A 56847-nucleotide genomic window follows, 5' to 3' on the forward strand; every position below is an offset into this window, starting at 1 on the left:
CGTCTGATGGAGGGGCTCGACGACATCGGTCTGACCCTCCGCAACGAGTCGGCAGTCACCGATTTCGAAGCTCGCCGTGCCGGGTGGCTTCCCAAGACCCTTCCCGCGAGAGCCCAGTAGGGCCAACAAACAACCAGGGAGCCACGTGAATACTCTCGTCGAAGACGCACAGGCCGCAGGCGCCAGCGTCGGCCTCACCGCCGAACGGATCACCGTCCGCGGTGGCCGTCCGCTCAAGGGCCGCATTGAGCTCAAGGGTGCCAAGAACCTCGTCACCAAGGCGATGGTGGCCTCGCTTCTCGGTGAGACTCCGAGCGAGCTGCGCAGCGTCCCCGAAATCAGCGACGTCCGCGTCGTGAAGGGACTACTCGAGGTCCACGGCGTCAAGGTGACGAGCGTCGGGGCGGACACGATCCTCCTCGACCCGTCGAACGTCGAGAGCGCGCACTTCGAGGTGATCGACGCGTACGCCGGCTCGAGCCGGATTCCGATCCTGTTCTGCGGCCCGCTGCTCCACCGTCTCGGCGAGGCGTTCATCCCCGATCTCGGCGGCTGCCGCATCGGCGACCGTCCGATCGATTTCCACCTCGAGGGCCTGCGCCGCTTCGGCGCGGTCGTCGACAAGCAGCCGCAGGGCATCCGCCTCACTGCCCCGAACGGCCTCAAGGGCGCGAAGATTGAGCTGCCGTACCCGAGCGTCGGGGCGACTGAGCAGGTGCTCCTCACGGCGGTGCGTGCCGAGGGCACGACCGAGCTGCGCGGGGCTGCCGTCGAGCCCGAGATCATGGACCTGATCAACATCCTCCAGAAGATGGGGGCGATCATCTCGGTCGACACTGACCGGGTCATCCGCATCGAGGGTGTCGAGCGTCTCGAGGGCTTCAGCCACACCGCCCTGTTCGACCGCAACGAGGCCGCCAGCTGGGCCGCTGCCGCGCTCGCGACCGAGGGCGACATCTTCGTCGGCGGCGCACGCCAGTCGGAGATGCTGACGTTCCTCAACGTCTTCCGCAAGGTCGGTGGCGCGTTCGAGATCAACGACAACGGCATCCGCTTCTACCACCCGGGCGGCAAGCTCAAGCCGGTCATCATCGAGACCGACGTGCACCCCGGCTTCATGACCGACTGGCAGCAGCCGCTCGTGGTTGCGCTCACGAAGGCCGAAGGCGTGTCGATCGTGCACGAGACTGTGTATGAACAGCGATTCGGCTTCACCGATGCCCTCGTCGACATGGGCGCGCACATCCAGTTGCACCGCGAGTGCCTTGGCGGGGCGGAGTGCCGCTTCGGCCAGCGCAACTTCAACCACTCCGCGGTCATCGTCGGGCCGACGGACCTTCACGCGGCCGACGTGGTCGTACCCGACCTGCGCGGCGGCTTCAGCCACCTGATCGCGGCGCTCTCGGCTGAGGGCAGCTCGACCGTGAGCAACGTCGGCATCATCGCGCGCGGCTACGAGAACTTCATCGCCAAGCTGCGCGCGCTCGGTGCGGACTTCGTGCTCGAGGCCTAGGGGTGGCTCTGAAAGAGACCCGTCGGCCTTCGATCTTCTGGCTGATGGCGTGGGTCTGCTTCGGTCTGCTCGGCGGCAGCGTGAAATTCCGCGTCGCTCACCCCGAGCGGATTCCTGAGCGCGGCGCATTCGTCATCGCGCCGAATCACTACAGCGAGATCGACCCGGTGATCGTCGGCATGATGCTCTATCGCCTCGGCCGGATCCCGCGGTTCCTCACCAAGGCGAGCCTGTTCAAGATTCCGGTGGTCGGCTGGTTCCTGCGTCGCAGCGGTCAGGTCCCGGTCGAGCGCGCCGGCTCGGCCGCGGCGAAGGGCCCGTCGCCGCTCGCGGCGGCGCGCGAGATCGCGCGCGCCGAGCGCATCGTGGTCGTCTACCCGGAGGGCACGCTCACGCGCGACCCCGACATGTGGCCGATGCGCGGCAAGAACGGTGCCGCGCGCATCGCGCTGGAGCAGGGCATTCCGGTGATCCCTGTGGCGCACTGGGGGACCCAGGCGCTGATGGGGCGCTACGCCAAGAAGATCAATCTGCTGCGCAGGCATCCGATCGATTTCGCCATCGGCAAGCCGGTCGACCTCTCCGAGTTCGAGGGCAAGCCGATCGACCAGCACCTGCTCGCCGACGCGACGGAGAAGATCATGGGCGCGATCACGGCCGAGCTGGAGAAGCTGCGCGGCGACAAGGCCCCGGCGCATCGCTGGGACCCGTCCCTGCACGGGCAGAGCGAGACCGGCCGCATTGAGCCCTAAGAAGCAGCCCCATAAGCGCGTCACGGTGCTGGGGGCGGGCAGCTGGGGCACGGTGTTCTCGAAGGTGCTCGCCGACGGCGGTGCCGAGGTCACCATCTGGGCGCGGCGGCCCGAGGTCGCGAGGGAGCTTCGCGAGACGCACCGCAACACGCAGTACCTGCGCGGCGTCAACCTGCCGCCCACGATCACCGCAACCAGCAGCCTGCGGGACTCCCTGCGCGGCGCTGAGCAGCTGTACGTGGCGGTGCCGAGCCAGGCGCTGCGCGACAATCTGCGCGCGCTGAAGCCGCTTTTGCCCGCGGGCGTGCCTGTCGTGAGTCTGATGAAGGGCATCGAGAAGAGCACGAACGAGCGCATGACCGAGGTCATCGCCGACGTGCTCGAGATCGACCTCGATCGCATTGCAGTGGCTTCCGGCCCGAATCTCGCGCTCGAGATCGCGAAGGAGCAGCCCACGGCCGCGGTCGTCGCCTCATCGAGCCTCGAGACGGCTCACGAGGTCGCGCTGGCTGCGACGAACGGCTACTTCCGCTCCTTCGTCAACAACGATGTGATCGGCACCGAGTTCGGCGGGGTGCTCAAGAACCTGATCGCGGTCGCGATCGGCATCGTCGACGGTGTGGGCTATGGCGAGAACACGAAGGCGTCGATCATCACGCGCGGGCTCGTCGAGATGACCGATTTCGCGGTGGCATACGGCGCTCAGCGTGACACGCTGTCGGGGCTCGCCGGCCTGGGCGATCTGATCGCGACGTGCCAGTCGCCGCTGTCGCGGAACAACACCGCCGGCCGGCTGCTCGGGCAGGGCTACGCGCTGCACGAGGTCGTGCGGCAGATGGATCAGACGGCCGAGGGCCTCGCATCCGTCGACCCGGTTCTCGCTCTTGCTCACGCGCGGGACGTGCAGATGCCGATCGTCGAGCAGGTTTCTCGCGTCCTGGCCGGTACGCTCAAGCCGCGGGACATGGCTCCCCACCTCACCACCGACGACGAGCCCACGGGCGAAAGGAACTCGCATGACGCGCAAGCTCGCACTGGCACTGCTTTTCGGTGGGCGTTCGAGCGAGCATTCGGTGTCGGTCGCGACCGCGGGCGGGGTGATCGGGGCCCTCGACCCTGAGAAGTACGACATTCTGCCGATCGGCATCACCCGCGCCGGCGGCTACGTTCTCGGCTCGACGGACCCCGCCGACTACTTCATGGGCGACGGGCGCATGCCCGAGGTTCACGATGACGGCAGCCGCGTGCTCTGGCCCGCGGAGGCGAGCTCACGCGAGCTGACCGTCATCGCTCCTGACGGGTCGTCGCGGGCGGTGAAGGTCGACGTCGTCTTCCCGATCCTGCACGGCAGGTGGGGCGAGGACGGCACCGTGCAGGGCATGCTCGAGCTGGTCGACCTGCCGTTCGTCGGGTCGGGCGTGCTCGCGAGCTCGCTCGGGATGGACAAGCACTACATGAAGACGGCGTTCGTCGCGGCGGGACTGCCGGTGGCGCCCTGGTCGATCGTGTCGCGGCGCCAGTGGGCTGAAGACCGTGAGGCTGTTGAAGACGCGGCCGAGTCGCTCGGCTATCCGGTCTTCGTGAAGCCCGCGCGGGCGGGATCGAGCGTCGGTGTCGGCAAGGCGACGGATGCTTCGGAGCTCGCCGCGGTCGTCGAGGCGGCCCTCATCGAGGACTCGCGCGCGCTGATCGAGCCGACGCTGGTCGGCCGCGAGATCGAGATCGCCGTGCTCGGCAGCCCGGGCGGCCGTCGCCCCCGGGCGTCCGTCGCCGGCGAGGTCGTGCTCACCGGGCGCGAGTTCTACGACTTCGAGGGCAAGTACCTGGGCGGCGACGGCGTCGACCTGCAGTGCCCTGCGCGACTCGACGACGCGCAGCTCGCCGAGATGCAGGATCTCGCCGTGCGCGCCTTCGAGGCGATCGGGGCGGAGGGCCTGTCGCGCGTCGACTTCTTCTTGACCGATGCAGGCTGGGTCATCAATGAGATCAACACCATGCCGGGGTTCACGCCGATCTCGATGTACCCCAAGTGCTGGGAGGCGTCAGGGCTCGCCTACCCGGCGCTCATCGACGAGCTCATCTCGCTGGCACTCGACGAGGGCTGAGCTGGCACGCCTATTGCGCGTCGCCCGCCGCGTCGCATTTGTGCACCTTTGACTGCGGAATCGTCGCGACGGCCTGCGCGAGGTCGGGCAGCACGTTGGCGTCGCTGACGCCGCCCTTGCCGTGCTGAATGGTCACCTCGACAGCGGGCGTACGGCCGTAGGTGACGTAGGTGAGCACCGTCGAGTCGGGGTTGTTCGTGAGGACCCAGTCGACCGAGTCCTGGCCGCTGCTCACCGTGACGCACGGCTGGGTCGTGGGCCCCAGCGGGGCCACACCGCAGCGCAGCTGCACGACGACGGGGTTCCCCCATGCGCCGGTCGCCTGAGCATTGGTGTGGTCCTCTTTCTTGCCGGCCACCGAGTCGGGCAGTTCGACCGTCACCGATGCGCACTGGGGGTCGTTGGCATGCGGGGCGGAGTCCATGGCGACGGTGGGCGTGCACCCGGCGAGCACGGCGACGAGGGCGGCGGCCACGAGGGCGGCGAGGGTGACACGAAGGCGGGACATCTCGATCAGCAACGCTAGCGTTGTCGTTATGGCGCAAGCTGAGCGGCCCCTATCGGACCACCCGACGGCGGCGGAGAGCGCTGATGCGCGCACGACGCTCGCAGGGCTCGGCGAGGCGGCAGTGCTCGCGCGGATCTTCCCGCGGCTGCCCGCGGCGGATGCTGCGCTCCTCGGTCCCGGCGACGATGCCGCCGTGCTCGCAGCGCCGGACGGCCGCTACGTCGTGACGACCGACATGCTCGTGCACGGGCCGGACTTCCGGTGGGAGTTCAGCACGCCGACGGATCTCGGCTGGAAGGCCGCCGCGACCAATCTCTCCGATGTCGCGGCGATGGGCGCTCGCCCGACCGCACTCGTCGTCGCGATCGCGGCGCCGCAGGACACGCAGGTCGACGTGCTCGAGGGCGTGGCGGACGGTCTGCGGCTGGCGTGCGCTGAGCTCGCCCCGGGCTGCGGCGTCGTCGGCGGCGATCTGTCGACCTCGGATGTCTTCACGATCGCCGTGACCGCGTTCGGTGACCTCGACGGCCGGCGACCGGTGCGGCGGTCCGGCGCGCGGCCCGGCGACGTCGTCGCCGTCGCAGGAGAGCTCGGCGTCGCCGCGCGCGGGATCGCGCTGCTGTTCGAGTCGGGTCTCGAGGCGGCCAGAGGGACGGATGCCCACGCCGTGGCGCGTCAGCTGCGCCCCATGCCGCCGATCGCGCTCGGTGTGGTGGCGGCGGATGCCGGGGCCACGGCCATGATGGACGTGAGCGACGGCTTGGCTCTCGACGCTCGCCGCCTGGCGCGAGCATCCGTCGTCGACATCGAGTTCGACGCCCTCGGCGACGACCAGCTGCGGGGCGGTGAGGACCACTCCTTGCTCGCCACCTTCCCGGCCGATGTGCCGCTGCCCGACGGTTTCCTCCGGATCGGCGCTGTCGCCCCCGGTGTCGGTCGCCTGCTGGTGTCCGGCAGCGTATTCGACGAGCTGGGGGGCTGGGATCCCTACGCCCAGTGGGACGGCCGCCTCAGTTAGCCGCGCTCGGCGAACCAGATCGTGGTCTCGCCGTACTTCTTCGGCGCCTGCGCACCGAGCCCCTCGGGCCAGCGCGGCTCGGGGGAGCGCGACGATCGTTCGACGACGACGAGAGCTCCCGGTGCGAGCAGCGGTACGAGCGCCGTGAGGTCGGCGGCGGTCTCGTCTTCCGACAGTTCATAGGGCGGGTCGCTGAACACGAGATCGAACGGCCCACGAGCGGTCGCGAGATAGGACGAGACGGGGCTCGTCACGACGCTGGCGGGTGACGCTTCCGTGGTGTTCAGGCGACCGCCGAGTGCGCGCAGGACGAGACCCGCGTTCGCCCGCGCGACGCGGGATGCGCCGCCGTTGCGCTCGACCAGCACGATGGAGGCCGCACCGCGGCTCAGTGCCTCGAGACCGAGCGCACCCGACCCCGCGTAGAGGTCGAGCACGCGGGCGTCGGTAAGGACGTCGCGGGCGGAGAGCGCCGAGAACAGTGCCTCTCGCACGCGGTCGCTCGTCGGGCGCGTTCCGGCCTTCGGCACCGCGAGGGTGACGCGGCCCGCCGCGCCGGCGATGATGCGGGTCATAGCTCACACGCTAGCGTCTGCCCCATGATGTCGTAGCTGTGTTCTACTCTGGACGCATGGTCGGCCTCGACAGCAAGCTCAGCGCGGTGGTGGGCGGCCGCGCGGCGACGGCCTTCCAGAAGGCCTGGGGCATCGTGACGGTCGCCGACCTGCTCGCGCAGTACCCGCGGCGCTATGCACATCGCGGCGAGCCGACCCCGCTCGACGAGCTGCCCGACGGCGAGGTCGCGACCGTGGTGGCGACCGTGCTGCGAGTCACGAGCAAGTCGTTCAAGACGCGCCGCGGCACGATCCAGACCGTCGTGATCGGCGACGGGCGCAGCGAGATGACGGCCACGTTCTTCAATCAGCCCTGGCGCGAGAATCAGCTGCGGCGCGGTGCGCGCGGCATGTTCTCGGGCAAGGTCTCGCGGTTCAAGGGCGAGGCGCAGCTCACCCACCCCGAGATCCGGCTCTTCGACGACGACGACCCGATGCCCGATCCGGCGGTCGACGAAGACCGTGCGAAGCAGTGGGCGATGGAGCCGGTGCCGGTGTACCCGGCGACGGCGTCCATTCCCAGCTGGACGGTCGAGAAGACCGTGACGCAGACACTCGAGGTGCTCGACGAAGCCGATGTGCTCGACCCGTTGCCCGACGAGGTGCGGCGCCAGCACGGGCTGCTCGGCTTCTTCGACGCCCTGCGGCTGATCCACGCGCCGGTCACCGACACCGACTGGCGTCGGGCCCGCGACACCCTGCGGTTCCATGAGGCGTTCGTTCTGCAGGCAGCACTGCTGCAGCAGCGTGCGGTGAGCCGCACGGCGCACACCGTGCCCCGCCGTGCCCTTCCCGGGGGTTTCGCCGAGCGTCTCGACGAGGCGCTGCCTTTCGAGCTCACGGCCGATCAGGGCCTCGTCGGGGCCGAGATCGCATTCGACCTGGCGCGCGACATCCCGATGAATCGGCTCATCCAGGGCGAAGTGGGCAGCGGTAAGACTCTGGTCGCCGTGCGGGCGATGGCGACGGTCGCCGATTCCGGCGGGCAGTCGGCGCTCCTCGCACCGACCGAGGTTCTCGCGGCCCAGCACCTGCGCTCGATCGTGCGCGCTCTCGGCCCCGACCTGTCGGCCGAGCTGATGCCGACGCTGCTCACCGGGCAGCTCAGCGCGGCGCAGCGTAAGAAGGCGCTCCTGCGCATCGTGTCCGGGCAGGCGCGCATCGTCGTCGGCACCCACGCCCTGCTCGCCGATGCGGTCGAGTTCTTCGACCTCGGGCTCGTCGTCGTCGATGAGCAGCATCGCTTCGGCGTCGAGCAGCGCGAGACCCTGCGTGCGAAGGGCAAGACGACGCCGCACCTGCTCGTGCTCACGGCGACCCCGATTCCGCGCACGGTCGCGATGACGGTGTTCGGCGACCTCGACATCTCGACGATCCGGCAGTTGCCGAGCGGCCGTCAGGGCATCGAGAGCTTCGTCGTGCCTCTCGCCGAGAAGCCGAACTGGATCAACAACGTGTGGCGCCGCGCCAGGGAGGAGATCGACAGGGGGCGCCAGGTGTACGTCGTCTGCCCTGCGATCAGTCCACGCGAGGTGGAAGACAGCGGCGGCGCCGAGGTCGACGAGCAGACGGTGCAGGGCGCCGCGGGCGAGGAATCCGCTGCGGCACCGCCTCGCGCCAACGTGGCCGACGTGTTCGCATCGCTGCAGCACAACCCGGCGCTCGAGGGGGTGCCGATGGGGGTGCTCCATGGGCGCATGTCCGCCGATGAGAAAGACGCCGTGATGGTGGCGTTCGGGCGCCGCGAGCTCGCGCTGCTCGTCGCCACCACGGTGATCGAGGTCGGTGTCGACGTGCCCAACGCGTCGACCATGATCGTGCTCGACGCCGACCGCTTCGGTGTCAGCCAGCTGCACCAGCTGCGCGGCCGTGTCGGCCGCGGCGACGTACCCGGCGTCTGCCTGTTCGTGAGCTACGCTCCGCAGGACTCGTTGGCTCGTGACCGCGTCGAAGCCGTGGCGAACACGCTCGACGGTTTCGAACTTGCGCAGGTCGACCTCGAACTGCGCCGCGAGGGCGACGTGCTCGGTGCGCGCCAGTCCGGCGGCCGCTCCTCGCTCCGCCTTCTGCGCGTGGCGATCGACGGCGACCTGATCGCCGACGCCCGGGCGGCTGCGGCACCCGTCATCGACGCCGATCCGACTCTGCGCCTGCACACACCGCTGAAAGAGGCGGTCGCCCGGCGGCTCGACGAAAGCGAGCGGCAATTCCTTTCGAAGGGCTGAGTTCGGCTCACAACGCACCCCCACGGTCACGTCGGCGCGATTAGGCTGAAAGCCTATGAACGCAGTCGCCGTCGTCCCAGGCTCGTTCGACCCGATCACTCTCGGGCATCTCGACGTCATCGAACGGGCGGCCAGGTTGTTCGACGAGGTGCGCGTCGTGGTGGTTCACAACCCCGAAAAGCCGGGCGGTCTGTTCACGGCCGAGGAACGTGTGGCGGTGATCGAGAAGGCCGTGGCGGATGCCGCGTTCGCCGGCACCGTGACCGTCGACTCGTTCGGCTCCGGGCTGCTCGCCGACTACTGCATTCGATTAGGGGCGATCGCCTTGGTCAAGGGGCTCCGGTCGCAGACCGATCTGGTGTACGAGACTCCTATGGCCATCGTCAACGAGCACCTCGCGGGCGTCGAGACGGTGTTCATGCTGCCCAAGCCGGAGAACGCCCAGGTGTCGAGCACATTGGTGCGACAGGTGATCACCCTCGGCGGCGATGTCACGCCGTACGTGCCACGCGCGGTGATCGAGGCGGTGGCGTCGCGATGACCACGATGCCGTCGCCCGCTCCCGGTCCGGTCGAGTCGATCGAGCCGCCCGCCCTGTTCGACACGGCGACGCGCATCGTCGAGAGCATCGAGAACGTCATCGACGGCAAGCACGATCAGGTCGTGACCGCGCTCACAGTGCTGCTCGCGGAAGGGCACCTGCTCATCGAAGACGTTCCGGGGGTCGGCAAGACCATGCTCGCCCGGTCGCTCGCCAAGGCGATCGACGGCTCGGTCACGCGCATCCAGTTCACCCCCGATCTGCTGCCGAGCGACGTGACCGGTGTGAGCGTCTTCAACCAGGCGACGCGCGAGTTCGAGTTCAAGCCGGGCGCCGTGTTCGCGAACATCGTGATCGGCGACGAGATCAACCGCGCGAGCCCGAAGACGCAGTCGGCTCTGCTCGAGGCGATGGAGGAGCGTCAGGTCTCCGTCGATGGCCACACCTATCGCCTCGCGAGCCCTTTCATCGTGGTCGCGACCCAGAACCCGGTCGAGATGGAGGGCACGTACGCGCTGCCCGAGGCCCAGCGCGACCGCTTCATGGCACGGATCGCGATGGGGTACCCCGACGCGGCGAGCGAGATCGAGATGCTCGGGGCGCGCGAGACGGCGAATCCGATCGATGCCCTTGAGCCCGTCGTCGACCTGACGACGCTCGGTCAGCTGATGGCGGGCGTGCGCGCGGTGTTCACCTCGTCCGCGGTGAAGCAGTACGCGGTCGCCATCGCCCGGGCGACTCGCGACGACCAGGACATCCGGCTCGGGGCGAGCCCGCGCGCCACGCTGCAGCTCGTGCGCGCCGCCAAGGCGCGCGCAGCGATCGAGGGCCGCGAGTTCGTGCTGCCCGACGACATCGACGCGCTCGCCGTGCCGGTGCTCGGGCACCGCCTGCTGCCGACGAGTCGCGCGCTCGGCAAGCAGCACGATGCGGCGTCGCTCGTCGCCGAGATCGTGCAGCGCATCGTCGACGCGACGCCGATCCCGTCGGGGCGCTGATCGCGTCATGTCTCGACCCGTCCCCACGCTGCGCGGATGGGTCGTCGGCGCGTGCGGGGTCCTCGCGCTGGCAGGAGCGGGCTGGTTCGGGCGCGTCGATCTGCTGTTCGCCGGATTGCTGCTGACGCTGACGCCGCTTGCGGCGATGCTCGCGGTCGCCTTCGACCGGCCCTGGCTCACGGTGCGGCGCAGCTACGCGCCCGACTCGGTTCCGGCGGGCGACGGCGCGCAGGTGCGCCTCGAGGTGCGCAACGAGTCGAGCAGGCCCGCGCCCGCGTTCTCCTGGTTCGACGCAGCACCGGCCGAAGTGGGCGCGATCGCGCCGCGCGCATTCCCGTCTCTCGCCCCCGGCGATGCGGCCACGCTGCGGTACACCGCTCGTGCCGGCCGCCGTGGCGCGTACCTGCTCGGGCCGCTCAGGGTGCAGCGCAGCGACCCGTTCGGGCTTGCGCGCTGCGGCTACGCGGTGGGGGAGTCGAAGGTGCTGCTCGTCACCCCTCGGGCTGTTCCGCTCGGCCGCGGCGGCCCAGAGCAGGCGCGCGGGGAAGGTCACGACCCCGAGCTCGTGCGGCATTCGATCCCGAGCGCCGACGAGGTGATCCCGCGTGACTATCGGCCGGGCGATGCGCTCCGGCGGGTGCAGTGGCGGGCGAGTGCGCGCACGGGCAAGCTCATGGTCCGGCAGGAGGAGCAGCGCAGCAACCCCGAGGCGTGGGTGCTGCTCGACACCGTGCACACGCACGACGCCGCCTCCGACGACTTCGAGCGCGCCGTCGAGCTCACGGCATCCATCTGCACCCATCTGCTCGAACTCGGTTACCTCGTCGGCGTGCATGAGACGGGACCGCGACGGTTGAGCGGCGTGTACGAGCTCCCGGGCGGCGACCACGTGCTGCTCGCGCAGCTCGCCGCTCTCGAACAGGGCCGTGAGAATGACGGCGACTATGCCGGGCGGCTCTCGCTCTCGCTGCGCGCCGGCGGCGGGGGCTCGCCGGTGTTCCTCGTGCTCGTGGATGCCCCGGCCGAGTCGTGGCGCGACGTCGTGCCGCTGCGCCGGTTCGCGGACCCGGCTGTCGCGTTCCTGATGTCGGCGACGGCTCGCACGGCTCGAGCATCGCTCGAGGCGGGCGGCTGGGTGTGCGTCGACGCGGACGCCGGGGTCGACGCCCCGGCCGCATGGGCGCGCGCGGCGGAGGCCCAGCGCGGGCGCGCGCGGGCCGGCTTCGTCGGGGGTCGTCATGTTTGACCGGCGGCGCGATGCCGCACGCGGTGTCGGGGCTCTTCGTCGTGGCGCGTGGCCGCTGGCCGGCGGGCTGCTGCTCGAGGTCGTCACGGCGAGCATCGCGCTCGTCGGGCTCATGCAGGGCATCGGCTGGTGGTGGGCGCTGATCGGCACGGCCGCGCTGTTCCTGGCTGTTCCGGCGGCCCTGCGCACGGTCGGTCTGGCCGCGTGGCAGGCGACGGTCGCGAATGTCGTCGTGTTCGTCGTGGTCATCCAGCTCGCGTTCTCGCGCCAGCAGAGCGTGCTCGGGTTCATTCCCACGAGCCGCTCGGTCGCCGAGTTCCAGGTGCGGTTCGGTGCGGCGTTCGATGCGATCCAGTCGCAGGGCGTTCCGGCGCGCGAACTGCCCGAGCTGGTCTTCCTGTTCGTGGTGTTCGGAGCGGCTCTCGCAATCGTGCTCGACGCGCTCGCGGTGGCGATACGGATGCCTGCCACCACGGCGCTCGCCATGGCGGTGGTGTTCGTGGTCGGCGCGGTGCTTCAGCCGTCGGGCCTGTCGCTGCTCGCGCTCGGTGCGGGTGCGGGTGCGTGGCTCCTCGTGCTCGCCGGCGACGCTCGTCGGCGCCTCGGCAGTCGCGGTGGTCGAGCCGTCGCGGCCGGCGTCGGGGCATCCGTCGTGGTCCTCTCGCTCATCGTCGCGGCGACGGCCCCCGGATTCAGCGCGGTGTGGCGCTCGGACTCGAGCAATGCGATCTCGCTCGGCAGTTCGGTGAACCCGCTGATCGATCTGTCGAAGAGCCTGCGTGAGCCGGTTCCGGTTCCGGTTCTCCGGTATTCGACGACGAACCCTGAGCCCGAGTATCTGCAGCTCACGACCCTTGACACCTTCGACGGCACGGTCTGGCGGCACCGCGGGAGCACGCAGTCCGATGTTCCCGATAGCGGGCAGCTCGGCTGGCCGCAGGGGCTCCCCAGATCCGGGGTGCCGACCAAGACGTACACGACCACGCTGTGGGCCGAGAACCTGAGCAGCCCGTGGCTGCCGATCCCGTACCCTACGGTGCAGCTCGCACGCACCAACGCCGTCGCATCCCGGTATGAGCCCGTCGACCACACGGTCGATGTCTCCCGCGCGGATCTGTCGGGTGAGAAGTACACCACGACCAGTCTCGATCTGACACCGACGCTCGAGCAGGTCGACGCGATCCTCGCGGCACAGCCAAGCCAGAAGCTGCCCGCGAACGCGCAGCGCGATCTCTATCTGCCGCCTGATGTGCCGTCGATCATCACGAAGACGGCGCAGCACGTCGTCGCCTCTGCCGGTGCGTCGAATCCGTTCGACGAGGCGGTTGCGTTGCAGAACTACTTCCAGGATTCGCTGAACGGATTCACGTATTCGACGAACACCCCGGACTCCGTCGACGGGACGAGCCTTGCGGTCGTCGCGCGGTTCCTGCAGCAGAAGCAGGGGTACTGTGTGCACTTCGCGACGGCCATGGCGGTCATGGCCCGGGTACTCGGCATTCCGAGCCGGGTCGCGATCGGATACCTGCCCGGAACACTCGAGCAGGTGAGCGGGAACAGCTTCAGCTACCAGGTCGAGTCGAGCGATCTGCACGCGTGGCCGCAACTGTATTTCCCGGGGCTCGGCTGGCTCGACTTCGAGCCGACGGTGAGCCAGGGAGCTGCGCCGTCGTACACGGTGCCCACTGTCACGACAACGGACCCGGCGACGAGTCCCGGCACGACGGCGCCCCAGCCCGTCGCACCGGTCGCCACGCCGAGCGCCGCACCGCTGGCGCAGGCTCCGAGTCCGGTCAGCGTCGGTGCTGTCGAGGACGACAGCAGGGGCCCCGGGGGTCTTGGGGCACTCGTGATCCTTGCGGTCCTGGTCGTGCCTCTGGTCGTGCGGCAGCTGCGGCGGCGCGGCCGCATCGGCAGGCTCCGTCAGGACGGTCGCCCGACCCATCTCGCGTGGGACGAGGTGCGCGACACTGCCCGCGATCTCGGCCTCGCCGCGTCGGTCGCGGAGACGCCGCGCGCATTCGCCCAGCGAATACGCGAGAGCTGGGGTGCGGATGCTGCGCTCCAGCGCGACCTGAACGACATCCTCGAACAGCTCGAGCGCACAGAGTACGGGCCGCCGCGACCGCACGACCGCAGCTACGAGCTGGCCGATGCGACGCAGCGCGTCACGCGTGCCCTCGCTCGCTCGAAGGGCATCGGCACGAGGCTCCGCGCACTGTTCGTCCCGGTCTCGCTGTTCCAGGCGCGGGACCGCACGACACGCTCTGCGCGCAGCCTGTCGTAATATCGAGGGTTGTGACCGCCGTCAAGAACCCGTACTCGATTCCCGTGTACGACCTCATGCACCAGCCGGGGCAGAGCAGGGAGCTGACGCTCGACGTTGATGCGCCCGAGCGCATGGGGGCGGGCATGATCGCCGTCCCGCAGGGCGCGCCCCTTCACCTTGACCTGCGGCTCGAGGTGCTGCACGACGGCATCCTCGCGTCGGGCACCATCGACACGACAGCTGACGGCGAGTGCGTGCGGTGCCTCACGGAACTCACCGAGCGCGTCCAAGTCGATTTCCAGGAAGTGTTCGCGTACACTAAGGACGAAGCTTTCGACTTTGAGGTTCACGATGACCACGTGGATCTTGAACCTCTGGTCAGGGATTCGGTGGTGCTGGCACTGCCGTTCCAGCCGGTGTGTCGCCCCGACTGCCCTGGTCTCGACCCCGAGACCGGCGAGCGGTTGGCGGATCACCCGGAGCGCGAGCCCCGAGAAATCACAGACCCGAGATGGGCTGCGCTTGCGGAGTTCCGAGCTTTCGAAGACACCGACGCCGGCGCCCCCGGCACCGACACAGAAGAGAGATAGTCATGGCTGTTCCCAAGCGCAAGCAGTCGCGCTCCAACACGCGTGCCCGTCGCTCGCAGTGGAAGGCGGAGGTCCCGACCCTCGTCAAGACCGTCGAGGGCGGTCGCGTGACCTACAGCCTTCCGCACCGCGCGAAGGTCGTCACCGACTCGCAGGGCACCGAGCTGTACCTCGAGTACAAGGGCCGCAAGGTCGCCGACGCGTAATAGCACCACCAATGCCTCACGGCGAGAGCACTGAAGGGCGTCCTGTGGAGGACGCCCTTCAGTCACGTTCAGTGCTTGTCGAACGTCTCGGGGTCACGATCGACCCCGAGCTACTCACGCTCGCGCTGACCCACCGGTCGTTCGCGTACGAGAACGGCGGTCTACCGCACAACGAGCGCCTCGAGTTCCTCGGCGACTCCATCCTCGGCCAGGCCGTCACGGTCCGGCTGTACCTCGACAACCCCGACCTCGATGAGGGCGCACTCGCCAAGCGACGTGCGTCGCTCGTGTCGGGCGTGGCCCTCGCCGAGATCGCACGCCGGCTCGGTCTCGGTGAGTTCCTGCGGCTCGGCCGCGGCGAAGAGCTCACTGGCGGCCGCCAGAAGGTGTCGATCCTTGCCGACACGGTCGAGGCGATCATCGGTGCGGCGTACCTCTCTATCGGCGGGGAGCAGGCGACCGCGCTGGTGCTGAGGCTCGTCGGCCCGCTGATGAGTGATCCGGCACGCTTCGGTGCCGCGCTCGATCCGAAGACCGCACTGCAGGAACTGGCCGATCAACGTCACGCGTCCGCACCGGTGTACGAGGTGGTCGGCAGCGGCCCCGATCACGCGAAGGTGTTCCGCGCCACCGTGACGAGCGAGGGGCTGCCGACCGGGCGAGGCAAGGGCTCGAGCAAGAAGCACGCCGAGATGGCCGCGGCGCTCGACGCGTGGTCGCGCGCCACCAGCACGAGTGCCTGAACTCCCTGAGGTCGAGGTCGTCCGCCTCGGGCTCGCGGCCGCTGTGACGGGCGCCGAGATCACCGCCGTCGACGTCTTCGATGAGCGGGCGCTCACCCGGCACGATCGCGCGCGCGGCGATTTCGCGTCGCAGCTCACGGGCGAACGCATGGGCGAGCCGCACCGCCGGGGCAAATTCCTGTGGATCCCGCTCACCGATTCCAGCGAAGGCACGGGCGCCAGGGGAGCCGGCGACCCGCGCTGTCTCCTCGCGCACCTGGGCATGACGGGTCAGCTACTGATCCGCGACCCATGGGCGAAGCCCGAGGACGAACCGCACGTCCGGATTCGCATCGAGCTGAGGCAGGCCGACCTCGGCGGGCGCCCCACGGACCCCGCGGTGCGCCCGCGGCGAGAGCCCCACGTGCGCGCCCCGATCGAACTCGCAATCTTCTTCCGCGACCAGCGCACCTTCGGGTCCCTGGCGGTCGACGAGCTCGTCGAGACCGGCGATGGCGACCTGGTGCCGCGCCAGGTCGCCCACATCAATCGCGATCCGCTCGACCCCCTGTTCGACGACCGCGCGTTTCTCGCGAGGGTGGCCGCGAAGACGTCCGCGATCAAGCGCGTCCTGCTCGACCAGACCACGATCAGCGGCGTGGGCAACATCTACGCCGATGAAGCGCTCTGGGCGGCGCGCATCCACCCCGAGCAGCCGGCCTCCTCGTTGAGCCGAACGAAGGCGAAGCGTCTGCTCGGGGAGATCCGTCTCGTGCTCGGCAAAGCGCTGATCGAAGGCGGCACGAGCTTCGACAGCCAGTACGTCAACGTCAACGGGCAGGCGGGGTACTTCGTCCACTCGCTCAACGCGTACGGTCGCACAGGGCAGCCGTGCCCGCGCTGCGGCCACTCCATCGCGCGGGCTTCGTTCATGAACCGCTCGTCGCACTTCTGCCCGCATTGCCAGCGGGTACGGTGATGCCAAGCATCCGTCGACGACAAGGACCACCCCGGTGCACCTGAAGAGCCTGACCCTCAAGGGGTTCAAGTCCTTCGCGCAGCCGACGACGTTCGCGTTCGAGCCGGGCGTCACGTGCGTCGTCGGGCCGAACGGCTCGGGCAAGTCGAATGTGGTCGACGCTCTCGCCTGGGTGATGGGCGAGCAGGGAGCGAAGACCCTCCGTGGCGGCAAGATGGAGGACGTCATCTTCGCCGGCACCGCTACCCGTGGCCCGCTCGGCCGCGCCGAGGTGACGCTCACGATCGACAACTCCGATGGTGCGTTGCCCATCGAGTACAGCGAGGTCACGATCGCGCGCACCTTGTTCCGCAATGGGGGCAGTGAGTATGCGATCAACGGGGAGTCGTGCCGACTGCTCGATGTGCAGGAGCTGCTGTCGGACTCGGGCCTTGGCCGTGAGATGCACGTCATCGTGGGCCAGGGCCAGCTCGACCAGGTGCTGCACGCGACGGCCGAGGAGCGGCGCGGGTTCATCGAAGAGGCCGCGGGCATTCTCAAGCACCGACGTCGCAAGGAGAAGACGCTGCGCAAGCTCGAGGCGATGCAGACCAACCTCACGCGCCTGTCAGACCTTGCGGGGGAGATCCGGCGACAGCTGAAGCCGCTCGGGAAGCAGGCAGAAGTCGCCAGGCAGGCCCAGACCGTCGCCGCCGTCGTCCGCGATGCACGGGCGCGCCTGCTGGCCGACGAGGTCGTCACCCTGCGCGCCCAGCTCGACGGCTTCGGGCGCGATGAACAGGCCCGGCACTCGGAGCGCATCGTGTTGCAGGAGCAGGTCGAGCAGAAGCGACTGCGCATCGCCCGTCTCGAAGCGGCGATGGTCGGTGACGCGGTGGACCGCGCGCGGTCGGTCGCTCACGGACTCGAGTCGGCGCAGGAGCGCCTGCGCGGGCTCGACACCCTGGCCCGGCAGAAGATCGCGCTGCTGTCCGCCGAGGCAGACGCACCTGAGGTCGTGCCGGGCGTCACGCGGGCCGCCGTCGACGAGGCGCGGGCCGAGGCGGATGCTTTGCGCGACACCGTCGTCGACGCCGAGAAGGTTCTCGTCGCCGCCCAGGCCACGACCGCGCAGACCCGCGCACGGCTCGACGCGATCGATGACGAGATCGCAGCTCAGGCCGAGCTGATCTCGAGGCACGACCTGGAGCTCACGAAGCTCGCGGGGCAGATGGACGCCGCAGCCCAGCGCCTCGCGGCCCTGCGCGGCGAGGTGCTGCGTCAGCAGAACCAGCTGGAGGCGGCCGCCGCGCGGCGTACCGCGGCAGAAGAGGCTCTCGCGGACAGCGCGGGTGACGCGCTGCTCGGACCGGATGCGCAGGGCGAGCTGGCCGAGGCGTACGAGCTGGCGCAGGCATCCGTCTTCGATGCGGAAGGCGAGATCGAGCGTCTGCGCGACGAGCTGCGCACTCTCGAGCGTGAGCGCGACGCACTGTCCGGGCAGGTCACGGCGCTCGCGCGCGCTCTCGAGGCCCGCGACGGCTCGGCCGCGCTCATCGCAGCCGGGTTGCCGGGGGTGAAGGCGCGCGTCGCCGACACGATCAAGGTCGAACCGGGCTACGAGGGCGCCATCGCCGCGGCGCTCGGCTCCCTCGCCGATGCGGTGGTCGTGACGAGTCGCGATGCCGCCGTCGACGCCGCGCTGCACGCGAACGCCGCGGATCTCGGCGCAGTCGAGCTGGTGCTCGAAGGACGCGCCGGGGGCACCGCCGCCCGTGCGGTGGCGAATCTCCCGCGCGGCGCGCGCAGTGCCGCCGACCTGCTCCGTGAGGCGACCGTGAACCTGAGAGAGATGCTCGGTGCCACGATCGTTGTCGACGACTTCGAGACCGCGCGTGCGCTCTGGCCGTCGTTCGCGGGCAGCGATACGACGATCGTCACTCGCACCGGCGAGGTGCTCGCTCAGTACACGCTGCGGGGCGGGTCCGGGGCGGGTGCCGGGCGCATCGAGCTGCTCGCTGAGCGCGACGCGGCCGCCGCGCGCCTCGCCGAGCTCGAGTCGGCGATCGTGAGGGCGAAGGCCGAGCACGACGAGCAGAGGGAGTCGCTGCAGGCGGCGAAACAGGCATCCGCCGCCGCACTCACGCAGCTGCGCGCGTTCGACGCTCAACTGGCTGAGCAGACCGAGAAGACGAGCCGGCTGACCGCGCAGCTCGAAGCGGCGAACGCCGAGGCGGAGCGCATCGAGCGGGGCATGGGGGAGTCGCAGGCGAAGGCGACCGAGGCCGAGCACGCGGCCGCCGCCGCGAAGCGGGCGCACGAGACGCACGCGTCGAAGCCGCGGCCCATTCTCGACGTCGGCGAGCGCGACCGGGTGTACGCCGAGCTCGAGAGGGCGCGAGAGGGCGAGGTGCAGGCACGGCTCGGAGTCGAGACGGCCCGCGAGCGGGTGCGCGCCCAATCCCAGCGCGCCGATCAGCTCGCGGAGCGGCATCGCGCTGAGCGCGCAGCGGCCGAGGAAGCCGCCCGGCGCGCGGTGATCCGCCGCGGGCAGCTCGACGCCGCGCGGGCCGTCGCCGACGCGTTGCCCGCGGTCCTCGATTCGGTGGATCGGTCGCTGGCCCAGGCCCGACTCGAACTCGCGAACGCTGAGCGCGAGCGCGCCGGCCAGAACGAGGAGCTCGCGGGCGTGCGTCGTGAGGAATCCGCGCTGCGCGAGCGTCTGCAGTCGATCAGCGAGAACGTGCACGGCCTCGAGTTGCAGATCTATGAGAAGAAGCTGCATCTGTCGAGCCTGCTCGAGCGCGCCGGAAGCGAGCTCGGGCTCGTCGAAGACGTGCTCGTCGCGGAGTACGGGCCGGAGGTGCCGATCCCTGCGGAAGACGGTGACGACGGCGAGGATGCCGAGCCGGTCGCATTCGACCGCGCCGAGCAGCAGAGACGCCTCGAGAAGGCTCAGCGCTCGCTCGATCAGCTCGGGCGGGTGAATCCGCTCGCGCTCGAAGAGTTCGCAGCCCTCGAGCAGCGACATCAGTTCCTCACCGAGCAGCTCACCGACCTGCAGAACACGCGCCGCGATCTTCTGACGATCATCGAAGAACTCGACGCGACGATGCAGACCGTCTTCCAGGCGGCGTTCGACGACACGAAGCAGGCGTTCGCCGAGGTGTTCCCGATTCTGTTCCCGGGCGGAGCGGGCAGCATCCAGCTCACCGAACCCGACGATCTGCTCGCCACCGGCGTCGAGGTCGCGGTGCGCCCGGCGGGAAAGAAGATCGAGCGTCTCTCGTTGCTTTCGGGCGGCGAGCGATCACTCGCCGCGGTGGCCTTCCTCGTGGCGATCTTCAAGGCGCGCCCGAGCCCGTTCTACATCATGGACGAGGTCGAGGCCGCCCTCGACGACGCCAACCTGGGTCGGCTGCTCAGCGTCTTCGAGGAGCTCCGCAAGTCGAGCCAGCTCATCGTGATCACGCACCAGAAGCGCACGATGGAGATCGCGGACGCGCTCTACGGCGTGTCGATGCGCCAGGACGGCGTGAGCGCGGTCGTCGGCCAGCGAGTCGGCACCGCCGCATAGCGCCGGGGCGGTCCGTCGTGTGCCCGGGAAGGCCGGGGGCATCGATAAACTCGCCCCTATGGCAGAAGCTCGCTCTTGGTCGTTCGGTGGAGCGCTCCGCAACCTGTTCTCGGGTCAGCAGAAGCGCGTCATCGACGAGAACACGTGGGACGAGCTCGAGGTCGCGCTGATCGGCGCGGACTTCGGCCCTGACATCACGGAGAGCGTGATCGGCGAGTTGAAAGAGAAGGTCGCCCGCTACCGCACGGAAGACTATGCGGATCTGCAGCGGATGCTTCGCGAGGGCCTCGAGGAGCGCCTCGCGAAGTTCGACACGACGCTGCACCTCTCGGAACGGCCCGCGGTGGTTCTCGTCGTCGGAGTCAACGGTGTCGGAAAGACGACGACCATCGGCAAGTTCGCCAAGTTCCTGCGCAACTACGACCGCTCGGTCGTGGTCGGGGCGGCCGACACCTTCCGCGCGGCGGCCGTCGAGCAGCTCGGCACGTGGGCCGAGCGCGCGGGCGCCCAGATCGTGAAGCCGCAGCAGCAGGGCCAGGACCCGGCATCCGTCGCCTTTCAGACGGTCGAGTACGCCAAGCAGAACGGCGTCGAGATCGTCATCATCGACACGGCGGGTCGCCTGCACACCAAGGGCGGCCTGATGGACGAGCTCGGCAAGATCAAGCGCGTCGTCGAGAAGCAGGCGCCGATCGCCGAGGTGCTGCTGGTGCTCGACGCGACCACCGGGCAGAACGGGCTCATGCAGGCGCAGGCGTTCCTCGAGCAGGCGGGGGTCACGGGCCTCGTGCTGACGAAGCTCGACGGCTCGGCGAAGGGCGGCTTCGTGCTCGCCGTGCAAGAGAAGACGGGGCTGCCGATCAAGCTCGTCGGTCAGGGCGAGGGTCTCGGCGACCTCACCGGCTTCACGCCGCACGTGTTCGCGCAGCAGCTCGTCGGCGCTGCCTGATTCGGGGGCGACGGATGTCTGTGGAGCACGAGTTCTTCGGGGTGGTCGAGTCGACCTCCGGCGGCGGCCTGTACTGGGACGACACGATCGAGGTCGGCGACCAGTTCGTCGAGCTGGCCCTCCTCGCCGACGACGAGGACCTCGTGACCGATTCTGCGCTCGATCTGGCGGCGGCGATGGTGAACGGCCTCGAGGCATTCGATGCCAGGGCGCGCGACGCGCTCGTGGCCGAGCTGTCGGAGCGGCAGTCGGCGACGACGACCTTCATCGACCGTCAGGTCGACAGCCGCGGTGAGGACCTGCAGACGCTTCTCGGTCTCATGGTCGACAACTCGGGCGACATCGCGATCGACGTCCTCAAGTCGCTGCAGCTCATGCGGGTCGAGCTGCGGCCGGAGGCGGCACAGCTCAGGAGCAGCTCGGGCGACGAGGCGTTCGCGCGATTCGACTACTCGATCGACCCCGACGAATCCGATGAGCTCCTCATCGTGTCGTTCGGCGCCGACGGCGACGTCATCGACGTCGAGGACGTCCCCGAGTAACGCAGGCTTCGTCGAGCGTCGCCATCTAGAATCGGGGGACCATGGCGATTTTCGGCTCACTCTCCGACCGGCTCACCGAGAGCCTCAAGAACCTCCGCACCAAGGGCAAGCTCTCTGCGAGCGACGTCGACGGTACGGTGCGCGAGATTCGCCGCGCCCTGCTCGAAGCCGATGTCTCGCTCGACGTGGTGAAGAAGTTCACGGCGGCCGTGCGTGAGCGGGCACTCTCCGATGATGTGAACCGGGCGCTGAACCCCGCGCAGCAGGTCGTGCAGATCGTCAACGAAGAGCTCGTGCAGATCCTCGGCGGTCAGCAGCGCCGTATCGAGTTCGCGAAGACGCCGCCGACGGTCATCATGCTCGCCGGCCTTCAGGGTGCCGGTAAGACGACCCTCGCGGGCAAGCTGGCGAAGTGGCTGAAGAAAGAGGGCCACACCCCGATGCTGGTCGCGGCTGACCTGCAGCGACCCAACGCCGTGACGCAGCTGCAGGTGGTCGGCCAGCAGGCCGGTGCCGAGGTGTTCGCGCCCGAGCCGGGCAATGGCGTCGGCAACCCGGTGAAGGTCGCGAAGGACGCGGTGGCTGAGGCGCGCCGCCGCCAGTTCGACACGGTCATCATCGACACCGCCGGCCGTCTGGGCGTCGACGCCGTGCTGATGAAGCAGGCCGCCGACATCCGCAAGGCCACGAACCCCGATGAGGTCCTCTTCGTCATCGACGCGATGATCGGTCAAGACGCGGTCGCGACGGCGAAGGCGTTCCAAGACGGCGTCGACTTCACCGGTGTCGTGCTGTCCAAGCTCGACGGCGACGCCCGCGGCGGCGCCGCGCTGTCCGTGGCATCCGTAACGGGGCGCCCCATCATCTTCGCCTCGACGGGTGAGGGGCTCGACGACTTCGAGCCGTTCCACCCCGACCGCATGGCGAGCCGGATCCTCGACCTCGGCGACATCCTGACCCTGATCGAGCAGGCGCAGGAAGCCTTCGACGAGGAGGAGGCTCGCAAGGTCGCGGAGAAGTTCGCGACGGACAGCTTCACCCTCGACGACTTCCTCAAGCAGATGCAGCAGCTGCGCAACATGGGCTCGATCAAGAAGATGATCGGCATGCTGCCCGGCGCCGGGGCCATGCGTCAGCAGCTCGACGAGTTCGACGAGCGCGAGATCGTCCGCACCGAGGCGATCATCCAGTCGATGACGCCGGCCGAGCGACGTACGCCGAAGATCCTGAACGGCTCCCGACGGGTCCGTATCGCACGCGGCTCCGGCATGACGGTCACCGATGTGAACCAGCTCGTGAACCGATTCGAGCAGGCGGCGAAGATGATGAAGACGGTCGCGAAGGGCGGCGTGCCTCAGGTGCCGGGCATGGGTCCGGTCCCGGGCGCGGGCTACATGGGTCGCGGCAAGCCGCAGCAGAAGAAGAAGGGCTCGCGGTCCGGCAACCCGGCCAAGCGCGCCGCCGAGAACGCGGCACTGGCCGCGGGCGTGAAGCCCGGTGCGAGCGCCGAGCCGGCCGGCACGGGCTTCGGCCTGGGTGGCGGGAAGAAACCCGAGCAGCAGCCCGACCTGCAGCAGATCCAGAAGCTGTTCGGAAGGTAGAAGAACTGCTTCGAGTTCTGTAGGCCCCGCATGCCTTGATCGGCATCCAAGCGACGGTAGCGTGGCGTTGTGCAGTTGATCTCCCGAGGAACCACACACAAACTCGTCGGCACTCTGGACATCCCGGTCTCCAAATATCACGCGCATCGCGCGCTGGTTCTGGCGGCGCTTGCCGAGGGTGTCAGCACGATCACGGGTATCTCGTCGACGAGGCAGGTGGAGTGGACGGTCAGCGTCCTGCGCGCCCTCGGTACGAAGATCGAGATCACGGATGCCGGGTACATCGTCACAGGAACCGGGGGCCGGTTCCACGGCGTGCCTCTAAACGAGCGCGGCTCGCGCGGCGAAGAAGGGTTGCTGAACGTCGGCTCGTCGGGTACGACGCTGTACTTCATGACGGGCCTCGCGTCGCTCTCCGACCGCCCGACGACCCTCACGGGAATGAAGTACTTCCGCCGTCGGCCGATCAAGGCCCTGCTTTCTGCGCTGATCGAGATGGGCCTCGACCTCGAGTCGACCAACGACTGCCCGCCGATCACGGTGCAGCCGAAACGCCCGAAGGGCGGCGACGTCCACATCGCGGGCACGCTGTCGCAGTGGGTCTCCGGGCTTCTGCTCACGGCGCCGTTCGCGGAGTCCGACACGACCATCCACATCACCGGCGGCCAGCTCAACGAGCAGCCGTACGTCGACCTGACGATCCGCATGATGCGGCACTGGGGCTTCGAGGTCGAGGTCAGCGACGACTGGCTGACCTACACGGTGAAGGCCGGCCAGACGGGCACGGCCGCCGATTACACGATCCCGGCCGACATCGGCTCGGCGGCTTTCGGCATCGCCGCCGCCGCACTGCACCCTTCCGACGTGCTCTTCAAGGGCCTTCGCGCCGCGACCACGGCCGAGGTGGACCACCCCGAGGCCGAGTTCCTCGACATCGCGGCGTCGATGGGCGTTCCGATGGTGATCGACGAGGCGACCGGCTGGGTGCGCATCACGCACGACGGCCTCGCGCTCACGCCGTTCGACATCGATGCGACGCCGATTCCCGACCTGCTGCCGATCCTCTCGGTGATGGCGAACTTCGCCGAGGGCACCAGCCATCTGCGGAATGTCGGCCACATCCGGCTCAAGGAGTCCGATCGGGTCGCGGCCATGCTGCAGCTGAACAAGATGGGCGGCGACGTCACGCAGGAGCCGACCGAGCTCCACATCAGCGGCGTCGCGGGTGCTCGCGGCACCGGCGCACGCCTCTCCAGCTTCAACGACCACCGCGTTCTGATGTCGCTTGCGATCGCGGGCACCCGCTCCGACGGCGAGACGAGCCTCACCTACCCGCGCGCCTATCGCATCTCGTACCCGACGTTCCTCGAAGCGATGACCTCCATCGGCCTCGACATCGACGTCGACGCTCCGTCGAAGGACGCGGCGGGCGACGACGAGGAAGCCACGACGCAGGCATCCGCTCCTCTCAGTGCCGAGCCGCTCGTGCTGCCGATCGCCGTTCGCGAGTACGCCGAGACGAAGACCGACGAGGCGGCCGTCATCGAGGTCGGGGGCAGCGCACCGATCACCACCACGTGGGGAACCCTGCAGGCCGAGGCCGACAAGGTGTCGCAGCTGCTGCTCGAGCTCGGCGTCGAGAAGGGCGAAGCGGTCGGCGTGCAGCTGCCGAACTGGACCGAGTTCGTCTCGATCGCGCTCGGCGTCATGCAGATCGGCGCGGTCGTGACGCCGATCATGCCGGTGTTCGGCCCCCGCGAGGTCGCGATGACGCTCTCGCGCTCCCGCGCCCGCGTGCTGTTCCTGCCGAACCTCTTCCGCAACCGTCGCGCTTCCGTCGAGCTCGTCTCGGTCGCCGACGAGGCGCATCAGCAGGGCCGCAAGCTGCACCTCGAGCACGTCATCGTGCTGCAGGCCGAGAACCGCGATGGCGGCGAGTCCGTCAGCGTGCCGCCGATCCCGGAAGAGGCGGTGACCCGAGCCGAGGCCGCGTCATGGACGTGGCGCTACTACGAGAACGCGCTCGGCTCGGTCGAGCCCGATCGCGCGCTCATCGCAGATCGGATGCCTGGTGCCGACGACATCTGCCAGCTGCTGTTCACCTCGGGCACCACTGGCGAGCCCAAGGGTGTCCAGCACCCCTACCGCACGCTCGGGCTCGCGACGGCGATGCACGTGCAGCGCTCCGGCCTGACGGCCGACGACCGCGTCTTCATCCCGAGCCCCCTCGCCCACCAGACCGGATTCCTCTACGGAATGCTGCTCGCGTGGCGCCTCGGCGTGGCGTCCGTCATTCAGCCGGTCTGGAACGGCGAGGTCGCACTCGACCAGGCGTTCGGCGAGGCCAAGGCCAGTTTCGTGCAGGCGGCGACCCCGTTCCTGACGGACCTCGTGGCGCTCGTCGAGGGTGGCCACGCGGCACCCGACGCGCTGCGCATCTTCGTCGCGACCGGTGCCGCCGTGCCCCGTGAGCTCGCCCGGAAGGCGACCACCGTGCTCGACACTGCGGTGCTCGGCGCTTTCGGCACGACCGAGACCTGCCTCGGAACCCTCGCCAGCCCGAACGACCAGCCCGAGAGCATGTGGGGCACCGACGGGCGCGTGCTCGACGGAATCCGCCTGCGCATCGTCGACGACGAGGGCGTCGAGCTGCCGGTCGGCACCGAGGGCAACTACGAGTTCACGTCGCCCACCCTGTTCGGCGGCTACCTCGAGCGCCCCGACCTGACGGCGGACGTCTTCACCGATGACGGCTGGTACAAGACCGGCGACCTCGCCTATGTCGATGAGCAGGGCTATCTGCACATCACCGGCCGGGTGAAGGACGTCATCAACCGCGGCGGCGAGAAGATCCCGGTCGTCGAGATCGAGAACCTGCTGTACCAGCATCCGCTCGTGTCCGACATCGCGATCGTGGCGATGCCCGACCCGCGACTCGGTGAGCGCGCCTGCGCGTTCGTCGTGAGCAGCAGGGCGGGCGAGGTGCTCGAGTTCGGCGCCATGCAGGACTACCTCAACTCGCACGGAGTGTCGAAGTACTACTGGCCCGAGCGCCTCGAGTACATCGATGAGCTGCCGCGCAACGCGGTGGGCAAGATTCAGAAGAACGTTCTGCGTGAGACGGCCGCCGGCCTCGCCGCGGCCAGTAAGGAAGGCAACTAGTTTTGGCAGTCGCAACAGTCGACGAGGCGGAGTTCGCCGCTCTCAAGGCAGAGATCGCCGCGTGGGTCGCGGGCCCCGGCGAAGAGTGGGCGAATCGGATCGAGGAGACGGGCGATGTCCCGCCCGAGCTCTTCGCCGAGCTGAAGGACCGCGGCTGGCTGAGCCTCGCCGCGCCGGCCGAGCTGGGGGGCCGGGGCATCCCGTTCAGCCGCTACCTCGAGCTGCTCGAGTTGATCTCCAAGTCGCACGGGTCGATCCGCATGCTCGTGCACGTGATCAACGGCACGTGGCGCGCGATGGCGCCCTACGCGACGCCTGAGCTGCTGGACGAGGTCGTGAAGCCCTCGGTCGCGGGCGACAAGCTCGTCGCGTTCACGCTGACCGAACCCGACAACGGCACCGGTGCCGACATCACCACGAGCGTTCGCCGCGAGGGCGACGACTACGTGATGAACGGCGTGAAGCACCTCATCACCTTCGGCGTGAAGGCCGACTACCTGCTGATCGCGGCGCGCCTCGAGGGCTCGACCGGCAACGACGGCACGGTCGCGTTCGCGATGCCGAACCGGCTGCCGGGCGCCGAGGTCATCGACGACTCCGACACGATGGGGGTGCGGGGCACGGACCACGCCATCCTCAAGTTTGCCGAGGTTCGTGTGCCGGCGAAGTACCGCCTCGGCGAAGAGGGCCAGGGTCTCGAAGTCGCCCTCGGCGGCTTCCTGCTGCCGAGCCGCGTCTCGGTCGCGATGAGCGCGGTCGGGCTCGCCGAGCGGGCGCAGGAACTCGCGATCGAGTTCTCGAAAGAGCGCGTCACCTTCGGCAAGCCGCTCGCTCAGCGTCAGGTGATCCAGTTCTACATCGCCGAGAACTTCGGGCGCATCGCCGCCGCGAAGTCGCTGATCATTCAGGCCGCGCGTACGTACGAGCAGGGTGCGCCCGAGGCATCCGCTCTCTCCAGCGCTGCCAAGATGATCGCGGTCGAGATGCTCGCCACCGTGACCGACAACGCCCTGCAGGTGTTCGGCGGCCGTGGTTACTGGAAGAAGAACGCGATCGAGCGCGTCTACCGCGACGCTCGCGCACAGCGTTTCGAAGAGGGCACGAACGAGATCCAGAAGCTCGTCGTCGCCCGCGCCGCGATCACCGGCGAGGCGAATACGGAAGGAATCCTGAATTGGTAGCCGAGAACTCAGCCGGCGGCTCTGACGCGCGCGTCGTCGTCATCACGGGCGCGAGCCGCGGCATCGGCCGGCTGCTCGCCGAAAAGCTCGGCGCCGAGGGTGCGCACATCGTCGTCAACTACAAGAAGAACGCCGATCTCGCCGAAGAGTCGTTGGCCGCAGTGCGTGCGGCAGGCGGCGACGGCATCACCGTGCAGGCCGACATCGAGGTGCCGGAGGGCATCGAGGCGCTGTTCACCGGCATCGACGAGCACTACGACCACATCGACGCGTTCGTCGCGAACGCGGCGGCGGCGGCGTTCAAGCCGATCAGCGAGATGAAGATCCACCACCTCGACCGCAGCTATGCGATGAACGCGCGCAGCTTCGTGCTCGGCGCGCAGCAGGCGGTGAAGCGGATGCCTCGGGGCGGCCGCATCCTGTACATCTCGAGCTACGGGTCGCTGCGCGCGTTCCCGACCTACGCGGCGCTCGGCGCGTCGAAGGCAATGGCCGAGCAGTACATGAAGTACATGGCCGCAGAATTCGGGCCGCGGCAGATCACGGTCAACGCCGTCAACGGCGGGCTCATCGACACCGATTCGCTCGACTACTTCTACAACAAGGTGCCGGGCATGGCGCCGATGGACTCGGTCATCTCGAAGCTGCCGCTGCAGCGTCCCGCGAAGGCCGATGACATGGCCGATGCTGCACAGTTCCTGCTGTCCGAGAAGGCCGGCTACATCACCGGGCAGGTGCTCACGGTCGACGGCGGCCTCACGATCATCGCGCCGCCGTTCTGGTCGGACACCACGGGCGAGCTGCACGCCGCCGTCTTCGGCGAGTAAGAGGAGTCTCTTGCCCAGCACTCCCGCGTTCGGCGGCGGCGCGGACCAGCGGCAGTCCACCGGATTGCCGCTGCTGCGCACCGCATGGCGCCTCGGCCCCCTGGAAGTGCCCCACCGTGTGGTGATGGGCAGCATGCACACGGGGCTCGAGGGTCTGGACGACGGGGGAGCGGCGCTCGCGGCCTTCTACCGCGAGCGCGCGCGGGGCGGGGCGGCGCTCGTGATCACGGGCGGTATCTCGGTGAACGCCGAGGCGCGCGGCGGACCCGACTATGTCGTGATGACGGATGCATCGACCCGGCGCTCGTTCGCGACCGCGGCCACGGCGGTTCATGAGGCAGGCGGTCTCCTCTCGGCGCAGCTGTTCCATGCCGGGCGCTACGCGGTCGGCGACTGGGCCGTTGCCCCGAGCCCCGTCCCGTGGCGCGCGGCGCGCGGGCTCGTGCCCCGGGCCCTCACCGGCGCCGACATCGAGCGGACCATCGCCGACTTCGCGGCCTCGGCCACGGCTGCGCGCGAGGCGGGCTTCGACGCCGTCGAGCTCATGGCGTCCGAGGGCTACCTGCTCAACCAGTTCCTCTCGCCGCTCACGAATTTGCGTGACGACGAGTGGGGCGTCGATCCCTCCGGGGAGCACAGTCACACCGCGCGTATGCGCTTTCCGCTCGCCGTCTTCGCAGCGGTGCGTGAGGCGGTCGGTGCCGACTTCCCGATCACCGTTCGCATCTCGGCGACCGACCTGATGCCGGGCTCCACCAGCGAGGCAGAGACGGATGCCTTCGCTCTGGCCCTGGCCGAGCGCGGTGTCGACGCGCTCAGCATGGGCGTCGGGTGGCATGAGTCCGTGGTGCCGACGGTGCAGGCATCCGTACCCCACGGTGCGTGGGTCGCGTACGGCGAGCGGGTCGCGACGGTGGTGCACGCGGCGAAACCCGCGTTGCCCGTGATCGCGAGCAACCGCGTGGTCGACCTGCGTGATGCCGAGGCGATTCTCGGGCGCGGGCAGGTCGATGCGGTGGCGCTGGCCCGGCCGTTCCTCGCCGACCCCGAGATCGTGCGCCGCTCGTTCGCGGCGCAGTTCCCGCTGATCAATTCGTGCATCGGCTGTGACCAGGCCTGCATCGACCGCTCGCTGACGTTCCAGCCGATCAGCTGCCTCGTGAACCCGCGCGCGGGCCGCGAGACCGAGTTCCCGCTCGGCATCACCAACGACCGCAAGCGTGTCGCGGTCGTCGGTGCGGGGCCGGCCGGGCTCGCCGCGGCCGACGATCTCGCCCGGCGCGGTCACGTGGTCACGCTGTTCGAGGCGCGCAAAGACCTGGGTGGCCAATTCGCGCTCGCGGCGCGGGTGCCCGGGAAAGAGGACTACGCGCTCACGGTGCGGTCGGCGTCCGCACGGCTCAAGGCCGCCGGTGCGGAGATCTGGACCGGGCACGAGGCGTCCGCCGCCTCGCTCGACGGCTTCGACGGCGTCGTGGTCGCCACCGGAGTCACACCGCGCGTTGTCGACATCGAGGGCGCCGGGCTGCCGAACGTGCTGACGTACGAGCAGGCGATCCGCCGCGGGGTCCCCGCCGGCACAGTCGCGATCATCGGCGGCGGCGGCATCGGCGTCGACCTCGCCGCGTTCCTCGTCGAGTCGCATGACGAGAAGGCGCGCGCGCTCGCGTTCGAGGAGCGTTTCGGGCTCGACGGCTCGGCCGAGTTCGCGCGCTCGCGCCCGACTCGCGCGCTGCTCTCGCCGCGCCCCGGCAGTGAGGTCACGCTGCTGCGCCGTGGCGGCAGGTTCGGGCAGGGCGTCGGCATCACGAGCCGCTGGGTGAACGTCGGCGCGCTGACGCACGCGGGCGTACGGATGCTTTCCAGCATCGACTACCGCCGCATCACGCCCGACGGCGTCGAGGTCGTGCACGAGGACGGCACGGTCGAGCTGATTCCCGGTCAGACCGTCGTGATCTGTGCGGGCCAGGAGCGGCATGAGCCATTGTCCGAGGGGCTCGCGGCGCGCGGCATCCGTCACGAAATCGTCGGAGGCGCGCGTGACGCGCGGTTCGTGGACGCCGTCCGAGCGACGAGCGAGGGGCTCGCGGCGGCGCGGCTTCTCGCCGATTAGTTTCCCTGTCGCATCGTCTGGCAGAATAGAACGTCGGCTTTGTGCGTTCCGACCCTCTATCCGAACGCGTGAAGCCTCCATCAGACCTCCTGCGCGGGTGTGCACCCCACAGCCCGGGCAGTCAGTTCGCTCATCACTTACGAATACCAACTGGAGAACTGTGGCTGTCAAGATCCGCCTCAAGCGCCTCGGCAAGATCCGTGCCCCCTACTACCGTGTCGTCGTCGCCGACTCGCGCACCAAGCGCGACGGTCGCGTGATCGAAGAGATCGGCAAGTACCACCCCACCGAGCACCCCTCGCTCATCGAGATCGATTCCGACCGCGCACAGTACTGGCTGGGCGTCGGCGCGCAGCCGAGCGAGCAGGTCGCCGCGCTGCTGAAGCTCACCGGTGACTGGGCGAAGTTCAAGGGCGAGAAGGACACCGAGAGCAAGGTCATTCAGCCCGAGGGCAAGACCGAGTTCGTCGCCGACGAGAAGAAGAAGCCGGTCCTGAAGCCGAAGACCGAGACTCCGGTCAAGGCCGAGGAGCCCGCCGAGGCTGAGGCCCCGGCCGCCGACGAGGCCGCGGAGTAGGTCTCATCACAATGCTCGCTTCCGCTGTCACCCACCTCGTCAAGGGCATCGTCGATCACCCTGACGACGTCGCGGTCGCACAGAAGAGCTCGCCTCGCGGCGAGGTCCTCGAGGTTCGCGTGAACCCCGAGGACCTCGGCCGGGTGATCGGCCGTGGCGGTCACACGGTGAGCAGCCTGCGCACCGTCGTCAACGCGCTGGCGGGCGGCGAGAGGGTCCGCGTCGACGTCGTCGACACAGACCGCTGATGGCGGCGCTCGAGTCCTCTCAACCGACCGCTGGAACTCAGCTTCGCGTCGGTCGGCTGACCAAGGCGCACGGGCTCAAGGGCGCCCTCAAGCTCGAGCTGTACACCGACGACCCCGAGCGCCGCTTCGTGCCCGGGGCCGTCTTCTCGCTCCAGGTCCCCGACACGTCGCAGTGGCACGGGAAGAGCATCGAGCTCCGTGAGCTGCGCTGGTACAACGGCCATCCGGTCGGGTTCTTCACCGGCATCGACGACCGCTCCGGCGCGGAAAGCCTCGTCAAGGCGATCCTGTGGGTGGAAGCCTCCGATGAGCCGAGCGAAGACGACGCATGGTTCGACCACCAGCTGGTGGGGCTCGCAGTGCTGCGCGACGGCACCCAGGTGGGTCGAGTCGCGCGCGTCGATCACATGCCCGCGCAGGATCTGCTCGCGGTCGAGACCGAGGCAGGCGAGGTGCTGGTCCCGTTCGTGTCGGCCATCGTCCCCGCCGTCGATGTCGCAGCCGGAACGATCACCGTGACTCCGCCGGCCGGACTGTTCGAAGAGCTGCCCGATGACGACGCTCCCGCTGAGGAGCCGTCCGCGCAGTAGCCCGCCGTTTCATCTGCGTGAAACATGCGGCGCTCTCGCCTGAAACACGGCTCTCATACGTTCGAGCCATGATCGGGCCGGCCCTCCTCATCGTCGTCGAGGCAGGGGAGGACTTGATCGATGACGGTGCGCTCCTCGTCCTCGTGAACGCCGTGCAACGCGCGATGCCCGAGGTTCACGTGGTTCCCGCCCGCCTCGACGTGCACGACCCGGGCCTCGGACCCGCGTTTCTCCGGGAGCTGCGCGAAGGCGAGCCGGTGATCGCGGTGCCGCTGATGCTGTCGCCCGGTGCGCGCGTGCACGACGACCTCGAGCGTGAGCTGGGGGGCGACCAGTCGCGTCCGACGGTGCTCACGCCTGCCATCGGCTCGGACGACGCGATCGTCGAGCTCATGGTGCGCAGGCTGCAGCGCAGCGGTCTCAGCACGGGCGATGTCGTCGTCATGGCGGCTGCGGGCTCGAGCGATCACCACGCCGTCCGCGAGAGCGTCGAGGTCGGGCGGCGGCTCGCGCACGTGCTCGAGCGATACGTGACGGTCGGATTCTTCACGGCGGCGGTGCCGCGACTCTCCATCGCCGTCGACACGATGCGCAGACTGCACCCGGGGAGCCGCGTCGCGGTGGCGAGCTACCTGCTGTCGCCGGGGCGATTCGCCCGCGCGATGGCCGAGGCAGGTGGCGACCTGGTGGCGGGCCCGCTCCTCGTTCCGGGGCATCGGCCGCCCTCTGCGCTCGTCTCGGTCGTCGTGGAGCGCTACCGTGCCGGGGTGGCGCAGCTGGCGATTTAGCCGTCAATAAACTTGGGGGATGCGCATCGACATCGTGACGATCTTCCCGTCGTTCTTCGATGTGCTCGACATCTCCCTGCTCGGCAAGGCTCGGCAGAGCGGCATCATCGAGCTCGGCGTGCACGATCTGCGCGACCACACGCACGACCGGCATCGTACGGTCGACGACACTCCGTACGGCGGTGGCGCGGGCATGGTCATGAAGCCCGAGCCGTGGGGTGAGGCGTTCGACGAACTGCTGGGAGAGCAGCCGGGTGCCGCGGTGGCCGGCGCGGATCCGCTCGTGATCTTCCCGTCGCCGGCCGGCGAGGTGTTCACGCAGGCGACCGCCCGCGCTCTGGCGCACGAGCAGCGGCTGGTGTTCGGGTGCGGCCGCTACGAGGGAATCGACCAGCGGGTGTTCGACCACGTGGCGTCGCGCGCCAGGGTCAAGCTCGTCTCCATGGGCGACTATGTGCTGAACGGCGGCGAGGTCGCGGTCATGGCGATGATCGAGGCGATCGGACGCCTGATCCCGGGCGTCGTCGGCAACCCCGAGTCGCTCGTCGAGGAAAGCCACGAGAACGGGCTGCTCGAGTACCCGAGCTACACGAAGCCCGCGAGTTGGCGCGGGCTCGAGGTGCCGCCCGTGCTGCTGTCGGGCAACCACGGGGCGATCGCGGCCTGGAGGCACGAACAGCAGCTCGAGCGCACGCGCCGAGTGCGCCCGGACCTGCTGGATTTGGGCGAACACTGACGGATCTGTCACAATAGATCGTTGTGCCGCGCGCGGCCCTGCCACAGGGGAGCCGCAGTCGTGCGGCGAATCCCATTCTTCGAAGTCTTGAACCGCGCCCGACCTGTGGCGGTCGCAGAGAGCGAATAGCCATGCACATCCTCGACCAGGTGGATGCCGCCAGCCTGAAGTCCGACATCCCCGACTTCCGCCCCGGCGACACCGTCAAGGTGCACGTCAACATCATCGAGGGCAACCGCTCGCGTATCCAGGTCTTCCAGGGCGTCGTCATCGGCCGCTCGGGCCACGGCGTGCGCGAGACGTTCACGGTTCGCAAGGTGAGCTTCCAGGTCGGTGTCGAGCGCACCTTCCCCGTCCACTCGCCGGTCATCGACCACGTCGAGGTCGTCACCCGTGGTGACGTGCGCCGCGCCAAGCTGTACTACCTGCGCGAACTGCGCGGTAAGAAGGCCAAGATCAAGGAGAAGCGCGAGGCGTAGTCCTCAGCTGCTCCTAGCATTTCGAGAGCCCCCGAGCCCCTAAACTGGCTCGGGGGCTCTGCTCGTTGATGGACGCTCCTGGACAAGGGCAAGATGACTCACGGCACGACGAACGCGACCGAGACCCGAGCGGCGGCGAAGGCGGCCGAGCGCACCACAGGCCGCACCGTCTGGCTGTTCGTGCGCGACATCGTCGTCATCTTCATCGTCGCCCTGCTGGTGTCGTTCCTGATCAAGACGTTCCTGATCCGCTCGTTCTACATTCCGTCCGCGTCGATGGAAGACACGTTGATGATCAACGACCGGATCATCGTGAACGAGCTCGAGCCGAAGCTGATCCCGGTGCATCGCGGCGACATCGTCGTCTTCACCGACCCGGGCGGGTGGCTGACGCCCGGCGAGAACGTGGCGGCGCCCGTGTCGAAGAATCCGGTCGCCCGCGGCTTCAGCGACTTCTTCACCTTCATCGGCCTCGCGACGGCCGACAGCGACAATCACCTCGTGAAGCGGGTCATCGGGCTTCCCGGCGACCACGTCGTGTGCTGCAACGCGCTCAATCAGATCACGATCAACGGCTCGCCGATCAAAGAGCCGTACACCGTCGTTCAGCCGGGGTCGCTGCCCGCCGGGAAGACCTTCAACGTCACGGTGCCGCCGGGCAAGCTCTGGGTGCTCGGCGACAATCGCAACAACTCCGAGGACTCGAGCCTGCACACCGACCTGCCGAGCGGCGGGTTCGTGCCCGAGAAAGACGTGGTCGGTCGAGCGTTCGTGATCAGCTGGCCGATCTCCCGGTGGAGCTGGCTGTCGAACTTCCCCGACGTGTTCCGCGGCGTCGAGAAGAGCAAGTGACGAGCGTAGACGCGAAGACGCCCACGCTCGACGTCGAGCGCGAGTTGCTCGCCGCGGGCACGCGGTATCTGATCGCCGTCGATGAGGTGGGTCGTGGCGCGCTTGCCGGGCCTGTCGCGGTCGGCATGGTGGTGATCGATGCGGCGGTGGCACCGTTCCCTGTCGGCCTGCGCGACTCGAAGCTGCTGGCGCAGGCCGTGCGCGAGGAGCTCGCGCCGCGCTGTGCTGCGTGGGGTCTGCACTCGGCCGTCGGCGAGGCGACGCCCGCTGAGATCGACGAGCACGGCATCGTCACGGCGCTCGGGCTCGCCGGCTGGCGTGCGCTCGGGCAGCTGAGTGCGGGTGGCGCGGCGGTCGATGAGGCATCCGTTCTGCTCGACGGCAATCACGACTGGCTGAGTCCTGTTCTCGAGCGGCGCATGTCCGTCACGACGCGCGTCAAGGCCGACCTGGCCTGCGCCTCGGTCGCGGCCGCGTCGGTGATTGCGAAGGTGCATCGCGACCGGCTGATGGTCGCGCTGCACGAGACGTTCCCGGCCTACGGCTGGGCGTCGAACAAGGGCTACGGCTCGGCCGCCCATCTCGCGGCTCTGGCCCAGTTCGGTGCGAGTGACCACCACCGTCGCACGTGGCTTCATGGTGCCGCGGCGGCCATAGACTGAACCCCTGATGGACGAGGACGAATTCGACGACTACGACCGTGAGGTCGAGCTGGCCCTGTACCGCGAGTACCGCGACGTCGTCAGCCAGTTCAAGTACGTGATCGAGACCGAGCGCCGCTTCTATCTGGCGAACGAGGTCGAATTCGCCCGCCGCGACACTGAGCACGACTTCTACTTCGAGATCACCATGCACGACGTGTGGGTGTGGGACGTGTATCGCGCAGACCGGTTCGTGAAATCCGTGCGGGTGCTCACGTTCAAAGACGTCAACATCGAAGAGCTGTCGAGCAAGGAGTTCGAGCTGCCGAAGGAGCTCGCGCTCGACGAATAGCACGGTGCCTCTTCCCCAGCACAGGTGATGATGCCGGCGTGCTGTCCACGGTGAGGGCTGGCAGCCGAGCGGCTTTCGGGCGGATGCCGGGATGCTGCCGTGCATGGCGGAAAAAGACATCATCGGCAGGAGCGGGGAGCAGCTCGCGGCCCGGTTCCTCGAAGCGGGCGGCTATCGGATCATCGACCGGAACTGGCGTGGTCGGCGGGGTGAGCTCGACATTGTTGCCGAGCAGGGCGGCACCACGGTGTTCGTCGAGGTCAAGACGCGGTCGACGCTGCGGTTCGGGCATCCGTTCGAGGCGGTGACCCCGCGAAAGCTGCGGGCGCTGAGGCGTCTTGCGGGGGAGTGGTGCGCCGCCGGCGAGGCTCTCGGGCGTATCCGGCTCGATGTCATTGCGGTGATCGGCGGCCTCGACGGTCCTGCGCGCATCGAGCACCTGCGCGGAGTCGGCTGATGGGGGTCGCACGCACGCTCGCCATCGCACTGCAGGGTCTGCGCGGCGCACCCGTCGACGTGGAAGCCTCGATCAGCGCCGGCCTGCCGAAGTTCAAGCTCATCGGGCTGCCCGATGCGTCGCTCGCCGAGGCCGCGCATCGCGTTCTCGCCGCCGCCTCCAATTCCGGGTGCTCGCTTTCGCAGAGTCGGGTCACGGTCAATCTGTCGCCCGCGGTGCTGCCGAAGCATGGTTCCGGTTTCGATCTCGGCATCGCCCTCGCCGCGCTCGCGGCCGACGGCAAACTCTCGAAGAGCTCGATCGAACGCACCGTCCATCTCGGGGAGCTCGGCCTCGACGGGCGCGTGCGCCCCGTTCTCGGAGTGCTCCCGGCGGTGCACGCCGCAATACGTGCAGGCGCGAAGCGCGTCGTCGTCCCGGCCGGAAACGTCGAAGAGGCACGCCTCGTCGCCGGCGCCGACATCGTGCCGGTGGGGTCTCTGCGCGAAGCGGCGATCCGGCACGGTGCCGCGCTCACGCCGGTCGAGGTCGAGCCCGTGCTGGCTGTGCCGAGCCCTGAGAATCGCACGGACGAGACCGACCTCTCCGACGTCATCGGGAACGAGCAGGCCGTGCGGTCGCTCGTCGTGGCCGCCGCCGGGGCCCACCATCTCTTCTTCGTCGGGCCGCCGGGCGCGGGGAAGACGATGCTCGCGGAGCGCATGCCGGGAATCCTCCCCGACCTCGATGCGTCCGCCGCGCTGGAGGCGACGTCCATCCGGTCGCTGACCGAGCTCGGGTCGGCGACCGAACTCGTCACCCGGCCCCCGTACGAAGCCCCGCACCACACCGCGTCGGCAGCCGCTCTCGTGGGCGGCGGGAGCTCGCGTATCCGACCGGGCGCCGCCGTGCGGGCGACGCACGGCGTGCTCTTCCTCGACGAGGCGCCCGAATTCCAGCGAAATGCGCTTGACGCGTTGCGGCAGCCTCTGGAATCGGGCTTCGTCTCGATCAGCCGGGCCAATCAGCAAGCGACGTACCCGGCGGAATTCCAGCTGGTGATCGCCGCGAACCCGTGCCCCTGCGGCCTGTTCGGTGTCACCGGCAACGGCGACTGCACTTGCAGCCCCGGGCGCAGGCGGGCGTATCTCGCCCGTGTCTCTGGTCCGCTGCTCGATCGGATCGATCTGCAACTTTCCCTGCGGCGCTTGTCACCGGCCCAGCTGCGGCGCGGTGACGAGGAGCGCCGTCTGAGCAGCGACGAGGCACGGAAACGCGTCATCGCGGCTCGCGGCGCCGCGGCCGAGCGCTTCGCGGGTCTGCCGTGGCGGGTCAACGCCCGCATCCCGAGTCGCTGGCTCACCGATGGGCCCGGGCGCCTGCCGCGCAACATCACAGCTGCACTCGAGAAGCACTATCAGGGCTCCGGCATGACGATGCGCGGTTTCGTCCGAGTGCTCCGCGTCGCGTGGACGCTCGCGGATCTCGATGGCGCCTCGTCGCCAGGGGCGGCTCACCTCGGCGAGGCGCTGGCGCTGCGTGATCGGCGGGCGGCATGAACGCATCCGTGGCAATGTCCGGGCGTGAGCGCGCCGCACTGTGGGACCGGCTGCGGCCCGGTCTGTCCGGTGACGATGCCGAGCTGACCGCGCGGGTGATCTGGAGCGTGCTGGCCGAACCCGGTGACGGGATCGCCGGGCAGATGATCGCCGATCTCGGCGCCGCGCCGGCACTGCGCCTCGTGCTGCGCCGGAACGCGTTTGCGACCGCGGCGGCACTGCGCGCTGAAGCCACGGCGATCGCGCGCGCCGTGGCCCAGGCCTACGACGAGCAGGGCAGAGAGCCGCTCCCGGGCGTTCGCGCCGGCTTTCTGCGCTGGCATCCGCGCATGACGGGAACCTTGATCGAGACGGTCTTCGCGATGGCCGCCGCATCGCGGTGCACGCTGTTGACTCCGGCTGACCAGCACTGGCCGCCCGGCATGTCCGATCTCAACGACCATGCGCCGCTCGTGCTGTGGTGCCTCGGCGATCCGGCGCTCCTGGCCGAGTTCTCGCACGCTGTCGCTCTGGTGGGCACCCGGGCATCGACGGGCTACGGCACGCACGTCGCGACCGAATTGGCGGCCGGTCTCGCCGATCGCGACTGGACCGTGGTGTCGGGTGGCGCGTACGGCATCGACGCGGCTGCCCATCGAGCGGCCCTCGCTGCGAAGGGGCGCACGGTCGCCGTGATGGCCGGCGGTCTCAACAGCTTCTACCCGCGCGGGAACAGCGAGCTTCTCGCGCGCGTCGCGCGGGACGGCGCCGTGGTGGCGGAGGTGCCGTTCGGTACACCGCCGACACCGTTCCGCTTTCTCGCCAGGAACCGGCTGATCGCCGCAATGGCCAGTGCGACAGTGGTGGTCGAGGCCGGAAGGCGTTCCGGTTCGATCAACACCGCCAATCACTGTGGCGAACTCGGGCGACCGCTCGGCGCTGTCCCCGGGCCGATAACCAGCCCGACATCGGGAGGCTGCCACTACCTTTTGCGAGAGCAGCCCGCGCAGCTCGTGACCTCCGTCGAGGACGTCGTGGAGCTCGCGTCCGGGCGTGAGGGGCCGGCCCCGGAACCGCTAGCCGATCCCGATGACCCGCGGTACGGCCGGGTCATCACCGCCCTGAGTGCGACGAGGGCGCGCCGGCTCAGTGATGTCGCGGCGCGCTGCGGGCTCTCGGAGACGGAGGCGGCGACGCTGCTCGGCGTGCTGCTGCTCGACGGCACCGTCCGTTCCGGCGACGCCGGGTGGGTGTCGGTGCCGCGCCGGGAATGAACCGGCACCATGCTTGACGACATGGAACTCGAAGGCGCCGTGCAGAGCTTCCTCGACCACGCCCGGTTCGAGCGCGGCCTTTCACCCGCGACCATCCGCTCCTACCGGTCAGACCTCCGAAGCTTCACCGAGTTCGCTCGCCGGTCGGCCGTCGAGCTGATCGAAGCCGTCGACCTCGAGTTGTTGCGGGCCTGGCAGTGGGAGTCCGCCGAAGCGGGCAGTGCGGCGGCGACGCTTGCGCGCCGCAGTGCGTCGGTCCGCGCGTTCACCGCCTGGGCGGCGCGCAGCGGAGTCCTCTCCGTCGACCCCGGGGTGCGGCTGAGCTCGCCCAAGCTCGGGCATCACCTGCCGAGCGTGGTCACACAGAATCAGGCCGTCGAGCTGCTCGAGCACGCTCGGCAGCGGGCCGAGACCGGAGACGCGAAGGCGGTGCGCGATCGCGCGTTGCTCGAGTTGCTCTACGCGAGCGGCATCCGGGTGGGTGAGCTCGTCGGGCTCGATGTGCCCGACCTCGACCTCGACCGCCTCACCGTCACCGTGACGGGCAAGGGCGACAAGCAGCGGACCGTCCCCTTCGGCACGCCGGCGCTCAGCGCCATCGTCGATTACCTGAGGGTTGGGCGACCGGCGCTCGTCGAGCGCGGAGAGGGTGCCGGCGATGCGCTCTTCCTCGGGGTGGCCGGCCGCAGACTCGGCTCGCGCGCGGCCTACGACGTCGTCGCGCGAGCACTGTCGGCGTACCCCGGTGGCGGCCCCCGCGGGCCGCACACCCTGCGGCACACGGCTGCGACGCACCTGCTCGACGGGGGAGCGGATCTGCGCGCGGTGCAGGAGCTGCTCGGCCACTCGAGCCTCGGCACGACCCAGATCTACACGCATGTCTCGGTCGAGCGGCTCAAGCAGAGTTATGCGCAGGCTCACCCCCGCGCATAGAGCGCCGCTTGCGGGTGCGCGTATTCACCTCGCCGGCAACAGCACCGCCGGTGGAACGGCCGCGAGGAAGAGCAGCGGCGAAATGTACTCGCCGCGGACGCGCACGCCGAGATGCACGCAACCCGCATCGCAGTGCCCTCCGCCTGCGACGACCCCGATCTGCTGACCTCGTGCCACCGTCGCTCCGAGGGGAGCAGTGACGCTCACCGGCTCCATGCTCACGAGCACGTCGTCGTCGACCCGGATCGTCACGACGGGGCGATCGACCACGAGTTGTGCCACTGTGATCTCGCCAGCTGCCGGGGCGTGCACGGCGTCACCGCTCATGGCGACCAGGTCGATGCCGCGGTGGCCCGCGCTGTATGCGGTGGCGGGCGCGAGGAATGACGCGCTGACCTGCGGGGGAACGACGGGCCAGGCCCACCGGGGTGACGGTGCCGGAGCATCGGGGGCCGGCGCTGCGGCGGCGACCCGCGCGCCCTGCGGCAGAGTCCAGGCGCCGACGACGATCGCGAGCAGCATCGCGATGCGCAGCCATTTCGTGAACATGTCGGCAGCGTCGCAGACGGTGCGGCAGGACATCCGGGCAGAAGTGCTGATGTGTGCCCAATCCATTGCGGTCGGGCCCTGTGGGGGGAAAGAGTGGTCATAGGCAGAGAGGGGCCACCGATGTCATCCGACGCGATAGATCCGAAGTTCCGCCGCCGAGTCACAGGTCTGGCGATCGCCGCCGCCGTCGGCGGCTTCCTGTTCGGTTTCGACTCCTCCGTCGTCAACGGCGCCGTCGACGCGATCGGAAAGCAGATCGTCGAGCCGGCTGTGAGCGGGCCGGCATTCGACTTCGTGAAGGGCTTCGTCGTCGCGGTCGCGCTGCTCGCCTCGGCGCTCGGCGCCTGGATCGCGGGCGGACTGGCGGACCGCTGGGGTCGCCCGCGCGTGATGCTGGTGGGCGCCATCCTGTTCTTCCTCAGCGCGATCGGCGCGGGGCTGTCCCAGACCATCTGGGACCTCATGCTGTGGCGCGTCATCGGCGGCATCGGCATCGGCATCGCCTCGGTGATCGCCCCGGCCTACATCGGCGAGGTCGCGCCGAAGGGCGTGCGCGGTGGCCTGGCGTCGTTGCAGCAGCTCGCGATCACGATCGGCATTCTCGTCGCTCTCGTGTCCGATGCAGCATGGAACGCCGCGGCGGGGAACAACCCGGTCAACGCGGTCTGGCTCAACCTCGGCGGCTGGCGCTGGATGTTCATCGTCGGCGTGATCCCGGCGATCGTGTACGGATTCCTGGCACTGCGGATCCCGGAATCCCCGCGGTATCTGCTGCTCGTGGGGCGTCGTGACGAAGCGCAGCGGGTCTTCTCGACGATCATGCCCAAAGAGGAGATCGACGGGGCGATCGGCGACATCGAGCGCGGCATCGCCGAGGACAAGAAGAACGCGAAGGCGTCGCTGCGCGGCCCTGCCCTGGGCCTCAATCCGATCGTCTGGATCGGCATCATCCTTTCGGTCTTCCAGCAGTTTGTCGGCATCAACGTCGTCTTCTACTATTCCAACTCGCTGTGGACGGCGGTCGGGCTCGGCGCGCAGGCGTCGTTGCTGTCGGTGCTGAGCGGTGTCGTGAACGTCGCGGTGACGTTCATCGCGATCGCCCTCGTCGACCGCATCGGGCGCCGGCTCCTGCTGCTGGTCGGGTCGATCGGCATGGCGCTCACGCTCGGCCTGGAGGCCGTCGCCTTCAGCTTCGCGACGCTGCACAACGGTCAGCTGACGCTGCCGACCTCCTGGGCGGTGGTCTCGGTGGTCGCCGCGAACGTGTTCATCATCGCGTTCGGTGCAACGTGGGGTCCCCTCGTGTGGGTGCTGCTCGGCGAGATCTTCCCGAGCCGGATCAGGGCGCGCGCCCTCGGCGTCGCCGCTGCCGCCCAATGGATCGCGAACTTCATCATTTCGGAGACGTTCCCGCCGCTGTCCGCGTGGTCGCTGCCGTGGACGTACACGATCTACGCCGGCTTCGCCGCGGCATCGTTCTTCTTCGTGCTCTGGGTCGTGCCCGAGACGAAGGGCGTCGCCCTCGAGCGCACCGAGGATCTGTTCCTGCGCGAGAACCGGCCGGGACGAAGGAGGGCGCGGCAAAGCGCCTGATCGGCGGCCACGCGCCTGATAGACTGACGCCGCACCCCGCATGTCGGGGTGACTACGCGTGCCTCGAGGCCGGCGCTTTGCCGGCGGCACTCTCTCCCACAGGTCCTGCGACGTCCATCGGTCGTCGCGGGCGGGAGCGTGTCGGGCACTAGGACTATCAACCTCAACAACAAAGGAACCATCATGGCCGTCGTCACCATGCGCCAGCTGCTCGACAGCGGTGTCCACTTCGGGCACCAGACCCGCCGCTGGAACCCGAAGATGAAGCGATTCATCCTCACCGAGCGCTCCGGCTCGTACATCATCGACTTGCAGCAGTCGCTCACCTACATCGACAAGGCGTACGACTTCGTGAAAGAGACCGTCGCACACGGCGGCACCGTCCTCTTCGTCGGCACGAAGAAGCAGGCGCAGCAGGCGATCGCCGAGCAGGCGACCCGCGTCGGTCAGCCGTACGTCAACCAGCGTTGGCTCGGCGGTCTGCTCACCAACTTCAACACCGTCTCCAAGCGCCTCGCTCGCATGAAGGAGCTCGAGGAGCTCGACTTCGAGGGCACCACCAGCGGCTTCACCAAGAAGGAGCTGCTGATCAAGAAGCGCGAGCTCGACAAGCTGCACAAGACGCTGGGCGGTATCCGCAACCTCACCAAGACCCCGAGCGCGGTCTGGATCGTCGACACCAAGAAGGAGCACCTCGCGATCGACGAGGCGCAGAAGCTCGGCATCCCCGTGGTCGCGATCCTCGACACGAACTGCGACCCCGACGAGGTCAACTTCCCGATCCCCGGCAACGACGACGCGATCCGCTCCGTCGCGCTGCTCACCCGCATCGTGGCCGATGCTGCTGCTGAGGGCCTCATGTCGAAGCACGGTCAGACCGACGACGGCGAAGAGGCCGAGCCCCTCGCCGAGTGGGAGCAGGAGCTGCTGGGCGCCGGCGAGAGCACCGAGGCCGTCGAGCCGGTCCCCGCTCAGTCGAGCGCCGAGACCGAGAAGATCGCCGACGCCGAGCCCGCGGCCAGCGCCGAGTAAGCGACCTCGCCGACCACACTTCCCGCTCACATCACCTCTCACACCCCTGAGGAGCACACAGATCCATGGCTAATTTCAGCGTCGCCGACGTCAAGGCGCTGCGTGAGCAGCTCGGCACCGGCATGGTCGACACGAAGAACGCGCTGGTCGAAGCTGACGGCGACATCGAGAAGGCGGTCGAGATCCTTCGCCTGAAGGGTGCGAAGGGCAACGCGAAGCGCGCCGACCGCTCGACGAGCGAAGGCCTCGTCGCCGCCCGCGAGGTCGACGGCAAGGCATGGCTCATCGAGCTCGCGTGCGAGACGGACTTCGTCGCCAAGAACGACAAGTTCGTCGCGCTCGGCGACGGCGTGCTGCAGGCGATCGTCGAGGCCGGTGCGACCGACCTCGACAGCGCGCTTGCGGCTCCGGCAGCGACGAAGACCGTTGCCGAGGTGATCGACGACCAGGCGGCCGTGATCGGCGAGAAGATCGTGCTGCGCCGCGTCGCCTTCCTCGAGGGCGACAGCTTCGCGATCTACCTGCACAAGACGTCGAAGGACCTGCCCCCGCAGGTCGGCGTCGTCGTGGCCTACACGGGCGCTGACGCAGACACGGCGCGCAGCATCGCGCAGCACATCTCGTTCGCCGCGCCTGAGGTCCTCACCCGCGAGGAGGTGCCGGCCGACAAAGTCGACAACGAGCGCCGCATCGTCGAGGAGATCTCGCGCCAGGAGGGCAAGCCCGAGGCGATTCTGCCGAAGATCGTCGAGGGGCGCCTCGGTGCGTTCTACAAGCAGGTCGTGCTGCTCGAGCAGGACTATGCGAAGGACAACTCGCAGACCGTCGGCAAGGTGGCACAGGCCGCCGGCATCACGGTGACGGGCTTCGCCCGCTTCAAGGTCGGCGCGTAACTGACGCCAGGGGAGTCCGGAGCCGGAAGGCGCCGGGCTCCCCTTTGCATGCCCGCCTTTGTGCACCGAGGCCGCATAGCCGAATCCGATTACCGGTAGCCTCAAACCCAACACAGTCAGGAAGGACGACACCCCTAGATGGTCGACGACACGAAGCGCAGAGTCCTCTTGAAACTGTCGGGTGAGGCGTTCGGCGCCGGCTCTCTCGGCGTCAACCCTGACGTGATCGCTGCGCTCGCTCGTGAGATCGCCGACGCGGCCCGCGACGTCGAGGTTGCGGTCGTCGTGGGCGGCGGCAACTTCTTCCGGGGCGCCGAGCTCAGCCAGCGCGGCATGGATCGTGGCCGCGCCGACTACATGGGAATGCTCGGCACGGTCATGAACGCGCTGGCCCTGCAGGACTTCCTCGAGCAGGCGGGCGCCGAGACACGCGTGCAGTCGGCGATCTCGATGACCCAGGTCGCCGAGCCCTACATTCCGCGCCGCGCCGAGCGCCATCTCGAGAAGGGCCGCGTCGTCATCTTCGGCGCCGGCGCCGGCTTGCCGTACTTCTCCACCGACACCGTCGCAGCCCAGCGGGCGCTCGAGATCGGCGCCGACGCGGTGCTGGTCGCGAAGAACGGCGTCGACGGCGTCTACACCGCGGACCCCAAGCACGACCCGGAGGCGACGAAGATCGAGCACCTCACGTACCAGGACGCGCTGCGTCGCGGTCTCAAGGTCGTCGACTCGACCGCGTTCAGCCTGTGCATGGACAATCGGATGCCGATGCGGGTGTTCGGCATCGAGCCCGCCGGCAGCGTCAAGGCCGCCATCGAGGGCGCGGAGATCGGCACGCTGGTCACGCACTGACCTCGGCGCCGACCCGGCCGTCGGGTGCCGTTCACCCAGGGGCGCGTCGATAGAATCGACGCGACATTTCCACTAAGGAGCTACCGTGATCGCTGATGTCCTGTCCGAAGCGTCGGAACGCATGGGCAAGTCCGTGGACGCCGCGAAGGAGGACTTCTCGGAGGTGCGCACCGGCCGCGCGAACCCCGCTCTGTTCGCCCGCGTGCTGGTCGACTATTACGGCAGCCCGACGCCGCTGCAGCAGCTCGCCTCCCTGCAGGTGCCCGAGGCACGTGTCATTCTCATCCAGCCGTTCGACAAGACCGCGCTGAAAGAGATCGAGAAGGCGATCGTCGCCCGGGCCGACCTGGGCGTCACGCCGAACAACGACGGCAACATCATCCGCATCGTCATGCCCGAGCTGACGCAGGAGCGTCGCAAGGACTATGTCAAGGTCGTGCGCGGGAAGGCGGAGGAGGCGCGCGTCTCGGTGCGCAACATCCGACGCCACGCGAAGGACGACCTCGACGCGCTCAAGGACAGCGTGGGCGAAGACGAGATCGCGCGGGGTGAGAAGGAGCTCGACGGGCTCACCAAGAAGCACGTCGATCAGATCGACGAGGCTCTCTCCCGCAAGGAAGCGGAACTTCTCGAGGTCTGACACCATGGCGCAGCGGCCGCAAGGCCCCGACTTCAAGGCGCAAGCCCAGGCCGCGCGCGCCGATCTCGAGCGACAGCTGCAGGAGTCGCGCGCACAGTTCGACCAGGTCAGCCAGCGGATTCGTGCGCGCACCGGCCGTGACCTCATTCTGGCGATCGCGATCGGCGTCGGCGCCGGCGTGCTCGTCCTCGCCAGCCTGATCTTCGTCACCGAGCTGTTCATGCTTTTCGCGGCGCTCGTCGTCGCGCTCGGGGTGGTCGAGCTGGGCACAGCCCTGCGTGCGGCCGGGCGCGACATCCCACGCACCGCGAGTGTGATCGCAGCACTCGCCACAATCCCCGCGTCGTATTACCTGACAGCGGATGCGCGCTGGCTGGTCACCCTCGCGGGCATGGCATTCGTTGTGCTGTGGCGAGTCATCGAGTACGCCTGGCCGAGCCGGCGCGGTGGGGCCGAAGCCCTGATGCGCGATGTCTCCGCATCCATTCTGGTTCAGGCATATATCGGTCTGCTCGCGAGCTTCGCGGTCCTGCTCACCTCGCCGATCGCGTCGCCCAACGGCAAGTGGTGGCTGCTCGGCATGCTGATCGTGGTGGTCGCGACCGACACGGGGGCCTACGCGGTGGGCCTCAATTTCGGGCGGCACAAGCTGGCGCAGACGATCAGCCCGAGCAAGACCTGGGAGGGCTTCGCCGGGGCGGCGGCCGCGGCGATGATCGCAGGCATCCTGCTGTCCATATTCATGCTGCACGTGCCGTGGTGGTTCGGTTTCATCTACGGCGGAGTGCTCGTCCTCACGGCCACATTCGGCGACCTCGCCGAGTCCCTGATCAAGCGGGACATCGGCATCAAAGACATGAGCGGCTGGCTGCCCGGGCACGGGGGAGTGCTCGACCGGCTCGACTCCATCCTTCCCTCGGCTGCCGCCGCCTATGCTCTGTACCTGATCTTCTACCCCCTGTTCTCCTGAGCCCGAGTCAAGGAGCCGTACGGCAATGTCGAACTTCCCCAATGTCGCGCGCGGCAAGCGCGGTTACGATCCGGCTCAGGTCGACGACTTTCTCGACAACGCGCGCGCGGTGTTCGACGGCCGTGCGAAGGGACTGGCCGCGGCAGACATCCGTCACGCGGCGTTCGACCTCAAGAAAGACGGGTATGAGCCGGGGGTCGTCGATGCTGCGCTCGAGCGCCTCGAGGACGTCTTCGCGAACCGGGAACGGCAGGCCGCTCGGAGCGAACTCGGAGAAAAGGAATGGTTCGGTCGCGCGCGCGAATTGGCGCAGGTGATCGTGAACCGCCTCAGCCGGCCCGAGCGTGAGCGGTTCTCCCGCGTCGGCCTGCTCAAGCAGGGCTATTCCGTGGAGGAAGTCGACCGATTTTCATCACGGCTGATCAGGTATTTCTCTGAGGGCTCTGCTATCGGCGTCGAGGACGTGCGGACCGTGACATTCCGTCCCCAGCGCGGCGGCTACAGCGAGGCGCAGGTGGACCTGCTGCTCGACTCCGTGACGGACGTCATGCTCGCGGTGCGCTGATCTTGAGCCTTTTCGGTTTGGTATCCGCCCCGAGCGCCGTTATGGTTCTGTGATCGTGGGTAGGCGAGTAGCAGTTAAGACGGTACGAGAGCCGCGGCGTCCGGAGATCCCGGCCCTGGCCCCCGCCGTCAGCCGCCCGACAAACACCATGCACAATTCCTTCAAAAAGACCTCACGCCCGATTGTCGTCCTGCTGGCCTTCGCTGCCGCCGCGGGCTTCTTCATGATCAACCTGGTCAACCCGAACGGCTTCGCGAGCGCGTCAGCCGATGTCCAGTTCCAACACGTGACCGACCGCTTCGCGGGCCAGCACCCCCAAGCGCTCGACGTGAACACCGACTATCAGCCGGTTTCGGTTCAGCACGAGAACTACACGACGACCGTCGTCGCTCCGCCGAAGCCCAAGCCGACCCTGACGCCGCAGCCGACGCAGACGCAGGTGCCCGTTCAGAGCACCACGACGACGGCTGCCGCTGCCGTGCCCGCGCCGCAGGCTGCCGCAGCTGCGCCCGCCGCGACGGCCGCAGCTCCCGCAGCTCCGGCCGCCTCACCGGGCAGCGCTCAAGCGTGGGCGCAGTCGTACCTCGCCTCGATGGGCATGGGGAGCGACCAGTACAGCTGCCTCGTGTCGTTGTGGAACCGCGAGTCGGGCTGGAACGTCCACGCGGAGAACCCGAGCGGCGCATACGGCATCCCGCAGGCGCTGCCCGGCAGCAAGATGGCGAGTGCCGGCCCCGACTGGCAGGACAACTACCAGACCCAGATCAAGTGGGGCATGGGCTACATCACGGGTCGCTACAGCACGCCGTGCGGCGCCTGGGCGCACTCGCAGTCGACCGGCTGGTACTAAGACCCCCGGTACGCTGGCTCTATGCCGCGCAGTAACCGCCCCCGTGGTCGAAAGACCGCGCGGGGCGGTTTTGACGATGAGGGGCTCGACGTCGAGCGGCTCACCTTCGGTTGGCGCCACACCGAGAGCCGACGGGGCGTGACGTACACGGTGCAGCCGATCTCAGCCGCGAACGCGCGTAAGAGCTACGTCTGCCCGGGTTGCGGCCGTGAGGTTCTCCCGGGTGTCGAGCACGTCGCCGTGTGGCGCGCAGACAGCATTTTCGGCGACGACGCGGCGCTCGCGGATCGTCGGCACTGGCACACCCATTGTTGGAAGATCGCGTGAGGCGCGAGAGAGGGGCGACGGATGCCTGAGCTCGTCGAGATCCGCGGGGCCGTCGAGTTGCCGGCGCACCGCGAGGACGTCACGCTCACGACGCTCGACCGGCTCACCCTCGTCGGTGAGCTCGCGACGCCCCTGAACGGGCTTCCTGCGGCGACGCTCATCACACTGCACCCGCTGCCGACCCACGGCGGGTTCATGGACTCGCACATCATCCGCAAGGCCGCCGCGCGGCTTCCGGCGCTCGCCGGGCTTGCCGTGCTGCGATTCAACACCCGCGGCACCAGCTCGCCGCGCGGAACGAGCGAAGGCGTATTCGGCGATGGCGTCACAGAGCGATTCGACCTCGAGGCCGCCGTACGATTCGTGCGCGACCTCGGCCTGCCGCATCCGTGGCTCGTGGGCTGGTCCTTCGGCACCGAGGTGGTGATCAAGTACGGCCTCGCCCACGACGAGATCGAGGGTGTGGTGCTGCTCTCACCGCCACTGCATCGCGCCACCCGCGACGAGCTGTCCGCCTGGCGCGGCAGTGGGAAGCGCATGGTCGTGATGGTCCCGGAGCACGACGACTTCCTGCGGCCCGCGCAGGCCGAGCCGATCTTCCGCGAGGCCGTGCCGGAGGCGGAGTTCATCGCCGTGCCGGGCGCGAAGCACCTCTGGGTCGGTGAGGCTCAGACCCGTACCGTGCTGACGGAGATCGTGCGCGCCACGAATCCGTCTGCTCTGCCGATGCCTGACACGTACGCGCTGTAGCGCGCTACCCGCTGTTCCGGCCCGCAGTCAGCTCGTGCGGGCGTGCAGTCAGTTCGCACGCACCTACAGCTCGTTCTGGTGGGGGATGACCACCTGCCGCACGATCAGCAGGACCGAGGCGGCGAACGGGATCGCGATCAGCGCACCGAGCACCCCGAACAGCGTGCCCCCCGCGAGAGCGGCGATGACGACGAGCGCGCCCGGCACGGCCACCGCGCGGTTCATGATGCGCGGGCTCAGTATGTAGGCCTCGACCTGCATGTAGACGAGGTAATAGATCGCCGCCACGAGCGTGGTGAGGGGCGACCCCAGCAGCAGGCACAGCAGACAGATCAGGATCGACCCGGAGAGGGTGCCGACGAGCGGCACCAGCGAGAACAGGAAGGCGATGACAGCGAGCAGAAGCGGGTACGGCGCGTGGATGATGCTGAGGAAGATCGACGACAGGATGCCGTTGACGAGCGCGAGGGAGACCTGGCCGATGACGTACTTGCCGACCGAGTCCATGACCTGCTCGGCGATGTCCTCGAACCGCTCCCGCTTGCTCGCCGGAACGAGGGCGTAGGCGCCCCGCTTGATGTTGGTGAGGCTCGAGGCGAAGTAGATGGTGAGGATCAGCACGATCAGCACGCCGAACGCGCCGCTGATGATGCCCAGACCGGCCTGCAGCACACCGCCGGTGATGGTGCCGATGTGCTTCTGCAGCTGAGCCCACATCTGGGCGACGGCGTTGTCGACGACACCGGGCTGGAACTGATGCTGCAGCCACTGGTACCAGTCCTGATAGGTGCCCTGGTTCACGAACTCCGTCACGGCCTGCACGAGCTGGGTGCTCTGCGAGACGATGGCCGGCACGACGGCCCAGACCACGCCCACCGCGATGCCGAGGATCACCACGAAGACGATCACGATGGAGGCCCAGCGGGGCACGCCTCGCTTGGCGAAAAACTGGATCAGCGGCTCGAGGCCGAGGGCGATGAACAGGGCGGCACCGATGTAGGTGATGACCGTCGTCAGGTTGACGATCGAGGTCAGGATCAGGATGCCGACGCCGACTCCGAGCGTGCCGACGAGACCCAGCCTGAACGCGTTCTGGATCTTCATTGGTTCAGGCTAGCGGGATCGAGGCGCCCTACTCGTCGTCGGCGCTGCCGACGCGCTCGGCCTGCTGGAGCGCTCCTCGGAGGCTCTCGAAGTAGCCCGCGACCGACTCGCGCTCGATGCGGATCTGCGAGAGCCGGTCTTCCGCGTCGTCGACGAGCTTCGTGGTGCGGTTCTCGGCGTCTTCGATGAGCAGCCGGGCGCGTTCCTCCGCCTCGTGCACGATCTGCGCGGCCTCCTGCTCGGCGGCCTTGCGCTTCGCGTGCACCTCGGCGCGGACATCCGTATCGATCACCGTGGCCTCCTCGCGCGCCTCGTGCGCCCGCCTGATCGCGTCCGCCAGCTGCACGTTCGCATCGTCGAGGAAGCGCTGGGACTGCGTCACGGCCTCTTCGTGGCGTGCCAGGTGGTCCTTCTCGGCCTCGTCGCGTCGGCTCGTGAGCTCGACCTCGAGATCGATGCGCGCCTGCTCCGCCTCGCGGGTCTGCCGGTCGATCTCGCTCTGGACGGTCTTGCGCTGTGCTGCGAGCGCGTTCTCCTGGTCGATGCGGCTCTGCTCGAGGGTCGTGCGGTGCTCGGCGCGCTCGGTCTCGAGCTCGGCCGCATGGGCCGCCGCCTGCTCAGCGAGTTCCTGGCGGTGCGCAATGCGCTCGGCCTCGAGCTGCGCCTCGTGCTGGTTGCGCGCGTCGGCGAGCTCGCGCTCGAGGTCGGCTCGCCGCTCGGCGACCTCGGTGTCGAGCCCCGCGGCGGTCTCGCGACTCGACTGCGCCTCCCGCGCGGCGGCCGCACGCACCTCGGCGGCCTCACGTTCGGCATCGGCCTTGAGAGCCGCGACCTCCCGCTTGCTGGTCGCTCGCGCTTCGGCCGCTTCGGTCGCGACCGCGCCGCGGATCGCCGCCGCCTCGCGCTGCGCGTCCTGCAGGTGCTGCTCCGCGTCGCGACGCGCGTCGGCGATGAGCGAGTTCGCCTCGATCTGCGCATCCTGCAGAGTGGACGCCGCCTGGGCCCTGCCCTCGGAGACGACGCGTTCGGCCTGGTCCTTCGCCGCGCTGCGAATGCGCTCGGCCTCCTGTGCGACCTGAGCGCGCAGCTTCTCCGCGTCGATGTCGGCCTGCGCGATCATGCGCGTCGACTGCTCCTCTGCGACACGCAGAGTGTTCTCGAGCTTGCTGCCGAGGCCGGAGAAGGTGGGGCTGCCCACCTCGTCGATCTCGGCGTTCAGCTCGTCGATGCGCGTGTTGAGCCGCTTGATCTCCTTCGCCGCGTCCGACCCCTGGGTGTTGGCCTTGATCAGCTCGCGGCGCAGCTCTTGCAGCGCTTTGTCGACCTCGGCCTTGTCATAGCCGCGGAATACCTGCGTGAACTCGGACTCTTCAGTGGTCACTGCTGCGCTCCAGTGAGGTCGTGGGCTGCGGGCGAAAGAGCTGCCTGCGAGAAATCGTACAAGCCCGGTCGGACGCACCGGCTTTGCGCATTCAGGCTTCGTCCTGGGATCGCCCAGGGGCATCGAATACCCTTTATTGACTTTTGGCTAGTGGATGGCCCGCTATCGAGCCGACCGGCCAGGAAGGAATTTTGTGCGCTTCGTCATTGCTATCGCGGCATTTCTCGTCGCCGCGGTCATGATCGGCGTTGGGGTCGCCCAACGCACCGTGTGGGCCCCCGCGCCCAACATCACCGCATCTGCCGACATCCGCCCGAGTGCGCCGTACGTCGTCATCTCGGGTACGACCCTGAATGCCAATGAGGGTCAACAGACCCTCGATGTGAGCGGCGCGAACGCGCCATTCGTAGCATACGGTCGCACCGCCGACGTGATGGCGTGGATCGGCTCCGAGCCATATGAGCGGTTGAGCTACGACCCCGCCACGAAGTCGCTGACGGGCAAGGTGCTCACTGGGAGCCCTGACTCGACGCCTTCGCCGTCCGCGAGCGCCACCCCCACGCCGAGCGCCACCCCCGGTGCTACTTCGTCGCCGAGCGCGTCGTCCTCCGCGGGCGCATCGGCGTCAGCGTCGGCACCCGCGCCCAACCCGAACGGCAGCGACCTGTGGCTCGAGCAGTTCACCGGTGCGAAGGCGGCGAAGACGACGATGAATGTGCCAGACGGCGTCAGCGTCATCATCGCGACCGACGGTGCCCACCCGGCACCGAAGAACGTGTCTGTGACGTGGCCGATGGACACGCGTACGCCCTGGGCCGGCCCACTGATCGTGATCGGCGGTCTCCTCGCGATCGCGGGCATCATCTTCTACGTCCTCGCGATCCGGTTCCTGCGGCGCGGTCGCGGGCCGCGTCGCGGCGGTGGTCGTCGAGCACGGCTGCCGCGGCAGACTCGTGCCGGCGGTGGCGGCGGCGAGGTCCTGGCCGCTGGTCCGGACCCGCGCGGCCGGCGTGCGGTCGGGCGCGGCATGATCGCGGTCCCCGTCGTTCTGGCCGGTGCGCTCACCCTTGCCGGGTGCTCGTCCGATTACTGGCCGTCCGTCGGGCAGCAGCAGACGTCGACCCCGACCGCGACACCGATCACGACACAGCTGCCGGGTGACGGCGCTGCCGGGCAGCCGGCGCCGGCTGTCACCGAGCCGCAGCTGCGCGACATCGTCGATCGCGTGGCCGCGACGGCGAAGCAGGCGGACGCGACCGGCAATGCGACCCTTGCCGCGACGCGGTTCACGGGCGCCGCTCTCACCGAGCGCGAGGTCAACTACAAGATCCGGAAGGCGAAGCCGAACTACGCCGCCACCGCGGCGATCCCGACTGACGCGAAGCTCAGCGTCTCTCTGCCGCAGGCGACCGACTCGTGGCCGCGCACGGTCAACGTGATCGTCTCCGACGCCTCGAACGCGAAGGCCGCTCCGCTCGATCTCGTCCTCACCCAGGCGACGCCGCGTGACAACTACAAGGTCGCGTACTCGGTGACCATGCTTGCCGGGGCCAAGATCCCTGACGTGGCGCCGGCGAGCATCGGCGCCTCGATCGTCCCGCCGGACTCGAAGCTGCTCTCCGTTCCACCCAGCAGGCTCGCCTCCGACTATGCGAGCGTGCTGCTGTCCGGCGCGAAGAGCCCGAGCTACAAGCTGTTCGAGGAGTCGGCGGACGGCCTCGCCAAGCAGGTCGGAGCCGCCTACAAGGCGCAGCAGCAGGCCATGCTGGTGAAGAAGAAGGCGGCGGCGAAGCTGTCGTTCGCGGACAAGGCGGGCTCCGATGCGCCCATCGCGTTCGCGACGAACAACGCCGGTGCGCTCGTCTCCACGACCGTGCAAGAGGCCCAGACCATCAAGCCGACCGATCCTGCGGTGCAGATCACGCTGAACGAGACCGATGGACCGACGGCGGCACTCACCGGCGTGACCAAGACCAGCAAGGGATTGGAGACCGATTACAGCTACCAGCTACTGTTCTACGTACCGCCTGTCGAGACCGGCCAGCAGGTTCAGCTGCTCGGTTTCACCCAGGCCGTGATCGGTGCGAGGGAGCTTTAGCAGTGAGCGATGATCGGACGCGTGGCGTGAGCCTGCGCGGGGCCGTTGACCTGTCGAGCCTCGTGAGCCGGGCCGAGAAGCCCGCCGCGGCTTCCGGTGCGGGGGCGGAGTCCGAGGGCTCCGGCGCGTCCCGGCTCGTCGTGAGCGTCGACGACCGCAGCTTCAACGACCTCGTTGAACTGTCGGGCACGGTCCCCGTCGTGGTCGACCTGTGGGCCGAGTGGGCCGAGCAGAGCACGCGGCTCTCGGCCGCACTCATCAAGCTCGTACGAGAGTACGCCGGGCGCTTCGTGCTGGCCCGGGTCGAGGCGGAGCGCAGCCCCCAGCTGGCTCGCGCGTTCCAGGCCCAGCAGGTCCCGACGGTCGCTGCCGTGATCGCCGGCCGGCCGATCGGCCTGTTCGTCGGCGAGCTGCCGGAGCCCGAGCTGCGCGACGCGATTGAGCAGGTTCTCGCCTTCGCGGCGCAGAACGGCGTGACGGGCACGGTTCCCGTCGATGACGCTGACGACGCCGATGCGTCAGGCGAGCCTGCCGCCCCCGCCGAGCCTCCGCTGCCGCCCCTGCATCAGGAGGCGTTCGACGCGATCGACCGCGGCGACTACCCCGCGGCGATCGAGGCGTACAAGAAGGCGATCGCGCAGAATCCGGCCGATGACGACGCAAAGGCCGGCCTGGCCCAGGTCAGCCTCCTCGATCGTCTGCAGGGCAAGGTGCTCGAAGACGTCCGAGCTGCCGCCGCTGCGGCGCCCGCCGACGTCGAAGCACAGCTCGACGTCGCCGACGTCGACCTCTCGGGCGGCCACGTCGAGGACGCGTTCGATCGCCTGCTCGCGCTGTTCCCCGCTCTTGACGCCGAGGGCAAGGCTCGCGTCCGCGAGCGCATCGTCGAGTTGTTCGAGGTCGTCGGCTCGGCGGATCCTCGCGTCGCCAAGGCACGCGGGCGCCTCGCCAACCTGCTCTATTAGGCGCGGCTAGCTGCCCGAGCCGGGCTGCATCCAGGTCCAGGCGCGCGGGCGCACCTGATCGAACGGGGTCAGGGCGCTCACCGCCGCGTCGTCGGCGTCGAAGACGGACGGCGGCACCTCGGCCATCGCTGCGAGGTGCTCCGCCGCGCGGGTGTCGTCTCTTCAGACGGGGGACGGCGGCGTCGGGCGCAGGAACACGGCGCCGAGCGGTGGCAGCCGCAGCCGCACGCTCGCGGAGCGGCCGTTCCACTCACGTTCCTCCGCCTGAATGCGGCCGAGGTTGCCGACGCCGGAACCGCCGTAGGCCGAGGCATCCGTGTTCAGCACTTCGTCCCACGGCCCCGCGAACGGCAGCGCGAGCTGGTAGCCCTCATGCGGCGCGCCCGAGAAGTTGAACGCGCAGGCGATGGGGCCGTCTTCACTCCAGCGCAGGAACGCGAGCACGTTGTGCTCCGCGTCGCCGGCCTCGAGCCATTCGAAGCCGCGGGGCTCGGTGTCGTAACGCCAGAACGCCGAGTTGCCGCGGTACACGCGGTTGAGGTCGCCGACGAGCTCGGCGAGCTGCTTGTGATCGGGGTTGTCGAGCAGCGCCCAGTCGAGTCCGGTGTTCTCGTTCCATTCGGCCCACTGCCCGAACTCCTGCCCCATGAAGAGCAGCTGCTTGCCGGGGTGCGCCCACATGAAGGCGAGGAACGCCCGCAGGTTCGCGCGCTTCTGCCAGTGGTCGCCGGGCATCTTCTCGATCAGCGAGCCCTTGCCGTGCACGACCTCGTCGTGACTGATCGGCAGGATGAAGTTCTCCGAGTACGCGTAGACCATCGCGAAGGTCATCTCGTTGTGGTGGTACGAGCGGTGCGCGGGGTCGCGGCTGATGTACTGCAGCGAGTCGTGCATCCAGCCCATGTTCCATTTGAAGCCGAAGCCCAGGCCGCCCTGGCTTGTCGGACCCGTGACGCCGTTCCAGCTGGTGGACTCCTCAGCGATCATCATGATGCCGGGGTAGCGCTTGTACGCTGTCGCGGTCGTCTCCTGCAGGAATCCGATCGCTTCGAGGTATTCGCGACCGCCGTGGATGTTCGGGGTCCACTCGCCGTCGTTCCGCGAGTAGTCGCGGTACAGCATCGACGCGACCGCGTCCACCCGCAGGCCGTCGACGTGAAAGGTCTCGAGCCAGTAGAGGGCGTTGGCGTACAGGAAGTTGCGGACCTCGGTGCGGCCGAAGTCGAAGACGTAGGTGCCCCAGTCCTTCTGTTCGCCGAGCCGCGGGTCGGCGTGCTCGTACAGCGGCTGTCCGTCGAATCGAGCAAGCGCCCAGTCGTCCTTGGGGAAGTGGCCCGGAACCCAGTCCATGATCACGCCGATGCCGGCCTGGTGCAGGCGGTCGATCAGATAACGCAGTTCGTCCGGGTGGCCGAAGCGGCTGGTGGCCGCGTAGTAGCCGGTCACCTGATACCCCCACGAGCCGGTGAACGGATGCTCCGCCAGCGGCATGAACTCGACGTGGGTGAACCCGAGCCAGCCGACGTAGTCGATCAGCTGGTCAGCGGCCTCACGGTAGCTGAGGCCAGGGCGCCACGAGCCGAGGTGCAGCTCGTAGATCGAGATCGGCTTGTCGTGATGGCTGGTGCGGCGCGCCTGCATCCAGTCGTCGTCGCCCCAGGTGTGCGAGCTGCGCCCGACGACCGACGCGGTTGCGGGCGGAACCTCGGTGTACTGCGCGAGCGGATCGGCCTTGCGCACCCACTCGCCCCACTGCGTGCGGATATCGAACTTGTACAGCGTGCCGACGTCAAGTCCCGGCACGAACAGCTCCCACACGCCACTCGACCCCATCGAGCGCATGGTGTGACCCGTGCCGTCCCAGCCGTTGAACTCGCCGACGACACGGACCGCGGTGGCGTTCGGCGCCCAGACGGCGAACGCGACCCCGGTCGTCGACGCCGACACGCCCCAGTGCTCGCGCACGTGCGCGCCGAGCGCGTTCCAGAGCTCTTCGTGCCGTCCCTGAGAGATCAGCCAGGTGTCGCCTTCGCCGAGCGTGGGGGAGAACCGGTACGGGTCGTCCGCCGTCCATGTGCTGCCGTCGTCGTACTCGGCCTCCAGCACGTAGTCGGACCTGCCAGTGATGGACACGCCCTCCCACACGCCATGGCCGACGTGCGCGAGCTCGACATGCGCGCCCGACGCGAGCACGGCCGAGACCCGGCGTGCGAGCGGCCGCAGGGCGCGGATGATGGTCACGGGATCGGTGACATTTGTGCTGTCGATCGGGTGCTGGCCGAGCACGGCGTGGGGCTCGTGGTACCGGCCCTCGGCGAGCGCCTGCAGGATGCTCTCGTCGATGCGGGGCAGAACGATGCTCATCAGCTGGGCTCCTTCACGTGGAGGACGTGCACGGGCTCGTAGAACGCGTCGAGGCGCACGTAGTTGCGCGCTGACCAGTTCCACCGCTGACCCGTGACGAGGTCGCGTACTTCGAATTCGGTACCCGGCTCGAGCCCCAGCGCACGCACATCGAGGTGCACGATCGTCTCGCGCACCGAGTGCGGGTCGACGTTCGCCACGACGATCACGGTGTCGGCTCTGCCTGAGCGGGTGAAGCGACCGGGCAGGTGCT

General features: G+C 68.9%; 55 protein-coding genes (2 of these 55 only partly in view). 48 read left to right on the plus strand and 7 right to left on the minus strand.

What is annotated here, in order from left to right; genetic code table 11:
- The 5 genes in view from leuD to ACFOYW_RS05130 are tightly spaced (at most 25 nt apart) and all read left to right on the plus strand, a layout consistent with a single transcriptional unit that may run on beyond the window.
- Positions 1-120, plus strand: the 3' end of a protein-coding gene (gene leuD, locus ACFOYW_RS05110) for a 3-isopropylmalate dehydratase small subunit (RefSeq protein ID WP_390227655.1). Its footprint begins 483 nt before the window's first position; 120 of the gene's 603 nt are visible here — the last part of the coding sequence; its start codon lies beyond the left edge, outside the window; its stop codon occupies positions 118-120.
- Positions 121-145: 25 nt separating this feature from the next.
- On the plus strand, positions 146-1513 hold the full coding sequence (gene murA, locus ACFOYW_RS05115; protein ID WP_390227656.1) for a UDP-N-acetylglucosamine 1-carboxyvinyltransferase: 1368 nt from the start codon (positions 146-148) through the stop codon (positions 1511-1513).
- 2 nt (positions 1514-1515) lie between these two features.
- Entirely contained in the window at positions 1516-2265 is a 750-nt protein-coding gene (locus tag ACFOYW_RS05120; RefSeq protein WP_390227657.1) for a lysophospholipid acyltransferase family protein, read from the plus strand.
- A complete protein-coding gene (locus ACFOYW_RS05125) occupies positions 2255-3385 on the plus strand; it encodes an NAD(P)H-dependent glycerol-3-phosphate dehydrogenase (protein WP_390227658.1) in 1131 nt (376 codons plus the stop codon). Before ACFOYW_RS05120 ends, ACFOYW_RS05125 begins: the two co-directional genes overlap by 11 nt.
- Positions 3282-4370 carry a D-alanine--D-alanine ligase family protein gene (locus ACFOYW_RS05130; RefSeq protein ID WP_390227659.1) on the plus strand — a complete coding sequence of 363 codons (1089 nt, stop codon included), beginning with the start codon at positions 3282-3284 and terminating at the stop codon, positions 4368-4370. Before ACFOYW_RS05125 ends, ACFOYW_RS05130 begins: the two co-directional genes overlap by 104 nt.
- Positions 4371-4380: 10 nt before the next feature.
- On the opposite strand, the gene ACFOYW_RS05135 is transcribed toward ACFOYW_RS05130, so the two are convergent.
- Positions 4381-4878, minus strand: a complete 498-nt coding sequence (locus ACFOYW_RS05135; protein WP_390227660.1) for a DUF3515 family protein — start codon at positions 4876-4878, stop codon at positions 4381-4383.
- Between the two features lie 28 nt (positions 4879-4906).
- On the opposite strand from ACFOYW_RS05135, the gene thiL reads away from it, so the two are divergent.
- The gene (gene thiL, locus ACFOYW_RS05140; protein WP_390227661.1) at positions 4907-5896 is read left to right on the plus strand and encodes a thiamine-phosphate kinase; all 990 of its coding nucleotides are present in this window, start codon (positions 4907-4909) and stop codon (positions 5894-5896) included.
- On the opposite strand, the gene rsmD is transcribed toward thiL, so the two are convergent.
- Positions 5893-6471 (minus strand): 16S rRNA (guanine(966)-N(2))-methyltransferase RsmD, encoded by a 579-nt coding sequence (gene rsmD / locus ACFOYW_RS05145; RefSeq protein WP_390227662.1) that lies wholly within the window; start codon positions 6469-6471, stop codon positions 5893-5895. The two genes, thiL and rsmD, sit on opposite strands and share 4 nt — an antisense overlap.
- A 56-nt stretch (positions 6472-6527) precedes the next feature.
- On the opposite strand from rsmD, the gene ACFOYW_RS05150 reads away from it, so the two are divergent.
- The 30 genes from ACFOYW_RS05150 to ACFOYW_RS05295 all read left to right on the plus strand — a co-directional run bounded on the left by ACFOYW_RS05150 (position 6528) and on the right by ACFOYW_RS05295 (position 39661).
- Positions 6528-8735, plus strand: a complete 2208-nt coding sequence (locus ACFOYW_RS05150; RefSeq protein WP_390227663.1) for an ATP-dependent DNA helicase RecG — start codon at positions 6528-6530, stop codon at positions 8733-8735.
- A 55-nt stretch (positions 8736-8790) separates the two neighbouring features.
- On the plus strand, positions 8791-9276 hold the full coding sequence (gene coaD / locus ACFOYW_RS05155; RefSeq protein WP_390227665.1) for a pantetheine-phosphate adenylyltransferase: 486 nt from the start codon (positions 8791-8793) through the stop codon (positions 9274-9276).
- 5 nt (positions 9277-9281) lie between these two features.
- Positions 9282-10274 (plus strand): AAA family ATPase, encoded by a 993-nt coding sequence (locus ACFOYW_RS05160; protein ID WP_390227901.1) that lies wholly within the window; start codon positions 9282-9284, stop codon positions 10272-10274.
- Positions 10275-10281: 7 nt separating this feature from the next.
- Positions 10282-11520, plus strand: coding sequence for a DUF58 domain-containing protein (locus ACFOYW_RS05165; protein WP_390227667.1), 1239 nt, complete (start codon positions 10282-10284; stop codon positions 11518-11520).
- A complete protein-coding gene (locus ACFOYW_RS05170; RefSeq protein ID WP_390227669.1) occupies positions 11513-13807 on the plus strand; it encodes a transglutaminase family protein in 2295 nt (764 codons plus the stop codon). The genes ACFOYW_RS05165 and ACFOYW_RS05170 overlap by 8 nt, the downstream gene beginning before the upstream one ends.
- Before the next feature lie 11 nt (positions 13808-13818).
- Entirely contained in the window at positions 13819-14379 is a 561-nt protein-coding gene (locus ACFOYW_RS05175; protein ID WP_390227670.1) for a YceD family protein, read from the plus strand.
- Between the two features lie 2 nt (positions 14380-14381).
- Positions 14382-14585, plus strand: a complete 204-nt coding sequence (rpmF, locus tag ACFOYW_RS05180; protein WP_390227671.1) for a 50S ribosomal protein L32 — start codon at positions 14382-14384, stop codon at positions 14583-14585.
- A gap of 11 nt (positions 14586-14596) precedes the next feature.
- Positions 14597-15328 (plus strand): ribonuclease III, encoded by a 732-nt coding sequence (gene rnc, locus ACFOYW_RS05185; protein WP_390227673.1) that lies wholly within the window; start codon positions 14597-14599, stop codon positions 15326-15328.
- Positions 15321-16286: a bifunctional DNA-formamidopyrimidine glycosylase/DNA-(apurinic or apyrimidinic site) lyase gene (gene mutM / locus ACFOYW_RS05190; protein WP_390227674.1), complete on the plus strand. Its 966-nt coding sequence runs from the start codon at positions 15321-15323 to the stop codon at positions 16284-16286. Before rnc ends, mutM begins: the two co-directional genes overlap by 8 nt.
- A 34-nt stretch (positions 16287-16320) precedes the next feature.
- Positions 16321-19842: a chromosome segregation protein SMC gene (gene smc, locus ACFOYW_RS05195; RefSeq protein WP_390227675.1), complete on the plus strand. Its 3522-nt coding sequence runs from the start codon at positions 16321-16323 to the stop codon at positions 19840-19842.
- Positions 19843-19900: 58 nt separating this feature from the next.
- Positions 19901-20791 (plus strand): signal recognition particle-docking protein FtsY, encoded by an 891-nt coding sequence (ftsY, locus tag ACFOYW_RS05200; RefSeq protein ID WP_390227676.1) that lies wholly within the window; start codon positions 19901-19903, stop codon positions 20789-20791.
- Between the two features lie 14 nt (positions 20792-20805).
- Positions 20806-21333, plus strand: coding sequence for a DUF2004 domain-containing protein (locus ACFOYW_RS05205; protein WP_390227677.1), 528 nt, complete (start codon positions 20806-20808; stop codon positions 21331-21333).
- Positions 21334-21374: 41 nt separating this feature from the next.
- Entirely contained in the window at positions 21375-22934 is a 1560-nt protein-coding gene (gene ffh / locus ACFOYW_RS05210; protein ID WP_390227678.1) for a signal recognition particle protein, read from the plus strand.
- 69 nt (positions 22935-23003) lie between these two features.
- Complete coding sequence (gene aroA, locus ACFOYW_RS05215) at positions 23004-26096, plus strand: 3-phosphoshikimate 1-carboxyvinyltransferase (RefSeq protein WP_390227680.1); 3093 nt, start codon at positions 23004-23006, stop codon at positions 26094-26096.
- Between the two features lie 2 nt (positions 26097-26098).
- Positions 26099-27277: an acyl-CoA dehydrogenase family protein gene (locus ACFOYW_RS05220; protein WP_390227681.1), complete on the plus strand. Its 1179-nt coding sequence runs from the start codon at positions 26099-26101 to the stop codon at positions 27275-27277.
- Positions 27271-28104: an SDR family oxidoreductase gene (locus ACFOYW_RS05225; protein ID WP_390227683.1), complete on the plus strand. Its 834-nt coding sequence runs from the start codon at positions 27271-27273 to the stop codon at positions 28102-28104. Before ACFOYW_RS05220 ends, ACFOYW_RS05225 begins: the two co-directional genes overlap by 7 nt.
- Positions 28105-28114: 10 nt before the next feature.
- A complete protein-coding gene (locus tag ACFOYW_RS05230) occupies positions 28115-30217 on the plus strand; it encodes an FAD-dependent oxidoreductase (protein ID WP_390227685.1) in 2103 nt (700 codons plus the stop codon).
- Positions 30218-30377: 160 nt separating this feature from the next.
- Positions 30378-30794 carry a 30S ribosomal protein S16 gene (rpsP, locus tag ACFOYW_RS05235; RefSeq protein ID WP_390227686.1) on the plus strand — a complete coding sequence of 139 codons (417 nt, stop codon included), beginning with the start codon at positions 30378-30380 and terminating at the stop codon, positions 30792-30794.
- An 11-nt stretch (positions 30795-30805) separates the two neighbouring features.
- Entirely contained in the window at positions 30806-31042 is a 237-nt protein-coding gene (locus ACFOYW_RS05240) for an RNA-binding protein (RefSeq protein WP_390227687.1), read from the plus strand.
- Positions 31042-31632 (plus strand): ribosome maturation factor RimM, encoded by a 591-nt coding sequence (gene rimM / locus ACFOYW_RS05245; RefSeq protein ID WP_390227689.1) that lies wholly within the window; start codon positions 31042-31044, stop codon positions 31630-31632. Before ACFOYW_RS05240 ends, rimM begins: the two co-directional genes overlap by 1 nt.
- 68 nt (positions 31633-31700) lie before the next feature.
- Positions 31701-32420, plus strand: coding sequence for a sirohydrochlorin chelatase (locus ACFOYW_RS05250; RefSeq protein WP_390227690.1), 720 nt, complete (start codon positions 31701-31703; stop codon positions 32418-32420).
- Between the two features lie 19 nt (positions 32421-32439).
- Positions 32440-33156 (plus strand): tRNA (guanosine(37)-N1)-methyltransferase TrmD, encoded by a 717-nt coding sequence (gene trmD / locus ACFOYW_RS05255; RefSeq protein WP_390227691.1) that lies wholly within the window; start codon positions 32440-32442, stop codon positions 33154-33156.
- A gap of 131 nt (positions 33157-33287) precedes the next feature.
- Entirely contained in the window at positions 33288-33635 is a 348-nt protein-coding gene (gene rplS, locus ACFOYW_RS05260) for a 50S ribosomal protein L19 (protein ID WP_390227692.1), read from the plus strand.
- Positions 33636-33728: 93 nt separating this feature from the next.
- A complete protein-coding gene (lepB, locus tag ACFOYW_RS05265) occupies positions 33729-34487 on the plus strand; it encodes a signal peptidase I (RefSeq protein WP_390227694.1) in 759 nt (252 codons plus the stop codon).
- Positions 34484-35149, plus strand: a complete 666-nt coding sequence (locus ACFOYW_RS05270; RefSeq protein ID WP_390227695.1) for a ribonuclease HII — start codon at positions 34484-34486, stop codon at positions 35147-35149. Before lepB ends, ACFOYW_RS05270 begins: the two co-directional genes overlap by 4 nt.
- Positions 35150-35156: 7 nt before the next feature.
- On the plus strand, positions 35157-35480 hold the full coding sequence (locus ACFOYW_RS05275; protein WP_390227696.1) for a DUF2469 domain-containing protein: 324 nt from the start codon (positions 35157-35159) through the stop codon (positions 35478-35480).
- 103 nt (positions 35481-35583) lie between these two features.
- The gene (locus ACFOYW_RS05280; protein ID WP_390227697.1) at positions 35584-35937 is read left to right on the plus strand and encodes a YraN family protein; all 354 of its coding nucleotides are present in this window, start codon (positions 35584-35586) and stop codon (positions 35935-35937) included.
- A complete protein-coding gene (locus tag ACFOYW_RS05285) occupies positions 35937-37475 on the plus strand; it encodes a YifB family Mg chelatase-like AAA ATPase (protein WP_390227698.1) in 1539 nt (512 codons plus the stop codon). The genes ACFOYW_RS05280 and ACFOYW_RS05285 overlap by 1 nt, the downstream gene beginning before the upstream one ends.
- Positions 37472-38728, plus strand: coding sequence for a DNA-processing protein DprA (gene dprA, locus ACFOYW_RS05290; RefSeq protein ID WP_390227701.1), 1257 nt, complete (start codon positions 37472-37474; stop codon positions 38726-38728). The genes ACFOYW_RS05285 and dprA overlap by 4 nt, the downstream gene beginning before the upstream one ends.
- A gap of 9 nt (positions 38729-38737) precedes the next feature.
- Positions 38738-39661, plus strand: coding sequence for a tyrosine recombinase XerC (locus tag ACFOYW_RS05295; protein WP_390227702.1), 924 nt, complete (start codon positions 38738-38740; stop codon positions 39659-39661).
- 24 nt (positions 39662-39685) lie between these two features.
- Here ACFOYW_RS05295 and ACFOYW_RS05300 read toward each other — a convergent pair whose 3' ends face one another.
- Entirely contained in the window at positions 39686-40210 is a 525-nt protein-coding gene (locus ACFOYW_RS05300) for a M23 family metallopeptidase (RefSeq protein WP_390227703.1), read from the minus strand.
- A gap of 120 nt (positions 40211-40330) precedes the next feature.
- Between ACFOYW_RS05300 and ACFOYW_RS05305 the strand changes: the two genes are divergently transcribed.
- From ACFOYW_RS05305 to ACFOYW_RS05350, 10 genes are all read left to right on the plus strand, one after another.
- A complete protein-coding gene (locus tag ACFOYW_RS05305; protein WP_390227704.1) occupies positions 40331-41803 on the plus strand; it encodes a sugar porter family MFS transporter in 1473 nt (490 codons plus the stop codon).
- A gap of 183 nt (positions 41804-41986) precedes the next feature.
- Entirely contained in the window at positions 41987-42835 is an 849-nt protein-coding gene (gene rpsB, locus ACFOYW_RS05310; RefSeq protein ID WP_390227705.1) for a 30S ribosomal protein S2, read from the plus strand.
- Positions 42836-42900: 65 nt separating this feature from the next.
- Complete coding sequence (tsf, locus tag ACFOYW_RS05315; protein WP_390227707.1) at positions 42901-43728, plus strand: translation elongation factor Ts; 828 nt, start codon at positions 42901-42903, stop codon at positions 43726-43728.
- A 138-nt stretch (positions 43729-43866) separates the two neighbouring features.
- On the plus strand, positions 43867-44580 hold the full coding sequence (pyrH, locus tag ACFOYW_RS05320) for a UMP kinase (protein ID WP_390227708.1): 714 nt from the start codon (positions 43867-43869) through the stop codon (positions 44578-44580).
- Between the two features lie 85 nt (positions 44581-44665).
- Positions 44666-45220 (plus strand): ribosome recycling factor, encoded by a 555-nt coding sequence (frr, locus tag ACFOYW_RS05325; protein WP_390227710.1) that lies wholly within the window; start codon positions 44666-44668, stop codon positions 45218-45220.
- A 4-nt stretch (positions 45221-45224) separates the two neighbouring features.
- On the plus strand, positions 45225-46190 hold the full coding sequence (locus ACFOYW_RS05330) for a phosphatidate cytidylyltransferase (protein ID WP_390227711.1): 966 nt from the start codon (positions 45225-45227) through the stop codon (positions 46188-46190).
- Positions 46191-46215: 25 nt separating this feature from the next.
- Positions 46216-46755, plus strand: a complete 540-nt coding sequence (locus ACFOYW_RS05335) for a DivIVA domain-containing protein (protein ID WP_390227712.1) — start codon at positions 46216-46218, stop codon at positions 46753-46755.
- 148 nt (positions 46756-46903) lie between these two features.
- Complete coding sequence (locus ACFOYW_RS05340; RefSeq protein ID WP_390227713.1) at positions 46904-47605, plus strand: aggregation-promoting factor C-terminal-like domain-containing protein; 702 nt, start codon at positions 46904-46906, stop codon at positions 47603-47605.
- Positions 47606-47626: 21 nt separating this feature from the next.
- The gene (locus tag ACFOYW_RS05345) at positions 47627-47932 is read left to right on the plus strand and encodes a hypothetical protein (protein ID WP_390227714.1); all 306 of its coding nucleotides are present in this window, start codon (positions 47627-47629) and stop codon (positions 47930-47932) included.
- A gap of 21 nt (positions 47933-47953) precedes the next feature.
- On the plus strand, positions 47954-48682 hold the full coding sequence (locus tag ACFOYW_RS05350; RefSeq protein WP_390227715.1) for an alpha/beta hydrolase: 729 nt from the start codon (positions 47954-47956) through the stop codon (positions 48680-48682).
- Between the two features lie 63 nt (positions 48683-48745).
- Here the strand turns inward: ACFOYW_RS05350 and ACFOYW_RS05355 are convergent, their stop codons facing one another.
- Entirely contained in the window at positions 48746-49786 is a 1041-nt protein-coding gene (locus ACFOYW_RS05355; protein ID WP_390227716.1) for an AI-2E family transporter, read from the minus strand.
- 28 nt (positions 49787-49814) lie between these two features.
- Positions 49815-51167 carry a DivIVA domain-containing protein gene (locus tag ACFOYW_RS05360; RefSeq protein ID WP_390227717.1) on the minus strand — a complete coding sequence of 451 codons (1353 nt, stop codon included), beginning with the start codon at positions 51165-51167 and terminating at the stop codon, positions 49815-49817.
- Positions 51168-51360: 193 nt separating this feature from the next.
- Between ACFOYW_RS05360 and ACFOYW_RS05365 the strand changes: the two genes are divergently transcribed.
- Positions 51361-53265, plus strand: a complete 1905-nt coding sequence (locus tag ACFOYW_RS05365) for a hypothetical protein (protein WP_390227718.1) — start codon at positions 51361-51363, stop codon at positions 53263-53265.
- 2 nt (positions 53266-53267) lie between these two features.
- Positions 53268-54230 carry a tetratricopeptide repeat protein gene (locus ACFOYW_RS05370; protein ID WP_390227719.1) on the plus strand — a complete coding sequence of 321 codons (963 nt, stop codon included), beginning with the start codon at positions 53268-53270 and terminating at the stop codon, positions 54228-54230.
- 162 nt (positions 54231-54392) lie between these two features.
- On the opposite strand, the gene glgB is transcribed toward ACFOYW_RS05370, so the two are convergent.
- On the minus strand, positions 54393-56594 hold the full coding sequence (gene glgB, locus ACFOYW_RS05375; protein ID WP_390227720.1) for a 1,4-alpha-glucan branching protein GlgB: 2202 nt from the start codon (positions 56592-56594) through the stop codon (positions 54393-54395).
- On the minus strand, positions 56594-56847 hold the 3' portion of the coding sequence (locus ACFOYW_RS05380) for an alpha-1,4-glucan--maltose-1-phosphate maltosyltransferase (RefSeq protein WP_390227721.1). It continues 1765 nt past the right edge of the window; only the last 254 of its 2019 coding nucleotides appear in the window; its start codon lies beyond the right edge, outside the window; its stop codon occupies positions 56594-56596. The genes glgB and ACFOYW_RS05380 overlap by 1 nt, the downstream gene beginning before the upstream one ends.

This window comes from Gryllotalpicola reticulitermitis (assembly GCF_042651345.1).
Lineage (GTDB): Bacteria > Actinomycetota > Actinomycetes > Actinomycetales > Microbacteriaceae > Gryllotalpicola > Gryllotalpicola reticulitermitis.

What these genes read in the sequence shown, in the direction of transcription:
- ACFOYW_RS05300 (WP_390227703.1), bottom strand. Translation starts at nt 40,210, where the DNA reads ATGTTCACGAAATGGCTGCGCATCGCGATGCTGCTCGCGATCGTCGTC.
- ACFOYW_RS05305 (WP_390227704.1), top strand. Translation starts at nt 40,331, where the DNA reads ATGTCATCCGACGCGATAGATCCGAAGTTCCGCCGCCGAGTCACAGGT.
- trmD (WP_390227691.1), top strand. Translation starts at nt 32,440, where the DNA reads ATGCGCATCGACATCGTGACGATCTTCCCGTCGTTCTTCGATGTGCTC.
- ACFOYW_RS05250 (WP_390227690.1), top strand. Translation starts at nt 31,701, where the DNA reads ATGATCGGGCCGGCCCTCCTCATCGTCGTCGAGGCAGGGGAGGACTTG.
- ACFOYW_RS05345 (WP_390227714.1), top strand. Translation starts at nt 47,627, where the DNA reads ATGCCGCGCAGTAACCGCCCCCGTGGTCGAAAGACCGCGCGGGGCGGT.
- ACFOYW_RS05340 (WP_390227713.1), top strand. Translation starts at nt 46,904, where the DNA reads ATGCACAATTCCTTCAAAAAGACCTCACGCCCGATTGTCGTCCTGCTG.
- ACFOYW_RS05160 (WP_390227901.1), top strand. Translation starts at nt 9,282, where the DNA reads ATGCCGTCGCCCGCTCCCGGTCCGGTCGAGTCGATCGAGCCGCCCGCC.
- ACFOYW_RS05240 (WP_390227687.1), top strand. Translation starts at nt 30,806, where the DNA reads ATGCTCGCTTCCGCTGTCACCCACCTCGTCAAGGGCATCGTCGATCAC.
- rsmD (WP_390227662.1), bottom strand. Translation starts at nt 6,471, where the DNA reads ATGACCCGCATCATCGCCGGCGCGGCGGGCCGCGTCACCCTCGCGGTG.
- rimM (WP_390227689.1), top strand. Translation starts at nt 31,042, where the DNA reads ATGGCGGCGCTCGAGTCCTCTCAACCGACCGCTGGAACTCAGCTTCGC.
- ACFOYW_RS05170 (WP_390227669.1), top strand. Translation starts at nt 11,513, where the DNA reads ATGTTTGACCGGCGGCGCGATGCCGCACGCGGTGTCGGGGCTCTTCGT.
- ACFOYW_RS05130 (WP_390227659.1), top strand. Translation starts at nt 3,282, where the DNA reads ATGACGCGCAAGCTCGCACTGGCACTGCTTTTCGGTGGGCGTTCGAGC.
- dprA (WP_390227701.1), top strand. Translation starts at nt 37,472, where the DNA reads ATGAACGCATCCGTGGCAATGTCCGGGCGTGAGCGCGCCGCACTGTGG.
- rnc (WP_390227673.1), top strand. Translation starts at nt 14,597, where the DNA reads ATGCCTCACGGCGAGAGCACTGAAGGGCGTCCTGTGGAGGACGCCCTT.
- ffh (WP_390227678.1), top strand. Translation starts at nt 21,375, where the DNA reads ATGGCGATTTTCGGCTCACTCTCCGACCGGCTCACCGAGAGCCTCAAG.
- pyrH (WP_390227708.1), top strand. Translation starts at nt 43,867, where the DNA reads ATGGTCGACGACACGAAGCGCAGAGTCCTCTTGAAACTGTCGGGTGAG.
- ACFOYW_RS05135 (WP_390227660.1), bottom strand. Translation starts at nt 4,878, where the DNA reads ATGTCCCGCCTTCGTGTCACCCTCGCCGCCCTCGTGGCCGCCGCCCTC.
- lepB (WP_390227694.1), top strand. Translation starts at nt 33,729, where the DNA reads ATGACTCACGGCACGACGAACGCGACCGAGACCCGAGCGGCGGCGAAG.
- glgB (WP_390227720.1), bottom strand. Translation starts at nt 56,594, where the DNA reads ATGAGCATCGTTCTGCCCCGCATCGACGAGAGCATCCTGCAGGCGCTC.
- ACFOYW_RS05295 (WP_390227702.1), top strand. Translation starts at nt 38,738, where the DNA reads ATGCTTGACGACATGGAACTCGAAGGCGCCGTGCAGAGCTTCCTCGAC.
- ACFOYW_RS05335 (WP_390227712.1), top strand. Translation starts at nt 46,216, where the DNA reads ATGTCGAACTTCCCCAATGTCGCGCGCGGCAAGCGCGGTTACGATCCG.
- ftsY (WP_390227676.1), top strand. Translation starts at nt 19,901, where the DNA reads ATGGCAGAAGCTCGCTCTTGGTCGTTCGGTGGAGCGCTCCGCAACCTG.
- coaD (WP_390227665.1), top strand. Translation starts at nt 8,791, where the DNA reads ATGAACGCAGTCGCCGTCGTCCCAGGCTCGTTCGACCCGATCACTCTC.
- ACFOYW_RS05350 (WP_390227715.1), top strand. Translation starts at nt 47,954, where the DNA reads ATGCCTGAGCTCGTCGAGATCCGCGGGGCCGTCGAGTTGCCGGCGCAC.
- ACFOYW_RS05275 (WP_390227696.1), top strand. Translation starts at nt 35,157, where the DNA reads ATGGACGAGGACGAATTCGACGACTACGACCGTGAGGTCGAGCTGGCC.
- ACFOYW_RS05150 (WP_390227663.1), top strand. Translation starts at nt 6,528, where the DNA reads ATGGTCGGCCTCGACAGCAAGCTCAGCGCGGTGGTGGGCGGCCGCGCG.
- ACFOYW_RS05330 (WP_390227711.1), top strand. Translation starts at nt 45,225, where the DNA reads ATGGCGCAGCGGCCGCAAGGCCCCGACTTCAAGGCGCAAGCCCAGGCC.
- ACFOYW_RS05355 (WP_390227716.1), bottom strand. Translation starts at nt 49,786, where the DNA reads ATGAAGATCCAGAACGCGTTCAGGCTGGGTCTCGTCGGCACGCTCGGA.
- rpmF (WP_390227671.1), top strand. Translation starts at nt 14,382, where the DNA reads ATGGCTGTTCCCAAGCGCAAGCAGTCGCGCTCCAACACGCGTGCCCGT.
- rplS (WP_390227692.1), top strand. Translation starts at nt 33,288, where the DNA reads ATGCACATCCTCGACCAGGTGGATGCCGCCAGCCTGAAGTCCGACATC.
- thiL (WP_390227661.1), top strand. Translation starts at nt 4,907, where the DNA reads ATGGCGCAAGCTGAGCGGCCCCTATCGGACCACCCGACGGCGGCGGAG.
- ACFOYW_RS05165 (WP_390227667.1), top strand. Translation starts at nt 10,282, where the DNA reads ATGTCTCGACCCGTCCCCACGCTGCGCGGATGGGTCGTCGGCGCGTGC.
- ACFOYW_RS05280 (WP_390227697.1), top strand. Translation starts at nt 35,584, where the DNA reads ATGGCGGAAAAAGACATCATCGGCAGGAGCGGGGAGCAGCTCGCGGCC.
- rpsB (WP_390227705.1), top strand. Translation starts at nt 41,987, where the DNA reads ATGGCCGTCGTCACCATGCGCCAGCTGCTCGACAGCGGTGTCCACTTC.
- ACFOYW_RS05285 (WP_390227698.1), top strand. Translation starts at nt 35,937, where the DNA reads ATGGGGGTCGCACGCACGCTCGCCATCGCACTGCAGGGTCTGCGCGGC.
- ACFOYW_RS05205 (WP_390227677.1), top strand. Translation starts at nt 20,806, where the DNA reads ATGTCTGTGGAGCACGAGTTCTTCGGGGTGGTCGAGTCGACCTCCGGC.
- tsf (WP_390227707.1), top strand. Translation starts at nt 42,901, where the DNA reads ATGGCTAATTTCAGCGTCGCCGACGTCAAGGCGCTGCGTGAGCAGCTC.